Here is a 42,921-nt window from a genome sequence, read left to right as displayed (position 1 = left end):
TATACTGAAGTATTAGACAATGACAATACGTCTTTACATAATATCAAGTTATCACAAATAAAATATGACGGTAATGAAGTTTTCTTATTATCAACATAAGAACATAGTCTCAACACTACAAACAATACAAAAAACAGTAAAAATGAATTCAGCACTTTTATATACTTTTTACAAAAGTAATTTTATTAACAATGTGTATTATCTAACCAAATTTTCTATTACCTTCTCCCAATCTTTAATAAGCACCCGCCAATCAAATGATTCAGCCAATTTTATAGCTTCGTCCGCAAGAGTATTGAGTTTCCAAGGACTTTGCTGAAGATCTTTGAGTATCACCTCTATATCATCTATTTTATCAACCACATAACCATTTTTCCCTGTGGTAATCCATTCCGAGGCCCCATAATCTGAATAAACAATGGACGGTACCCCCATAGCTGCCGTTTCAAGTGTTACTTTTGGAAAGCCTTCAGAACGAGAAGGAAAAATGTGCAAATCAATACCTTTGAGAAACTCCGATATTTGAGTATGGTCCATTAAACCATGATAGACACAGTTCCTCAGTCCTTTGGATCCAATTTCCTCAACTACATCATAACCAATACCACCACCAACTATATGAAAAGTGAGCTCCGGAAACTTCTCTGCTATTGCATAGAAATCATCAATACCCTTATAGCGAATATTATTACCTATAAACGCTATATTATGTAACTTATCTCTAGGTCTACTTTGAGGTTGAAATAGCTCTGTGTCAATACCTAAATACAGCACTCCGTCAGAATTAATCCCCAGCAATTCCTTATTCTTCTCAGACATGTATTTAGTAATAGCATAGGTCTTCGTTGTAAAGCTATAGACGTTTACAATAGCTTCCTTAGAGCCATAAGATACAATAGATTTATCTAGATTTGTACCTGATATGACCCCCTCAACAGTGGTGAACGACTTCTTACCAAACCACTTCAGACACCTACTACAGAACTCCCATATTTCACCTTTTGGCAAATATGCCACGTCACACCACATAATACCTCTCAAATATGTAAGATAACGAAAATAACATTGAGGACGCAAACACTTAAACAACTTTATGCCAACCAAATCACTATCCACACTCAAATTACCATTTGGAAAAAGCATTGCCGCACACTCAATCTTCCCCTTATTAAGATATTTCGCCAAAGCACGACAATTCAAATTTTGCGCATTAGTGTAATTAACGTATCCTCCAAGGAACACTTTTATCTTTTTAGTCTTCATTTCCTGTGAGTATTTTTAATACCTGCTGTCTGTTAAACGAAGCGTATGCACTATCATACCACTCCTTTACAACCTTACAATCTTCTTCATAGACCTGCTTGTCCGCTATCCGTGTTCCCACCTCTAATAAACTCATACTTTCATAAAGAGGATAGCGATATTGTTCATAAAAGATTGTTGTACCATGAGACAACATCTCATCAACCAAGAAAAAAGTAGGAACACCAAAATTTGCATATTCGAAACTAGTAGTAGAACTCCATGTAATGTGGAATAAAGCTAAAGGAACCAACTCTATTAATGTTTTTGTGGTAAACTCTACAAACGGATATTTTGTAGTGACATCACTCAAATCTACCTCATTATTAAAACGAGGATGGTGCTTCAACAACACCTTATAACCCCATTTATCCAATTGCTCCAAGCACTCATACAACATCTTAGGCGAATGCTTATACCACATTTCACCATCTGATGTTATTTGTAAAGATATTATAACACACTCTCGTTTTTGATATACAATATCAATCACAGAATTTCGTATTGGATAACCAACCACTTTTATCCTCTTATATAATTCATCTTTGAACAAAGCCCCATCAAAAGCGCGTCGATAAAGCGTTCCCCATAACATGACACGTCTATTGGACTTTATATATGAAGGTACCAAATAGTCTTTTTCTACGAAATATCCCGGATGTCCATTAAATATGATTCCATGTTGGTAATCGTACACTATTCCGTTTGGATTTAACTCAGCTAAAACATCAATCATAGAGTTTGAGATTGTAATATACCTCTTTGCTCTAAACTTATGAAAGGTAATTGCATCCCAAAAATGAGCTATATTCGCATCTATCTCTACAGGTGCTTTTCCTTTATGACCAACACGCATCAGCTTACGCATTATCGTCACAATCCAAAAGAAAGCATCTGCTTTCATACACTGAGGATCGCGAGGATTAGAAGTACCACTATCAGGTTCTTCCATTATAAGATATTTTACTCCATTCTCTTTGCAAATCTCAACTATCGAATCAAAATAAGGATTCGTACCTTTAGTTGAACGATTAAAATGTTGCGGATAATATAGAATTACATCTATATTTTTGCCAAACAAAATGTGCTTAATCAATTGAACAAAAGAATATAAGATATCGAAAAACATCATACATTATTTATTTTTCCAATAATCTCTAACGTGAATCATTAAAAATCTAAAGTTTTTGTCGAAACACATAAAGAATATGGTAAGGAGAAATAAAATTAAACATCCAATAATAAAACTATACATAAAAGCACCAATCATTGAAGTTGAATTAACCAAAGAACTAATTCCTCCTTCCACATACAAAACACCACATATTGTTATACAAAGGATAACAACATATTTTAAAAACACAGGTAGATATTCTTTAATTATGGACATTTGGAAACCATTTTTAAATAAATAATATGGTTGCCAACAAATTTTTATAAGCAGATCTGCTATTGTAAAAGCAAATAAGATACCAGGCAATCCAAAATACTTACCTAATATTAATGATAGAGACATGCTAATAAACACCTCTGCTATTGGAGCCCACACATCTTGAAACAATCCATAAGCATCTTTAAAATTTGTCACAGTAAGACGCGCTTGAAGTATGAAAATATGAATAGACATCAGTATGAGAACTAATTGAGGCATAATATATTCTTCACCTAACCATACAAGAATTAACTTTGGGACAGCAAAATAAAGCGTTATACTGCACAGTCCTGCAACAAAATATCTTAAACTCATAAGTTCAAAAAATACTTTAAGTAATTTTTCTTTATTACCCTCTGCTATTAAATTTCCTATACTAGCTCCCATACCAATAAATAGACCATCAAAAAAGGCTGTTATTTTAGACATCAACATATTATAATTGCCATATATTGCAACCATAGACAATGAAGAAAAAATACTTATAAAAATGTTTATTGACCCGTTAAATATTAAATGAGATAACTTAAATGCAAAAACTTGCTTTGTCCTTACCCACAAGTCTTTGTAGTCTTTAAATTTTGCTCTTCCCGATTTAATTGAAGTATTTAGCCATGGATAACGTTTCTTCACTGAAAAATGAAGAATGATCGAGTTTACTGTTCCCGCAACAATCTCCAAACATATCCACCAAATATAACAAAATGGCAGTAATGATGACATCATCTGTAACACCGTCTTAACAGCAGTAATAATGTTATAGCGATACATTATTACATAGTTGTTCTGCGATGCAGAAAGAATAATCTGCTTATAATTAACAAAATAACTAAGCAGAGCACCATATACCATTGAGAAGAACATGAAATACACCAACCATAATGGAATATTTATATCCTTAAACATTAACGGGAAAAAGCATGAAAATATAAAACTGACACTACCTATTAATATACCTATACGGGAATAAAGGAATCCATACACCGATATAATATCACTTATTTTCTCTCTCTCATCATTAAACAAAGGCTTATAAAGAGTAACACCAACAGCAGTGCCAATCCCTAGTTCTGTGATATTCATCAAATTGAGTATATCGCCTAACGTTGATGACAATCCCAAGAACTCTGTGCCAAGATTATCTAAAAAAACTTTACGAGAGAAGAAAGCCAAAACTGCCGTGATAACATAAAATATCACGTTCACTTTGGCATTTTTTATAGACTTCTGTATTCTGCTTGTCATTGATTAATATAACTAATTTTTAATTACTCACTATAGTTTGTTTAATTAATTATACCACTGTAAACCTATAACGCATCAAGTAATCTATACTTCTTATCTCTATACCAACAAATATTGTTTTTAATCAACTTCGTTAGAGTTCCTACATATATAGCATTTTCTTCTTCGAGCACTTTGGTAACCAATGATGCATTGCCAATAATAGATCCCAAAAGCATCACTATACCTTTCATTATTTTTGCATTAGCACCAATCCAAACATGATTACTAATAGAAATAGAACCTCCCTTATTTAATCGCTTACCATTCTGAAATATGGCATGAGTATCCCCTGTAATCAATTTAATATTCTTTACAAACATATAACCTTCACCTACTGTGATATCTTTTCCTTCTGTAACCCAAAATTCAGCCCCATTGATTGTAGTTTTGTTTCCTATCGTCACACTACTCCCATCATCCATTATCATGATATTCAAATTGCTAACACAACACAGAATATAAATTTCTGATTTACTGTAATTTACATTAATAATCGTATCCTCAATCGTTTGGATTGATTCTATATATATTTTATTGCTACTTCCTTTGATTCTTATCTTTACTCTCCGAAGATTCGCTCCATTTAGCCTAACATCATTATCTCCATTAATTCTGTAAATACAAGGATAAAGAGTACAAGCGATTCTTTAGAGGTTTAAGAATATTTTTCATTAATGCTATAAAACTCATTTGCATTCTTATTTATAAACTATAATATCCTCATTTCGAAAACTTCATAATAATTAAATAAGTCTTCCTATTTTAGTACTTGCTTATTTTCCAACAATATTTTAGCTAATTGGTAGTCAATATTATCATCAATATCTATCGAATCTATTTTATTCATACAATATGCAATAGTACGAGAACCAAAAAAATGCTTTCTCTCTAAATATTCCTTTGGTTTAGCAATAAAGATAGCTCCATTGGGAGAATAATCTTTGAAGTTTTGGCGTCGATAATTAGCGAAATCCGTATCAAAATATTTTAGACTTTCATCCTCATCAATAGGGTTCACAAGCACTCTTGCATATTCAGAGTCCTTCATAGATACAAGAAAATCAAACTCTTGATACCTTGATTCGAACTTTTTTATAGCCTCTTCAATATGCGCAGATGTACGAAGAGGAGATGTTGGCTGGAGAAGTACAAAATAATCAATAGTTTCAGTTAATCTATTTTTAAGTATGTCTTTCAAAACCATATATGTTGTGGCTTTATCATCAGAGAGCCTTTCACCTCTCATCATTGTCTCTGCGCCATATTGGCGAGAGATGTCTGCGTAGTGTTCTGAATCAGTAGAAACAATGACATGCTCAAATAATCCAGTACCTAATGCAGCTTCTATCGAATACGCCATAAGAGGCTTCCCACATAGCTCTATGATATTCTTATCTTTAAGTCCCTTAGAACCAGAACGTGCAGGAATTATTGCTATCCGTTTCATATATTTTTAAAACTTAATATCATAAAATTCTTTATACTGTTGTTTACTACTACGGAGGATATTCATAGTAGTTTGATAATACAACTCTGCTGAATTTTTCTTATAGTAAGGGGTATCTATTATTGGGGTATCTTTATGTTCAATAACATATTGAATAGCCCCATTTATAGCAGTTGCATTACAGCGAACATCCAAAATACTACTACTCTTAACACGTCCCGTTTGACGATCACCTATATTTATAGTATAACTGCCAAGAGAAGGAACTTCAATGATACCACTACTTGAATTTCCTATAAGAGCTATTGACTGTTGAACCGCATAGTGATAACTATCCGGATGGAGATTAGTATAAAAAAAGCAATTAATATGAGCATTACAAAACTCCTTAACCCGACAAGTTATCAGATCTGCATATGTGTCTGCATTTGAACCTATAAAAATGAATTTGTAAATCTTTATGTATGACTCTATAGCTTCAAGAATTTCTTCAACTTGCTCTAATGGTGATACGCTATTAAGAGTCTCTGGATGGAAAAGAACAACAAACGAATTATATAAACCATGTAGTTCTGCTAATACATTTTTCATATTGATATGCATGCAGTTTTCTGCTCCCAAAGCTCCTAAATAATAAACGTTCTCTGGCTTCTCACCCAATTGAATTACACGATTACGATATTCTTCTGTACTAGTAATATGCCATGTAGCCATCTTAGTTATAGAGTGACGAATAAACTCATCATAATTGGCAACTGTTAATTCTCCTCCATGAAGATGTAAAATAGGAATCCTATGCATTGCTGCAGCAATAGATACACTATATATCTCATAGCGATCACCTAAAATAATAAGAAGATCATATTTATGTTCAGAAAAAAATAGACTGAAATCATCAAGAGTTCGAGCCATGATATGACATGTATCATGAAGAGAACCCATCTTTTGTGGAATTACATTTCTATAATCAATACGAAAGCCATCTTGTTCTATAACATTAACTGCACTACCAAATTGAGATATCAAAAGAGCTCCTGTAGTAAGAACACAAAAATCCACTTCTGTATCAGCATTCAATTTTGCAATATAGTTACGTACAATTCCATAATCAGCCCGTGATCCAGTAGCAAAGGCAACTCTATATTTATTCATATATTATTTCAATTAATTTTACAAAATCAAAAGAATATTTACTATAACTCTATCAATTCATCCTCTTCAAAATCACGAACAGCAACAGTACCAAGAACATTATACCATTCCATGGGACTAACACCATTTCCAGGACGTTTACAAGTAAGATTTTGTTCTGTAAGAAGTTCGCCTTTTTTTATTGCAGTACGAGCAACGATCGACTTACGAGCTATATTTATATTACGTCTCTCCGATTCAGTAACTTTTTTTCCCCCTTCACCAGCAATAATTTCAATACGTCGAACATTTTGACATAGCTCCTTGAGTTCATTTGGTGTTGCAGACGCTTTATGATCAGGACCTGGAAGGTTCTTGTCAAGTGTAAAATGCTTTTCAATTAGCACAATATCTTTCATACAAGCTCCAATTGCCGCTACGTAACCAACAGAATGATCAGAGAAACCAATTGCTATACCTGGGAATTCTTTATGGAGTGTATCAATAGCACTAAGATTTACATCTTTATCCGGTGTAGGGTACTCTGTATTACAATGAAGGATGATTAGATTTTCAGGTTTCTCATATTTGCAAATGATATCTACTGCCTGATGAATTTCTTCTACTGTACACATACCAGTTGAAAGGATTATCTTCTTACCCGTAATCTTAAACTTAGCAATGCGCTCTAAAAAAGGAAGATTAGTCACTTCTCCAGAAGGAATTTTCCAAATAACTTGTCCCTTTTTCTCCAGAAAGTCAATAGAATCCATATCAAATGGAGTAGAGAAAGTATCAAGACCGAGACTAATAGCATAATCACGAAGCTTAATAAATTCATCATATGGAAGTTCAAGTTTACGTGTCATCTCAAGTTGGTTCTCTTCATTACCGGTTGTTACCTTTTGATAGTCGGCCTTAGGGGCATAACGGGAGATAAGTTCCGCTGCCTTAAATGTCTGGAATTTAACAGCATCCACACCACAAGCCTTAGCTTCATCAACCATTCTTTTTGCAAGTTCAAAATCACCACAATGATTACAACCGATTTCTGCAATTATATATATATGTTTCATCTTCCTATTCTCAATTGTATTTATGATTTGTTGATCGTATTTCTTTGGCTGGTACGCCTACAACTGTTGTATGAGGTTTCACATCTTTGACAACCACTGCCCCTGAACCTACTAGTGCCCAACTTCCAATAGTCAGTTGACCATTAATAACAGTCCCACTCCCTACAAAACTTCCCTCTTCGCAAATAACATCTCCATTAAGAGTTGCGTTCGTTGAAACATTTACATGATCCATTACATGGCAACCATGTTCAATAAGGGCACGAGTATTAATAACACAGTTATCACCTACCGAACTACCATGATTGAGAATAGCAAGTTTGCCAATAAAGCAACCTTCCCCAATAGATGCTGCATGAGATACAAGTGCAGACTTGTCAATTACATTAATAAGTGAAAGATTACGTTTTTTGAGTTTATCGAACCAAACTTTACGCTTAGCATTATTTCCAATAGCGACAAAGTAAACATACTCATTAATATTCTCAATACAATCTATACTATTCCCAAGAACCGGAAATCCCTGATGATCAATTCCTCTTGGTTTCACATCATCAATGTATCCCATCATTCTGAAATTCATATGATCAAGAGAATCAAGAACAGACTTTGCATATCCGCCCGCTCCCACTATTATAAGATTTTTCATACATTTTTTTTAGTATTCAAATTAGTCCCCCTTTTTAGGAACTTTATAAGTGACTATAAACTGAAATATATTAAGAATAAAAAACGTTATCAACTATTGGATGTTAGCAATCAGATTTGAATATGTTTCAGTTTTGTCATTCCCCCTCTGTCTTCCCTTTACTCATGCTATGCTCCTGACTCCAAAATGATTCTTGTTGGCTAACTAGAGTTTTAAACTAACAATCCACTAACAAAATCAATTATTCATCCAAACTTTTCTTCAAACGGTTGACCATAGGTTTAAAAGTCCAATAAGTTAATCCTGTAGATATAGGAACTCCAATTAATGGTATTACTTTAGAAACTCCTCTCGCAAATGTATCTTTTGTTAATTTTATTCCAATCCATTTTGCTACTTGTTTAGAGGTATTATAAATAGCATATCTAGTTAATGTTTGTCTAGGGAGCCTAATCGCCACTTGCTCAGCAAAAGCCTTAGAAATTTTCATAGTTTCCAATGCCACTTAAGACCCCATCATTCCTCCAGTAAACAGTGTTAAAATATACGCTGCCTCATCATTCAACTTCCCTTCTTCACCCTGCAAATCAGGCCAACCATAAAGATAAAGCAGTTTTTACATCAACGCAAAGATATGTCCATAGAACTGAGCAATATCCGCAGGAATAGTCCCATTCAAAACCCATCCACCGGGTAATCCTGCTGAAGCAGATGTACCACAAACCAACATCAAATGATACTTTATACATCCGCTAGCAATTCTTGATATTTGTTTTTAATGCAATACTTTCAATGGAGATTCCTTAATGCCAATATCCAACATATCATGATTGCAATAAAGAGCTAATTCTTTACGTAAAAAAGACTCCCTATCTACTTTCACAAAAGGAAGAGCTATTGCCCTCGATAGTATTTTATTCCACAATTCACTTTCGTTTCCCATATCATTTCATTTTTAAATATTATGTTGAGAAATCACAGTTTCTGATTTTCCTACTTTTTTCTCCACACCATTTTGTTTACCACCCCCGTATAACTCTGAATAATCTTCACCACCTTGTTGGCAACATCCTCAACATACACAGGTACAGGTATCCCGTTATCCCCTTCAGCATTCATAGCAATGGCAGTATCAACAGCCTGAAGAAGGGATTTTTCATCAATACCGGCAAGGATAAATCCTGCCTTGTCCAACGATTCGGGACGCTCGGTACTGGTACGGATACAGACTGCCGGGAAAGGATGTCCCACACTGGTAAAGAAGCTGCTTTCCTCAGGCAGAGTGCCTGAATCACTGATTACAGCGGCTGCATTCATTTGCAGACAATTGTAATCATGGAAACCGAGAGGTTCGTGACGAATTACACGCTTATCCAATTGGAAACCACTCTTCTCTATTCGGTTACGTGAGCGAGGATGACAACTGTAAAGAATAGGCATATCGTACCTCTCAGCTATGGCATTGATAGCATTAAACAGGGAAAGGAAATTCTCTTCTGTGTCAATATTCTCCTCGCGATGAGCACTAAGTAGGATATACTTTCCCTTCTCCAAACCAAGACGACGGTGAATGTCGCTAGCCTCTATATCAGCAAGATTGGCATGCAATACCTCAGCCATGGGACTACCGGTCACATAAGTACGTTCTTTAGGGAGACCGCATTCGTGAAGGTATCTCCTTGCGTGCTCGCTATATGCCAGATTTACGTCACTGATAATATCAACAATGCGCCGGTTGGTCTCCTCAGGCAGGCACTCATCTTTACAACGGTTTCCTGCCTCCATATGGAAAATAGGGATGTGCAAACGCTTTGCCGCAATGGCACTCAAGCAAGAGTTGGTATCACCTAATATGAGCAATGCATCAGGCTTGATTGCATTCATTAATTTGTAGGAGCAGTTGATGATATTGCCGACCGTTGAGCCGAGGTCATCACCCACAGCATCCATATAAACCTCCGGAGCGGCTAATTTCAAATCCTTGAAAAATACCCCGTTGAGATTGTAATCATAGTTCTGACCGGTATGCGCCAATACTGTATCAAAATACTTGCGACACTTGGTAATAACTGCCGCAAGACGAATAATCTCAGGCCTTGTACCTACTATGATAAGAAGTTTCAGTTTGCCGTTATCTGCAAACTTTACGTCGCTATAATCTGTCTTAATATCTGCCATAATTGTATTTATTCTACGGGTAAGAAATAAGTGTCCGGACAATTGGGATCAAATGCCTCATTCGCCCACATGAGGGTTACCAAATCGCAAGTATCAGAGAGGTTTATGATATTGTGAGTATAGCCGGGCAACATGTGTACAGCCTCTATCTTATCACCGCTAACCTCAAAATTCAGTACTTCATCCGTATCTATCCTACGTTGCTGAATGAGAGCCTTACCCGACACAACAATAAAGAACTCCCATTTCGTATGATGCCAATGCTGCCCCTTGGTAACCCCTGGCTTACTTATATTCACACTAAACTGACCGCAATTTACCGTCTTCAGCAGTTCTGTGAAACTGCCGCGCTCATCTACGTTCATCTTCAACGGAAAGACAGCCTTCTCCTTGGGCAAATAGCTAAGAAAAGTACTGTAAAGCTTCTTGGCGAATGAATTTTCCGGTATCTCGGGCATTAGCAATGTTTGGGGCTGTGCTTTAAAAGATTCAAGCAACGAAACTATTTCACCCAAAGTTGCTTTATGGGTAACAGGTACGGCGCAATAACGGCCATTGGCGGTAAGAACAGTCTTCACACCGTCAAATTCACAGTGATGTTCATTACCCTGCAAGGCACTTATCATTTCTTTTACAAGATCATCGATATAAAGAAGTTCAAGTTCCACACAGGAATCATTCACCTGTATGTCAAGGTTGTTGGCAATGTTGTTACAGAATGTGGCAACCGCGCTGTTATAATTTGGACGACACCATTTGCCGAAAAGATTCGGAAAACGATATACCAATACTTTAGCACCTGTTTCTCTACCGTACTCAAAGAACAGCTCCTCACCCGCTAACTTGCTCTTGCCGTAATCGCTCGTACCATAACGGCCGATCAGGGTTGCCTGAATACTACTTGACAGCATCACGGGGCAAGTGTTCTTATGAGCTTTCAAACAGTCGAGCAATATTGATGCAAAGCCGAAGTTGCCGCTCATAAACTCGCTATTCTCTTTGGGACGGTTTACACCTGCCAAGTTGAAGACGAAGTCACAGTCAGAACAGTAAACATCCAATTCCTCCGGATTACTGTCTATATCATATTCATAAACAGCATCAATAACAAGGCCGCCATAACAGCGGGCCTTTCCTTCCTTTATATTGTTGAGCTCGGCACAAAGATTTTTTCCTACGAAACCTTTGGCGCCTGTTACAAGTATCTTCATTATTCGGAACGGATTTCTTTTGATTTGGCACGCTCTATCAAACCGAGATCCTCCTGAATAAAGCGCAAACGCATAAGCTGTTCCTTCATCCCCTCAACATCTAGACGTGCGGTGTTGTGAGAGTGATAATCCTCAATTGCTGAAACCTTCTCATTACCTTCCACAAAGAACTTGTCATAGTTGAGGTCACGACTGTCGCAAGGAATACGGTAGTAGTTGCCGCAATCAATAGCTTTTGCCATTTCTTCACGAGTGACAAGAGTCTCATAAAGTTTTTCACCGTGACGGGTACCGATAACCTTGACTTCGGTTTCACCGTATTTGGGATCAATCTTAGAATAAATCTGCTTCAAGGCTTCAGCAAGCACATCCAAGGTCGCGGCAGGAGCTTTCTGTACGAAGAGATCACCATTGTGACCATGGGTAAAGGCATAGATAACAAGATCCACCGCATCATCCAATGTCATCATGAAACGGGTCATATTAGGATCTGTAATAGTAATGGATTTGCCTAACATGATCTGCTCCACCCACAAAGGAATAACCGAACCACGTGATGCCATTACATTACCATAACGGGTACAACAGATAGTTGTCTGCGCACCTTCACCAAGTTCACGCCCTTTCGCAATAGCCACCTTTTCCATCAGAGCCTTAGAAATACCCATGGCATTGATGGGATAGGCAGCCTTGTCAGTAGAAAGAACAACCACATTCTTCACACGATGATCAATAGCTGAAAGCAATACATTGCTTGTGCCCATCACATTAGTCATGGCCGCTTCCATAGGGAAAAACTCACAGGAAGGTACCTGCTTCAAAGCAGCAGCCGCAAACACATAATCCACTCCACGCATCGCAACATCCACAGATTCACGGTTACGAACATTACCGATATAAAACTTCACCTTTGACGCTTGTTCAGGATACTGTGCCTGAAGATGATGACGCATATCATCCTGCTTCTTTTCATCCCGTGAAAATATACGGATTTCCTTGATATCACTTGTGAGAAAACGACGGAGTACGGCATTACCGAATGAACCTGTACCGCCTGTGATCAACAGGACTTTGTCTTTAAACACTGACATATCTTTGATATTATTATTGATTAATTAGCCTTGTATTTTATCTTATACTCCCCATAACCATAATGTTTACCATAGCCATAATACTTGCCATATTTGCCATAACCATAGTAATAACCATATTTCTTCTTCTGAAGATCCAAGCCATTGATAACAATACAGAGATTAGGCAGTTTATTATTCTCGGCAAGTTCATTGATCAGGGTAAACTCCGTTTTACGGGTGTAATCAGCACGGCATACATAAACAGATAAGTCCGCTACACGTCCTATAAGCAAAGTATCAGTTACCATACCCACAGGTGCCGTATCCAATATCACGTAATCAAAATTCTTCCTCAAGATTTCAACAGCTTTCTCCAAACCGTCACGAGCCAACAACTCTGTTGGATTAGGGGGAACTGTTCCACCTGGAAGAATATATAAATTCTTGTTTATATCAGAATGATGCACCAAATCCATCAGATTTACAGTGGAATTGGTAAGGAATTGAGTGATACCATACTCTTTCTTAGGTAGGTTGAAAACTTTGTTCAATCCGGGCTTACGAATGTCAAGGCCTACTATCACGACTTTTTTCCCTAACAAAGAAAGGCTGATAGCCAGATTGGCGGATATAAAAGATTTTCCTTCACCACTAACTGTAGAAGTTACCAAAATTACATTCTTACCATTTTCAAGCATAAACTGAAGATTGGTACGGACATTACGGAAGGTTTCGCTCATCAAATTGTTCTGATTCTCAAATACGGCAATAGCTCCCATCTTTTCATCTGCCAATGGAATATCACCAACAACAGGGAGCGAAGTCAATTTTTCAACATCAGCACGACCTTCTATCTTAAATTTGGTCAGACCGATCAAATAAATAACACCTACCGGAATACCTATTCCAAATACCAAAGCCGCCAAATAAATCGTCATCCGTTTCGGGGAAATCGGAGTACTGTCCGCCTGTGCCTCGTCAATAATCTTGGCATTATTGGCTATGGCAGCCAAGACAATGGCATTCTCCTCACGCTTCTGAAGTAGCATCAGATACAAACCGGACTTGATTTCTTGCTGACGGGCAATACTCACAAACTGACGTTCCTGAGTCGGAGCATCACTGATACGACGGGAATAACGACTCGCTTCACGAATCAAATCAGCTTTCGTTATTTCAAGTCCTTTCAACGTGGCATCCAGAGTGGTCTGTATATTACTGCGCATCGCACGGATACTGGTAGTAAGATTCACAATTGCCGGATTGCTTTCCGTTGATGTACGTAACAGGCGTTTACGTTCGGCCACCATCTCATTATACCGGTCAATCGCCCCCGCTACCCCGGCATCCTGCAAACCGACATTCGCAGGCAGCACTTCGTATTCACTACCCTGCAAATATTTTTTCAAATCCATTACAAGATTAATCTGTGTCTGATTTTCCACCCGCTTCTTTTCATATTCGGCATTACCAGTTAAGGCAATCTGAGCCTCACTTGTTAAATCAGTGATACCCGCACTACGCTTGAAATTCTCCAGATCGCGTTCCGTGCTACCCAATTCTTTTGAGATGATATCAATACGCTCATCAATGAACTCGCCCGTTCTCTGGGCTACCTCATTCTTGTCATTGTTAGCATTGATATTATACATCTCAAGCAGTTTGTCTATATAGTCCTTGCCACGCTGGGTATTAGAATTCTTAAGTGAAACGGTCACGACGGAAGTCGCCTTCGAGGTAGGGGTTATCAACAGGGAACCGGCATAACCTTTCGCTACAGCAAAAGGCCTGTTAATATAAGCCGTAATATGACGTTCTGTTGTTACACTTTCCGGACGAAGTGATGACAAAGTATCATTGTTCGCAAAAAAAGCAACCGTACCTTCATCGGTAGGAAATACGGCAGGCAATTTCTCAAGATGTTTCCGGTACTCCTTTTTTCCCACCTTGACCTGCACATCCATTGCACCGGCAGGTTGCAGAAGCATATCTATCTCCATTGTCTGCGGAAGCCTGTCCGCTTCCTGAGGGGTCAGACTGACCAAAACCGGAGAAGTACGATACAATTCCTTGTTTGGAAACTTATCTTCGTCCATATAGGTCACAAACAAGCCTAAAGAACTGACTACCTCCCTTGCCAATGTTCTGGATTTTAGCACTTCAATTTCATTCTCTATATTACTTGATGAAGAGACAAAACCGTTTAGCCCCATCTTTTCCAGTTCGGAAGACATATTCGCACCGCCACCCTTCTTTTCATCCTTAATCAGAACAGTGGCAGAAATATTATATACAGGTGTTGTCAGACGTAGATATCCCCATGCTAAAGCAACACAAACTATTACCGAAACTACGAACCATGGCCAATGAATCAGATAGCGGAAAAGGATTTCCTGAATATTGATCTGTTCTTCGGATTGTACCCCCGTTTTTTCTTTTCTTTCCTCAACCATACGATGTTATTATCTGAAGATTGTTACTAATAAACTTGCCAATGAAATTAAAATAGAAGTAGCCGAAAACCATATACTTGTACTATTACTGATATCCGAATTGCGAGCCTTTGCCTTATTCGGAGTCACATAAACAATATCATTCTGCTGCAACCAATAGTAAGGAGAAAGAAGAGTTTCAGCCTTATTAAGATCCAGTGTTATGATTTGTTGTTTACCATTGGCATCTTCACGAATCAACTTTACATTGTCACGGATTCCATAAATGGTCATATCACCTGCCATGGCCAAAGCTTCCAATAAATTCACTTTCTCATTGCTGATAGTAAATGTACCGGGACTAGCGACTTCTCCTAATACGGAGATTTTGTAATTGACCATGCGTGCAGTAACAATCGGAGTTTCTTTTATGTAGGGTTTCAACTTTTCCACTATCATTTGCTCTACCTCCTTTTTGGTCAGTCCCCCGACTTTCAATGTCCCCAATACAGGAAAATTGATATTCCCCTCGTTATCCACCAGATAAGTCTGTTGGGAGGATTGGGAAGCGCCCTGTGAATTTCCGGCAGTCAAACCAGCAGAACCAGTCATTCCGAGGTTGAAAGGAGCCGCCAATTCAGGGTTCGTACATGATACCATGATAGTAAGTTGATCCTTAGGCATTATTCTGGCATCATACAGGGTTTCCTGTTGGGTAACCTGTCCCACAATTTCAGAATCCTGCAGGTAGGGAACTTTCTTGTATGACTGGCAGGAAGCAAGCAAAAAGAGTGCAAACAAGCAGGGAAGTATCCCACCGACTTTTTTCTGTATACTTGTAGCAATGCAAAATGAATTGTTCATAATATATTCTAGTTTATTATTCTTTATCCAACACCTCAAACCTCGGAGAATTCTTCGATTTGAACTCGGGCACCACCTTCTTCATCAACCGGACGGTATCCATGATCTTGACGGCACGGGACAACCTCTCGAACTCAGAATAAGTGTCAAGGATATCGGAATATTCATACCGGCGAACCTTAGCGATCATGATCTTTTTATTTTCAGTCGGAATCGTATTCTCCTTATCGCTCAGGACCTCTTCGTAAAGCTTCTCACCGGGACGTAAACCCGTGAACTCGATCTTTATGTCTTCACCGGGACGATAGCCAGCCAATTCAATCATACGGGTGGCCAGATCGACGATCTTGACTGCCTTGCCCATCTCAAAGACAAAGATCTCATTGCCCTCCCCCATAGTGGCGGCCTCCATCACCAGACGGCAGGCCTCGGGAATCGTCATAAAGAAACGGATGATATCAGGATGGGTGACGGTGACCGGACCGCCATTCTCTATCTGTTCCTTGAAACGGGGAATGACGGAACCGTTACTGCCCAATACATTTCCGAAACGCGTTGTGATGAATTTGGTACGCCCTTGCACTTTCCCCTCACGGATGGCACAACCCAGACTCTGCACGTAGATCTCGGCAAGGCGCTTGGAGCAGCCCATCACATTCGTTGGGTTAACAGCCTTGTCAGTAGAAACCATTATCATCTTCTCCGCACCGTATTCAACGGCCATGTCCGCAACCTGGCGGGAGCCGGTGACATTCACCAAAACCGCCTCACAGGGGTTTTCCTCCATCAAAGGAACATGCTTGTAGGCGGCGGCGTGGAAGACCACCTGGGGATGGTAATTTTCGAATACCATACGCACGCGCTCTTTAACACGGACGTCACCGATGACAGGAATGAAATCTATATCGGGATAATTCTTCTCGAATTCAAGACGCACATTATGCAAAGGGGTCTCAGCGGAATCAAACATGACAAGTTTACGGATGCCCAGACCGACAAGCTGGCGGCAAAGTTCGCTGCCTATGCTGCCTGCTGCACCGGTCACCAAAACGACTTTACCACGGAATTCCGCAGCCACCTGGCGAAGGTTGATATTGATTTCCGCACGGCCCAAAAGGTCCTCGATCTTGATGGGACGGACCCACTGGTGGAAGTTACCGTCAGAATCGGCCTCACTGATCGTCGGGGCTATCAGGGTCTTGAGATCATTGCTCTTGCAGTATTCCAAAAGACGGTTTTCCTCAAGACGGGTATCCTCATAACGGGAAAACAAAATACCTTTAATGCCACGCTTACGGATGATGTAATCCACATCGGAATCGTTTTCAAAATAATAAATGGGAAGATCGGCCAAACGGCGGCGGCTGTTGTTCCTGCCATAAACATAAAAGCCTGCCACCTTGTAATGGGAACTGTCCCTGAGACGAAGCTTCAGCGCCACACTCTCCTCGTCGGTGCCATAGATAAGGATACGGGTGTTCTTCTTGTTCACCCAGTCCAGCAATAGATCGTACGTGATGATGAGTGAAACACGAAAGACTGTCAGCGCAACCAGGGTCAGAAGACCGTCGAGAAGAAGGCAGGAAAAACGGTATTTATCGAACGCGGACGTTTCGGGGATAACCCAGAAAGAAACGGCAAGCAGGCAGACAGACTTGAACAATACGGCACACATGACACGCCAGAGCTCACGGGCCTGGGAAAAACGGATCGTGTTACGATACGTGTGGAACAACAAAGAGCCGACAACACTACCCAGCAAAGAAACGAGAACAAACTGACAAAAAACCCAGTCACTCACAGGTATATGTGCCATATAATGAATGACAGCATAAGCGATCAATGAACATACTACTGATATTGTCGTGTCAATACCCAAAATAATCCAATAGCTCAAATAGTTCTTACGAGCGTATTGAGCTATCCCCCTTAATGTCTTTTCCATTATAGTATAAACGATAAATTGTGTATCAGAGATACAAAGAAATATAATCAGATACTAAAATCAAGATTTCACCGATTCTACATAACCGATAGGCATATCCACACATGCACAGCCTAACAGATTCAGTCGCACGGCAATCTTAGTCTTACCATCTACATTGACCAGTTCACCCACCAGTCCGGTCAGAGGTCCCTTGATGACACGTACTTTTTCACCACGCGCCAAAGGGGAGCTGTTCATGCAAACAGCTTCTTCGGAATAATCAAGCATAAAACGGAAACGAGCCATCTGCTCATCGGGAATCACTGCCGGTGTGCTCTCACCCCGCATCACCATGTAGCGACTAACTGTAGAAAAACTAAGGACTTCCATACGCTCTTTCGGATCAACATGGACAAATACCATCATAGGAAGAAGAACGGCCTCTACTTTTTTACGCCGGTCGCTCCATTGATGAATCTCCTGTTGGACAGGAACAAAATTTTCAATCCCCATTTTGTCCAAACGCTCGGCAACTTTCTTCTCATGATGCATACGCACCATAGCTACATACCAGCGTTTAGAGTGTGCTACGCCTTCCCCTGTCCCATTACTAGGCCCAGCATTTACTGATTTTTGGCTTGTTAAAATCATGTTTTTTTACCCCATATACATCCGTTACTTTTTAGGTAACGGATAAAATGCATCAGAACATACTCTATAACGAAAACGGAAAGAATACAAGTATAAGGAGGGGCCAACCGGAAATTTGCTTGATGTTCAGCAAAATGAATTTAAAATCGGACAATAAAAAGTATAGGGCATGAAAATGAGTTCTTTTCATGCTCCGGGATTTTCTTATACTAAAATTTAAATAAAACGAAAAAAAATGTAGAATTGCTTGTTTGCTATTTATGTTTTTGGCTATCTTTGCAACAAATTTTACATCCGTTACCTAAAAAGTAATGGATATAGTTTATCACTGATTAACAGTTGATTATCTTTAATTATCCTTTCACATTACAATTTCTGATGTAAGATAAATTTCCTTTATTCACTTCTGTCCTTTCTTCCAGTCCGAAGCCTTTCAAATAAGTCTGTGTGGTTTTTATGGATTTATGTCCCAACGCCTCGCTAATCATTTCGATGGACACTCCCCGATACTTGGCAATAGTAGCCCACGAATGGCGTAATGTATAAGAGGTGACCGGAGATTTCAGATGCAACGCCCTCGCCAGCTCCTTCAGGCTGTTGTTAAACCAGCGAAGGGCAGACTGATATTCCCGGTAAGCCTTTTCATCCTTCCGTGACTTATCACCACAAAGAATATCAAGCAAATAATCCGGACAACCGGGTTGGGACTTCCGAACGCTCCGAAGTCGGTCGATCTTCACCATAGCACTATCCAACACTTCTACACTCATCGGCGTTTTCGTCTTGATACGATTATAGCGAAGTATATTATTTTCAAGAGCCGATTTTTCCAAATGTGCCAGATCGGCAAACGACATTCCACAAAGTTGGAACAGCAGGGAAGCAATGTCCTGAATGCGACGCAAACGTTCCGATCGGGGATCGTCAAACAAAAGCCTATGCAGTTCAGCAGCAGTCAAAGCCCTCTTCTGACAAACATCGATTCCCGTATAAGCCTCATGAAACAACCGCGGCACAAAAGGGGCATTACCCGCTTCCACCCCACGATTGTAAATGCTACGAAGCATACGCATATACGTAGAAATCGTATTAAGCTTCAATCCATTCTCGTAAAGATACTGCCCGTAAAGCCGCAGGCTCTCACGGGTGATTTGCCTGAACGACACATTACACGTACCACAAAACACACTGAAAGAAAAAAGAGCATTCTTATAGACATGCGCTGTAGAATATCTGCCTTCTTCACGTAAACGATCGATGTAGAGCTCGCCACACCGACTAAAACCTTTTTTGTTCGTCATTTGCACCATTAGTTATTTGATTATTATACCATTATTGGCAAGCAACAAAAGAACGAATCTTTTCGAAGATAGATCGCACTCTACAGAGAAAAAAGATATAATGTATTTTAATACATTCTTTATTTATTATATATATTAGTTGCCGGATGGGGTGCCGGAACGCATTTCGGGTATCTTCCGTATCCCCCATCAATAGGGCATTTCAGGAGGTATGAAGGGGTGCCGCGTGGGGTGCCGCTCAAAAGTGCGGTCGATTCAATATAAACGACCGTATATTTTGTACCAAACGACCGCCCGTTTACACTCGTCAGACCGTTCGATCGGTTCAAAACGAGCGGTCGTATTAATCAAAAGATACGCTCGTTTCATCCAACAGGAACGGCTGAAACAAAAATCATCCGGCTGAACCTAAAAAAAACGAAATAATTCTGTGCTTCTCACAAATTCTTCGTACCTTTACACTCCGGTAAAACAAGTTCTATCCACATAAAAGATAACAAAATGGAAAACAGAAGTTTAGTAACCATTGCCGAACATTCTAAAGAAAAAATCCTCTATATGCTCGAAATGGCGAAGCAGTTTGAAATGAATCCCAACCGCCGGTTATTGCAAGGAAAGGTAGTAGCAACCTTGTTCTTCGAACCTTCCACACGTACCCGCCTGAGTTTTGAAACAGCCGCCAACCGTCTCGGTGCACGTGTTATCGGATTTTCCGACCCGAAAGCGACCAGTTCTTCCAAAGGGGAGACACTAAAAGACACGATTATGATGGTGAGCAATTATGCGGACATTATCGTCATGCGCCACTATCTCGAAGGGGCCGCACGGTATGCCAGCGAGGTAGCTCCGGTGCCTATCGTCAATGCAGGAGACGGTGCCAACCAACATCCGTCACAAACCATGCTCGACCTCTATTCCATCTACAAAACACAGGGAACACTGGAAAACTTGAATATTTATCTGGTAGGAGATTTGAAGTACGGACGTACCGTGCACTCGCTGCTGATGGCCATGCGCCACTTCAACCCTACTTTCCATTTTATCGCTCCCGAAGAGTTGAAAATGCCGGAAGAGTACAAGCTCTATTGCAAGACTCACCAGATAAAGTATGTTGAGCACACAGATTTCACCGAAGAGATTATCGCTGATGCGGACATTCTGTACATGACCCGCGTGCAACGGGAGCGTTTCACCGATCTGATGGAATACGAACGTGTAAAGAACGTATATATCCTGCGCAACAAAATGCTGGAGAACACCCGTCCCAATCTGCGTATCCTGCATCCGCTGCCCCGTGTCAACGAGATTGCGTATGATGTGGATGACAACCCGAAAGCATACTATTTCCAACAGGCGCAAAATGGTCTGTATGCCCGCGAAGCAATTCTTTGCGATGTGTTAGGTATCACATTAGATGATGTTAAAAACGATATTTTATTATGAGCGAAAATAAACAAGCATTGCAAGTAGCTGCCCTGAAAAACGGGACAGTGATTGACCATATCCCTTCCGAAAAGCTCTTTACCGTAGTACAACTGCTCGGAGTGGAGCAAATGACCAGCAATATCACGATCGGATTCAACCTCGACAGTAAGAAGCTGGGTAAAAAAGGTATCATTAAGATTGCAGACAAGTTTTTCTGCGACGAGGAAATAAACCGTATATCGGTGGTGGCTCCGCACGTCAAGCTGAATATTATCCGCGATTATGAGGTGGTGGAAAAGAGGGAAGTGAAAATGCCGGATGAGCTTCATGGAATCGTAAAATGCGCCAATCCGAAATGTATCACGAACAATGAACCGATGGCTACGTTATTCCATGTGATAGACAAAGATAACTGTATCGTAAAATGTCATTATTGCGAAAAAGAACAAAAGCGTGAAGAGATCAGTATCCTATGAAACAAGATTGGAAACCTGGAACGATGATTTATCCGCTACCGGCTGTATTGGTCAGTTGCGGAAAAGAAGAAAGTGAATATAATATTATCACAGTGGCATGGACGGGCACGATTTGCACCAACCCGCCCATGTGCTATATATCCGTACGTCCGGAACGATACTCCCATGAGATTATTAAAAAGAACATGGAGTTCGTTATCAATCTGACAACAAAAGACATGGCTTTCGCCACAGACTGGTGCGGAGTACGTTCGGGGCGCAATTATCACAAATTCGAAGAAATGAAGCTGACTCCGGGACATTGCACTGTGGTCAGCGCTCCCTTGATTGAAGAGTCGCCTCTCTGCATTGAATGCCGTGTGAAAGAAATCGTCTCTCTAGGCTCGCATGATATGTTTATTGCAGACGTGGTGAATGTTCGGGCAGACGAGCGGAATCTGAATCCGGAAACCGGAAAACTTGAGTTGGCGGAAACCAACCCATTGGTATATGTACACGGCGGATATTATGAGCTTGGTGAGAAAATCGGAAAATTTGGTTGGAGTGTAGAGAAAAAGAAAAACTGACCCCAGATAATACGACCATGAATATGCTGCGTACAATTTTCCTTTTAGGTTTGCTGACCGTAGGCTGTATGGCTTTCGGTCAGAACTACAACGCAGAGAAGGTGGACCGTCCCAATACCAAGAAAATAAACTTTGGTATTAAGGCCGGATTCAACTCTTCCATGTTCCTGGTGTCCAAACTAAAAATCAAGGATGTGACTATCGATGAGGTGCAGAATAATTATAAAATCGGTTATTTCGGCGCCCTCTTCATGCGCATCAACATGAAGAAACATTTCATCCAGCCGGAAGTATCCTATAATGTGACCAAATGTGAGATCAGCTTCGATAAGCTGGGCTCACAGCACCCTGCTATCGAACCGGATTATGCGTCCGTACAATCTGTATTGCACAGTATCGACTTCCCTATTCTATACGGTTATAATGTTGTGAAAAAAGGACCTTACGGGATGTCTATTTTCGTAGGGCCCAAACTCCGTTATTTATGGGGGAAACATAATGAAATCACTTTCCGCAACTTCGACCAGAAAGGGATTCACGAAGAACTTTATCCGTTCAATGCCAGTGTGGTGATCGGTGTAGGGGTCAATATTTCGCGCATCTTCTTTGATTTCCGTTATGAGCAAGGAGTGGGAAACATATCCAAGTCGATTGTTTATGACAATATCAATTCCGATGGCAGCACGGGCGTGAGCAACATTACTTTCCATCGTCGCGACAGCGCGTTAAGTTTTTCGCTTGGCTTCATCCTTTAAGAATAAAATATCATTAAATCCCACTTTTTACTAACATTTTTCTTGTACTTCCTTCATTCTTTATTTATTTTCATTAACTTTGTGCGCTTAAAAATAGGTATCTCGAATTAAAAATTTAATCTTACTTTATAAAAGAATGAAAAGAGACGACTTAATTTTCGATATTATCGAAAAAGAGCATCAACGTCAGCTAAAAGGTATTGAGCTGATTGCATCAGAAAACTTCGTGAGCGACCAGGTAATGCAGGCAATGGGTTCTTGCCTGACCAACAAGTACGCAGAAGGTTATCCGGGCAAACGCTATTACGGAGGCTGTGAAGTAGTAGACCAGAGCGAGCAAATCGCTATCGACCGCTTGAAAGAGATTTTCGGTGCTGAATGGGCAAACGTACAGCCGCACTCCGGAGCACAGGCCAATGCAGCAGTTTTCCTGGCTGTACTGAATCCGGGCGACAAATTCATGGGACTGAACTTAGCTCACGGCGGACATCTCTCTCATGGTTCATTGGTGAATACTTCCGGTATCATTTATACTCCTTGCGAATACAATCTGAATAAAGAAACAGGACGGGTGGACTACGACCAGATGGAAGAAGTCGCTTTACGTGAGAAACCGAAAATGATTATCGGTGGCGGTTCCGCTTACTCTCGCGAATGGGACTACAAGCGTATGCGCGAAATCGCTGACAAAGTAGGCGCTATCCTGATGATCGATATGGCACACCCTGCCGGTCTGATTGCTGCCGGAATACTTGAAAATCCGGTTAAATATGCACACATTGTCACTTCGACTACACATAAGACACTTCGCGGACCTCGCGGCGGTGTTATCATGATGGGTAAAGATTTCCCTAACCCATGGGGTAAGAAAACTCCGAAGGGAGAAATCAAGATGATGTCTCAATTGCTGGATTCTGCCGTTTTCCCGGGTATTCAGGGCGGACCATTGGAACACGTTATTGCTGCCAAAGCGGTAGCTTTCGGTGAAATCCTACAACCTGAGTTCAAGGAATATGCAAAACAGGTACAGAAGAACGCTGCCGTACTTGCACAGGCTTTGATCGATCGTGGCTTTACAATTGTTTCCGGCGGTACGGACAATCACTCCATGCTGGTAGACCTGCGCAGCAAATATCCTGATTTGACAGGTAAAGTAGCGGAAAAGGCATTGGTTTCTGCCGACATTACCGTTAACAAGAACATGGTTCCGTTCGACAGCCGTTCCGCATTCCAGACTTCCGGTATCCGTTTGGGTACTCCTGCTATCACGACTCGTGGTGCTAAAGAAGACTTAATGCTTGAAATTGCTGAAATGATCGAGACTGTTTTGTCTAACGTAGAAAATGAAGAGGTGATCGCACAAGTCCGCGCACGTGTGAACGAAACGATGAAGAAATATCCTCTTTTCGCATACTAAATCAGAACTTTTCATAATATAATATTCAGAGTTTGTCCTTTATGAAAGGGCAAACTCTTTTTTTATTTATTGACGTTCTTCTCCGAACCATCCACACCCAAATTTGTTTTTCTTTTCTCCCCCTCTATATACAATCATCCCCGTCTTTCCGTACTTTCACACTAACTAAGTCCTTCTATTTCTCCATCGACAATATCAATATGCAATGCCTGCGGTTCTTTGGGCAGTCCCGGCATACGAAGGATTTCTCCGGCAATGGCTACAATCATTTCAGCTCCGTTATTGATAACTATATCTTTGATGTGGAACTCGAAGTTATTCACCGCACCGTATATTTTCGGATCGGCGGAGAACGAATACTGAGTCTTTGCAATACAAACCGGATAATGAGTGATTCCCATCTTCTCAATCAGTTTGATACGGTTGCGTGCGATACTGCTGTACGTGATCACACTGGCCCCATAAATATGGGTAGCCACTTTTTCGATCTTCTGCTGTATACTGTCTTCCTCCTTATACGTAAAAGTCAATGGCTCGGAAGGATTGTTTTCAATCATATCCACCACCAGACGCGCCATATCCACTGCTCCCTCTCCTCCTTCACTGAACGCATTGTTGATGGCAAAGCCCACTCCTAACTGTTCACAGTGCTCACGCAGCAGTTCCATCTCTTCTTCCGTGTCGGATGCGAACTTATTGAAAGCTACGACAACCGTCTGACCGAACGAGCGAAGATTGCGTACATGTTTATCCAAATTGCGCAAGCCTTCTTTCAGCCCATCCATATTCGGTTCCTTGATACGGTCAAGACTGACACCTCCGTGCATCTTCAATCCTTGCGCCGTAGCGACAATAACAGTGAGACGCGGCTGGAGTCCGCTCTTTCGACACTTGATATTGTAGAACTTCTCCGCACCAAGATCGGCACCGAATCCTGCTTCTGTAATCACATAGTCACCGAAAGTCATCGCCAATTTGGTGGCCAGAATGGAGTTGCAACCATGAGCGATATTCGCAAACGGACCGCCATGCACAAAAGCGGCAGTTCCTTCGGTTGTCTGCACCAGGTTAGGATGGATGGCATCTTTCAGTAATACGGTAATAGCACCCGCCACTCCCAAGTCTTTGACTGTAAAAGGCTGGTCATCATAAGTGAACCCGAGCAGGATATTTTCGATACGGCGACGCAAATCATTCACATCTTGAGCAAGACACAGAATAGCCATAATCTCCGAAGCCGGTGTAATATCAAACCCGGACTCTTGGGTGATACCGTTTGACTTCGGACCGAGCCCCACGACAATGCTGCGCAACGAACGGTCGTTCACGTCCAACACCCGACGCCAGAGTATTTCTTTGAGCCCGAAACCTTTTGCCTGATTCTGATAGAGGTAGTTATCCAACAAAGCAGAAATCATGTTATGAGCCGAAGTGATGGCATGAAAGTCTCCGGTAAAATGAAGATTGATCTTATCCATCGGGAGCACTTGGGCATATCCTCCTCCGGCAGCTCCCCCTTTCATTCCGAAGCACGGACCGAGAGACGGCTCACGCAGGGCGACAATCGCCTTCTTCCCTATTTTATTAAGTCCCAATGCAAGACCGATAGACACGGTAGTTTTGCCGATACCCGCTTTTGTAGCTGTAATGGCAGTGACCAGTATAAGATTGCTTTTCTTTACCTTCTCTTCATCAATCAACTGTTCGGGTATCTTTGCAATGTAGCGACCGTAATTTTCCACTTCATCACGAGGGATTCCGATACTTTCGGCAACCTGCTTCACTTTCTTCAGCTCAATGCTGCGAGCTATTTCTATGTCTGATTTCATACAGAATATGATTAGTTTTAGTTGAAAATGCAAAAGTAACAAATCTATGTAAAGCTGCAAAACTCTTTCCGCATAATAACTGTTGTATGTAACATAACCTAAACAACAACTTAATTATGGAATGGATTATTAATCAACTAAGGGTACACCCTGAGCTTGCTATCTTTCTCACGCTTTTCGCGGGATTCTGGTTGGGCAGACTCAAAATAGGGAAGTTCTCTCTAGGTACAGTGACCAGTGTTCTGCTAGTCGGAGTATTGGTAGGACAACTGAACATCACCGTAGACGGTCCGATGAAGGCCGTATTTTTTCTGTTATTTTTATTCGCCGTTGGCTATAAGGTAGGGCCGCAGTTCTTTCGGGGATTGAAAAAAGACGGTTTGCCACAGGTAGGATTCGCCGTATTGATGTGTATCGTCAGCCTGGTAGCCCCGTGGATACTTGCCAAAATCATGGGATATCACGTAGGAGAAGCCGCCGGATTACTGGCAGGATCACAAACTATCTCAGCCGTTATCGGTGTGGCGAGTGATACCATTAATCAGTTGGGTATCAGCGAGGCACAGAAAGCTACGTATATCAATGCCATTCCGGTAGCATACGCCGTGACTTATATCTTCGGTACGGCGGGATCGGCCTGGCTTCTGGCTTCTCTCGGGCCGAAAATATTAGGAGGGCTGGATAAGGTGAAAGCAGACTGCAAGGCATTGGAAGTGCAAATGGGAACATCGGAAGTAGACGAACCGGGATTCTCACCCGCACTCCGCCCGGTTGTATTCCGCGCTTATAAAATTACCAACGAATGGTTTGGAAAAGGAAAAAAGGTAAGCGAGCTGGAAACGTATCTGGCGGAAAAAGATAAACGGCTGTTTGTAGAGCGGGTCCGCCAACGGGGAATTGTAAAAGAGGTCAGTCCGGATCTGATTCTCCAACCGGAGGATGAAGTCGTTCTAAGCGGGCGACGTGAATTTGTGATTGGTGAAGAAGATTGGATCGGTCCGGAAGTGATTGACGCCCAATTGCTCGATTTCCCGGCGGAGACTCTCCCGGTAATGGTTACTCACCGCACTTTCGCAGGAGAGAAAGTCGCAACGATCAGATCACAGAAGTTCATGCACGGTGTCAGCATCCGTAGTATCAAGCGTGCAGGTATCAACGTGCCGGTGCTCGCTCAGACCGTAGTCGATTCGGGAGATATCCTCGAACTTACGGGCATGAAGCACGAAGTGGAAGCCGCCGCCAAACAAATGGGATATGTAGACCGGCCGACCAATCAGACTGACATGATTTTCGTAGGACTGGGAATCTTGGTCGGTGGCCTTATCGGGGCTCTTTCCATTCATCTGGGAGGTATCCCCATCAGTCTATCCACCAGTGGAGGCGCATTAATCGCAGGGCTTGTATTCGGCTGGCTGCGCAGTAAACACCCTACTTTCGGCGGTATCCCCGAACCTTCGCTATGGGTATTGAATAACGTAGGACTGAATATGTTTATCGCAGTGGTGGGCATTGCCGCCGGTCCCAGCTTTGTAGCCGGATTCAAGGATGTAGGTTTCAGCCTGTTTATTGTCGGTGCACTGGCTACGGCTATTCCATTGGTCAGCGGATTACTGATGGCAAAATATCTGTTCAAGTTCCACCCTGCCCTATCCTTGGGTTGCACGGCGGGAGCACGAACGACAACCGCTGCACTGGGAGCCATTCAGGATGCAGTGGAAAGCGATACTCCGGCTTTGGGATATACCGTGACGTATGCCGTAGGCAATACGCTGCTGATTATCTGGGGAGTGGTCATCGTACTGCTGATGTAAACCGGCAGTACTTACTGTTTCAGACAAATTATTTACTATTCTAACAAATATAAATTTCATTATGGAGAAAAAAGACAATAGCCCGGCTATCACTAAAAGCTATGCTAAAAAGATGGAAACCATCAGCCCTTTCGAACTTAAAAACAAGCTTATCGAAATGGCGGATGAAAGTATCAAGAAAATAGCGCACACCATGCTAAATGCCGGTAGAGGAAATCCGAACTGGATTGCTACCGAACCCCGTGAGGCGTTTTTCCTGTTAGGACAATTCGGCCTTTGCGAATGCCGCCGTGTATTCTCGTCGGAAGAAGGGATAGCGGGTATCCCGCAGAAAACAGGAATAGCCGCACGTTTCGAGGCTTTCTTGAAAGATAACGAAAAGACACCGGGAGCCGACTTGCTGAAAAAGGGATATAACTATATGTTGATGGAGCACGCAGCCGACCCGGACACGCTCGTTCATGAATGGGCGGAAGCTGTAATCGGTGACCAATATCCCGTGCCCGACCGTATTCTGCATTTTACGGAACTAATCGTACAGGATTATCTGGCGCAGGAGATGTGCGACCGCCGTCCGCCGAAAGGAACTTTCGACCTGTTCGCCACTGAAGGGGGAACGGCAGCCATGTGTTATCTGTTCGATTCACTGCAAGAGAATTTCCTATTGAACCAGGGGGACGCCATTGCATTGATGATTCCGGTGTTTACTCCTTATATTGAGATTCCGCAATTACGACGTTACCAATTTGAGGTCACTGAAATTTCCGCTGACCAGATGACGGCTGACGGGCTGCACACCTGGCAATACAAGGATGAGGATATCGACAAGTTAAGGAACCCGAAAATCAAGGCTTTATTCATCACCAATCCGAGTAACCCGCCCAGCTACGCACTGAGCGCTGAGACTGCGGCACGCATTGTCAACATTGTAAAGAATGACAATCCGAATCTGATGATTATTACGGATGACGTGTACGGGACATTTATCCCTCACTTCCGTTCATTGATGGCTGAATTGCCACATAATACGCTTTGCGTCTATTCTTTCTCCAAATATTTCGGAGCTACGGGATGGAGAAATGCAGTGATCGCCTTACACGAAGACAATATCTACGACAAAATGATTGCCCGCCTGTCGGAGGAGCAGAAAGAAATATTGAACAAACGTTATTCGAGCCTTGACCTGCATCCGGAGAAGATGAAGTTTATCGACCGTATGGTAGCTGACAGCCGCCAGATCGCTTTGAATCATACGGCAGGGCTCTCTCTCCCTCAGCAAATGCAGATGAGCTTGTTTTCTCTTTTCGCTCTTCTGGATAAAGAGGACCGCTATAAGATCAAGATGCAGGATATCATCCATCGCCGTTTGCACGCATTATGGGACAATACCGGATTTACACTGGTGGAGGATCCGCTGCGCGCCGGTTATTATTCGGAAATCGATATGCTGGTGTGGGCGAAGAAATTTTATGGGGATGATTTCGTCGCTTATCTGCAAAAGACATATAATCCGCTGGATGTGGTGTTCCGTCTCGCCAATGAGACTTCACTCGTATTGCTGAACGGCGGTGGCTTTGCCGGCCCCAAATGGAGTGTCCGTGTATCGCTTGCCAATCTGAATGAGGCCGATTATGCGAAAATCGGGAAAAGTATCAAACGGGTGCTGGACGAGTATGCCAAAGTATGGCAGTCATAAACAGATAATTCCTAAAGCGCAGATGAACACAGATGAACGCAAATTATCGCAGATAATATTTAATCTTTGCGTAAATCTGCGTTAATCTGCGCTTGTTTCATAGATAGTCAGACTGAAATTTCATATCTTTGTGATGAATTAACCTGTACAAAGATGAAAAAACTGATTCTATTTCTTTCGCTGATATTATCTGCCGGAATCGTATCCGCACAATCGGAAATACCTTCCGACAGTATCCGCCGCGCCCCGTCAGCTAATGTAAAAGAGTTCGGCGGTTTCTTGCTGGATATGGGGATAATGAATATCACTGCCCCCCAACTTCCCAAAACAGATCTGAGTATACCGAATGTAACCAAGGACTATAATCAGCTATTCCGCATGAATACGGATGCTATCTATTCTCAAGGATTCACAGACACCTTCTCTCCTTCATATTCCGGCTTCGGACACGGATACAATTGGGGATTTTACTCTTCACCGCAGTTTATGCAGATGGGATCTTTCAAACTGAAAAACGGAATGCAAATCAATACATACGGAGATTATGATAAAGACGGATGGAGGGTTCCCAATCGAAGCGCTATGCCTTGGGAAAAGAATAATTTTCGGGGAGCATTCGAACTAAAATCAGCCAATGGTAATTTCGGAATACGAATTGAAGTGCAACAGGGGCGCAATGTCCCCTACTAATTACCGGATATTTGCCCGGTGATATTAGAATTTCTAACTAAAAAAGTGTTTAATAAAAGGGACATTGGAATATCAAAATCTTAATCTATGTTATGAAACATACTTTTTCCCTTGGATTATTTGCAGATATCACAAAAGTCCGTACCTTTGCAATGTGTTTTTCATAGTATTAGATTTAAGGTTAACAAAGGTTGGAGCAAGGCGTTGCTCCTTTTTTTATGTCTGTACGTTACGTTTTACATATTTATTTGGAAAATATACAATAAAGCTGTATCTTTGCAGCAAAATAGAAAAACCAACGATGAACCCAATATTACAATTACATAACATTTCTCCAACTCCTGCAGGGATATCCTCTTTCTGCAATTCAAGTTGCGTACATGTACATTGGTTCAGCGGATTCATCTAAATTCACCCATTCTTTTTTACAGAAACTGCTTATCAAATTCTTTTTATTTATAAGTAGTATTTCTAATTGATTTTCAATAAGATATATTATCTTTTTGAAAACAGGTATTCAGTGTGTAATTGAATTATTCGTATAACCGAATCACCCCAATATATCATAATATGTTCTCTATTATATCCACTATGTTCTTAGGAATCGGCATTGGTTATGCATTGCGTAACTGGAGCATTCTGCAAAAGACAGAAAAGACAATTTCTCTTACAATATTCTTGTTACTCTTTATCTTGGGAGTATCTATTGGTTCTAACAGTCTGATTGTAAACAATCTCGGAAAATTCGGATGGCAAGCTATCATCCTTTCCACATCCGGTGTATTGGGAAGTCTGATTGCCGCCCGCTTAGTATTACAACTGTTTTTCAAGAAAGGAGGTAAACAATGAAAGGAAGTCTGATTGTTATATTATTCTTTTGCATAGGTTGTATCATGGGATTTTTTAATAAGTTCGAGTTCGACACACATGCTGTCTCCATGTATATACTTTACGGATTAATGTTGCAAGTAGGAATCAGTATCGGCTCTAATAAGAATTTGAAAACTATCGTTTCACATCTGCATCCCAAAATGCTATTGATTCCGTTAGGAACAATTATCGGCACACTATTGTTCTCGGCTCTGGCAAGCCTGTTGCTACACCAATGGAGTGTATTCGACTGTATGGCAGTAGGAAGCGGCTTTGCATATTACTCACTGTCCTCCATTCTTATCACTCAGTTTAAAGAACCATCTATCGGACTTCAACTGGCAACGGAACTAGGCACTATTGCCCTGCTAACCAATATCTTCCGTGAAATGACAGCATTGATTGGTACTCCGATCATCAAGAAATATTTCGGGGAGTTAGCGCCTATTTCTGTAGCCGGAGTCAATTCGATGGATGTGCTGTTACCGTCTATCAGTAGATATTCAGGAAAAGAAATGATTCCTATCGCCATTCTACACGGTATCCTGATTGACATCAGTGTTCCGGTCTTCGTTTCTTTTTTCTGTAATCTCTGAATCCTTAACTCTTAGCATTTTTCAGATATTCGCGAATAATCCCCAAAATTTCAAGCCCGTATTTCTGTACTCCCTTCGCACCGAAATAGGGTATGGCCTCCAAAGCTTCCGGAGTATCGGGCAACAAGTTTACAATCCCCATCAGGGCTTTCTGTTGCATTATGATATAAGCCGGGAGACTTACTTCGCGTGCTTTTGCCGCTCTCCATTCGGACAAGGTACGATAAAGCTCCGGGTACAGAATATCTGTAGGAACCTCAACCTTTGCTTTCGAAGAACTACGTGTACGTTCTTTACGTCCTTTCCGTTCTCTCTTCTCTTTCGGAGCTTTGGGTGAAGAATCGTCTTCAAGGCTTAACGTCACTTTAGCTTTTAACTTCAAATATCCCGTAACAGTAAAGGGTTGCCCCATCATCGCTTCCAATAAAGATTCCTTAATCCACAACGCATCGTCCAACGCTTGCAGGCGTTCATTCAACTGCTTCCTAAGTTCTTTATTATCAAGGGGCATATTCGTTTTTTCAAACAACGCGCGTACAGGTTCGAGTTCCTTACGAAAGTATCCTGCACCGGAACGAACCCGCTCCTGCAATCCCTGGTCCGCCGCATAATCATCGCTCCCATTTATCAATCGGGTATATTGATTGCGGAAACGTTGAGACACTTCCACTATCTTTTCTTTGATATGAGGAGCCAATTCTTTATACTCGGCAAGTTGTTTCGGATAAAGCTTATAGAGGTCTTCATCTATCAGGCGAAGCAGCCGCTTATAAGCTTGGTCGAGCGAATAAAAGTTGAATAAATCACTCAGTAAATCAAAGAAATAGGCCTTCTGCATATCGTGTAACTGCCGGTTGCCCGGTTTGTTTCTTTCTACTTCTTTGGTGAAGTCATCTACAGTACTATCACTGATGATAGCTTCTCTGCGCAGAGGGGATTCCAGCACCATGCCTTCCAAAGTTTTGCAACGGCTTAAGGCTACGTAGGTCTGCCCATGCGCAAAGGAATTGCGCGCATCAATAATGGCACGCTCAAACGTCAGTCCCTGACTCTTATGTATCGTAATAGCCCAAGCTAACCGGATAGGATACTGACGGAAGGTTCCTTCTATCTCTTCGGTGATTTCCTTCGTTTCTTCATTCAGCACATATTTATAATTGCCCCACTCTTCCGGCAATAACTGAAATTCATCTCCATTATCTTTTCCCCGCACAATCATCCCCGCATCATTAACGGCTGCCACTTCTCCAATCATGCCATTATAATACCGCTTTTCCGACGAGGGGTCATTTTTAAGGAACATAATCTGTGCCCCCGCTTTTATGGTGAGAACTTCGTCTGCCGGATATAAATATTCCGGAAAAGTTCCGTCTATCTCTGCACGAAAACTATAAGTCTGCCCGGGCAGAGAGGCCAATTCATTATCGTTCACCTTCTGTGCCTGATAATTATGCGTTGTCAGACGGATGTAACCTTCTTCCTTGCGAGGACGAAAACCCGGCTGATACCGACGGTTCAACTCATTCAATACTTCATCGTCCGCCTGATTCTCACGTATCTTATTCAACAAGGAAAGAAAAAAGGTATCACTCTGACGATAGACTGTTTTCAGTTCAATTGTCATATATACCGTCTCACGCAAAGCACGGCTGGCAAAGAAGTAAGGGGTTTCATAATAGTTCTTCAACATTTCCCATTCATTCTCTTTCACCACAGGGGCTAACTGCTGCAAATCTCCAATCATCAGCAATTGGACTCCACCGAAAGGCTTTTCCCTATCCCGGTATCTCCGCAGAGCCGAATCTATCGCATCCAACAAATCAGCACGCACCATACTGATCTCATCTATGACCAGCAAGTCCATGCTACGAATGATATTCCGCTTTTCTTTACTGAAACGATAGTGTGTCTGGGAAGAGTTGAACGTGGTCTCCGGAACAAAAGGTGCAAAAGATAACTGGAAAAAAGAATGAATGGTAACTCCTCCCGCATTGATAGCGGCAATACCTGTCGGTGCCAAGATAACCATACGTTTAGGACTCTGTTCCTTCAATCTTCTCAGAAATGTAGTTTTTCCGGTTCCGGCCTTTCCCGTAAGAAATAAATGCGTGCCTGTATTTTCAATGAACTGCCACGCTAGTTGCAGTTCGGGATTATTTTCCATGGGATTCAAATTTTCAACAAAGGTAACTATTATTCTTTTTCTTTCGTCTTGATACGAAAGAAAAAGAACCAAAAAGAAAGAATAAGAATATTATTTCATAGAGCCCCCCACAATATCCAACAGCTCATTTGTAATAGCCTGCTGACGACTCTTGTTATATTGCTTCGTCAAATCCTGAATCAACTCGTTCGCATTATCCGTAGCTACCTGCATAGCTAATGTACGGGCAGCGTGTTCCGATGTGTTCGAGTCAACGGCTGCTGTAAATAGTTTCTGGCTTAATACAGTTGGGATTAGGTTGGCAATCAGTTCTTCAGCGTTGGGTTCGATGATGTAGTCGTTGGCGACTTCACGTCTTTCCGCCTCCCCTTTTGTCCTTTTGCTCCTCATTCATCTGCTCCTTGTTTTGTTCTTCTTCATCTATGATATGTGTCAGATCGATGGGAAGATACGTTTCACGAAGGAGGATTTGCGTACCCATAGACTTAAAATGATGATAGATAATTTCCACACGGTCTATTTCGCCGGATACAAACATCCCCATCAGACGATGAGCCAAGTCGGCAGCTTCCTGATAAGTCGGTTTGTCAGATAAGGTGGGCGAAGTTTCCTGCGGTTGGAATCCCATGCGTTTTACAGCTTCATCTACTTTCTTGCCTATTGGAAATATCAAGATATTGTCTTGCCCGAGAGTGCGATATTCACCTACCGTTTGCAATAACATTTTTATCACATTGGCATTGAAAGCACCACAAAGAGACGTATTCGAAGAGAAGGCGACAATTGCCACACGCTTCACTTCGCGCTCCTTCACGTAGGGAGATTCGATAGGAAGGTCCGCACTCAGAAAGTTAGTCAGAATCTTGTTCAACTTCTTCTGATAAGGCAACATATTCTCAATGGCTCCTTGTGCCTTATGTAATTTGGCAGAAGCCACCATCTTCATTGCTGAAGTGATTTTTCGGGTACTCTTTACCGAATTTATTCTGGTTTTTACTTCTTTCAGTGAAGCCATAATTTTTTTAATTAAGAATGAAAAATTAAGAATGAAGAATTTACTATGCAGTATAGTCAAATAGTTAATAATAAGAATTCTTCATTCTTTATTCCTATATTTCTATAAGTATTGTTTGGCAACCATAGCGGCGGTTTCCTCGATGGCATTGGTTACACTATCATCGATAACGCCTGTCTTTAAGACATCCAACACATCCTGCTGGTGATTCAGTTGCAGAGATTCGATGAAGCTACGTTCAAAGTCCTGTACCTTATCCAATGGGACATCATGAAGAAGTCCGTGCGTACCGCAATAGAGAATAGCAATCTGCTGTTCTACGGGCATTGGGCTGTATTGAGGTTGAATCAAAAGTTGGGCGTTCTTACGTCCCTTATCAATCGTCAAGGCGGTAATCGGATCCATATCACTGCTGAACTTAGAGAAAGCTTCCAGCTCACGATATTGGGCTTGGTCAATCTTCAATGTTCCGGCTACCTTCTTCATGGCCTTAATCTGTGCGTTACCACCTACACGGGATACGGAGATACCCACATTGATAGCCGGACGGACACCCTGATTAAAGAGATCGGTTTCGAGGAAGATCTGTCCATCAGTAATGGAAATCACATTCGTCGGGATATAGGCCGAAACGTCTCCTGCCTGTGTCTCGATGATAGGCAATGCGGTAAGGGAACCTCCTCCTTTGACTATATCCTTCAAGCTGTCCGGCAGGTCATTCATTTCGCGCGCCACTTCTTCCTGACTGATAATCTTCGCCGCGCGTTCCAACAAACGGGAATGCAGATAGAAGATGTCACCCGGATACGCTTCACGTCCCGATGGACGGCGGAGAATCAGAGATACCTCACGATAAGCTACCGCCTGCTTGGAAAGGTCATCATACACAACCAGCGCATGACGGCCGGTATCACGGAAATACTCACCGATGGCTGCACCCGCAAATGGCGCATAGTATTGTAGCGCGGCCGGGTCACCGGCTGTAGCGGCTACTACAATCGTATAGTCCAACGCTCCATTCTCACGAAGTGTATTTACGATAGAAGCGACTGTAGAACCTTTCTGTCCGATTGCCACATAGATGCAGTATACAGGATCGCCTGCCAGAAAATTGCTACGCTGATTGATGATCGCATCAATCGCAATAGCCGTCTTTCCCGTCTGACGGTCACCGATAATCAACTCACGTTGACCACGCCCGATAGGAATCATGGCATCAACTGCCTTCAATCCGGTCTGTAATGGCTGATTGACAGGCTGACGGTAAATTACTCCCGGAGCTTTCCGTTCCAACGGCATATCATAAAGTTCACCGCCAACCAGCCCTTTGCCGTCGAGCGGTTCACCCAACGGGTCGATGACACGTCCCAACATCCCCTCGCCTACACGAATGGAGGCGATGCGTTTTGTACGTTTCACAATAAACCCTTCTTTGATTCTGTCCGTCGGACCCAGTAATACAGCACCCACGTTGTCCTCTTCGAGGTTCATCACGATTGCTTTGATACCATTGTCGAACTCCAGCAATTCATTCGCTTCGGCGTTCCGCAGTCCATAGATACGGACTACACCGTCGCTCACCTGAAGCACCGTACCGATTTCGTCAAGCTGCACATTGGCATTAATCCCTTCGAGCTGCTTGCGCAATATATCGGATACTTCGCTTACTCTTATATTTTCAGACATTATACAATTCTCCTATTCTTATCAATAAATTGTTGTTTCACTCGCTTTAACTGCGTAGCAACGCTCGCATCCAAACGGTAATCGTTGATATCGAAAATAAATCCACCCTCAATGGACGGGTCTACTACCGTTTCCAACTCCATCTGCGCATGCAGGATATGCGCTGCCGCAGAACGAATCCGATCCGATGTCGCTTTATCAACGTCAACAGCCGTAATCAGTTTACCGACTCCGATATGTTTCAACTTCCGATACAGGTCCAGGTACATCAGGCCGATAAATTGCAGATAACCTTCACGCCTGTTTTTTAATACCAAAGTGATAAAACGGATAAACTCTCTGGTTGATGTACCTTCACCATCGGCAGCCGTACAAACCAACGCTAATTTCTCCTTAATCGCAATGACCGGATTATCAAGTGCCTCACGCAGTCCGGGTTGTGCACAAAAACTGTGAGACAGAGTGAGGAATTCCTGATATACCCTGTCTTCCACTCCTTTTTCCTGCGCGTATTCAATCATCGCTTTTGCATAACGCATTGAGAGTATTCCGACTTCCATTTTCCTTAGTTCTTATTCGGGGTTAATACTTCATCCAGCATACGGTCGATCATCCCCATCTGTGCTTCCTTATCTGCAAGATTCTTGCGGAGCACTTTCTCGGCAATGTCCACCGAAAGGACAGCCACCTGACGACGGATGTCGCGGATAGCCTCGTCTTTCTCTATCTGGATTTGTTGCTTCACCGCATCAAGTTCTTTTTGTGCGGCTATCTCGGCTTGCTTACGGGCCTCGTGAACAATTTTGTCACGTTCTTCCATTGCTTCCCTCAAGATGCGTCCTTGTTCCTTGTTGGCAGCAGCCACCAACGCGTCACCCTCTTCTTTCAGTCTGGACAACTGTGCATTGGCTTCCCTCGCCACCTCCAAAGACTGGTCGATATAGGTTTTACGGCCTTCCACCATTTTTATAATGACGGGGAAGCCGTATTTCGCCAATATCACGAACACAATCCCGAATGAGAGGAACATCCAGAACAACAGGCCACTATCAGGTAATAGTAATGACATAAGCTTAGAGGAAGAATACCAATAGACAAACAACTACCGCCAACAGTGCCACACCTTCAATCAAAGCGGCGGCGATAATCATATTCATACGAATGTCACCTGAGGCTTCCGGCTGGCGTGCGATAGCTTCCATTGCCGAGCCACCAATTTTACCAATACCCAAACCAGCTCCGATTACTGCAAGACCTGCACCGATAGCTGCACCTAATTTACTTACTCCTACTGCTGCTGCAGTGGCTTGTAACAATACTGATAGTAACATAATTTTCAGTTTTAAAATGGTTTATATTTTCTCTCGTTTAATTATTTATTTCTCTTCCGCTTTTACTTTGGCTCCTTCCTGCGCCAACCCGATAAACACAGCCGACAACATGGTGAATACGTATGCCTGGATGAAAGCGACCAACAATTCAAGCGCATTCATAAAGATGTTGAACAATACGGAGGCTACTGTCAGCGTGCCGTTCAAGGCAGGTCCCATACTTGCCGAGATAAATATCAAGCAAGTAAGCACCAACATTGCCATGTGTCCCGCCAGCATATTGGCAAAAAGACGGATCATCAAAGCAAACGGTTTTGTAAAGATCCCGAAGAACTCGATAAACGGCATCATCGGCACAGGCACTTTCAGCCACCAAGGAACATCAGGCCAGAAAATATCTTTCCAGTAATGCTTCGTTCCGAAAATGTTGACCGCCAGAAACGTGCATACGGCAAGTACCATTGTGATAGCAATATTTCCCGTCACATTCGCACCTCCGGGAAAGAACGGGATCAGTCCCATCATATTATTGATAAAGATGAAAAAGAATGCCGTCAGCAGATAGGGGGCAAATTTCCGGTAATTAGGACCGACACAGCTTTTAATAATGTCGTCATTCACCATCATAATGAACATTTCCATGAATCCGATAAATCCTCCCGGAGCTTTGGCTCCCTGCGGACGTTTTCTGTACCAGTGCGCCACACTCAGGACGATTACCAGCAACAATACACTATTGAACAGTAAGGCGAATGTAACTTTCGTAATGGATATATCCCAAGGACGGACTTGTTCGCCCGCCGCATTGTATTCCACCAGTTTGCCCTCGTACTTACTTCCTTCCGGAGCTATCGAAAGCCCCTCATACGTGCCTCCGTTCTCTTCGAGACGAGAAGAAAGGAACACATGCCAGCCTGTACTATTACTATAAACAATAATAGGTAATGGTATAGTAATGTGCGTTTTACCCCACGTGGTAATATGCCATTCGTAAGAGTCGCCGATATGTCCGAATACGATTTCCTTCACGTCCACCGTATTCTCCTGTTCCTCTTTCGGAGTAATCACATCCTGCACCTGTGAAGTCGCTTCTCCCTGCTCTTGTGCAAAGCCGGGCAGACCGGACACCATCATCAGACAGAACAATATCAACGGAGCCATTATGTTATGCAACTGTTTCATTTTTCTTCTTATTTTGCTTTTTCCGTTTCTGATTCACCTCAAAAGAGAAAAAGAACCAGGTTTCGAATATCAGATATATCAAATAGAATGAGATAAACGTCAGCAAAAAAGCCTTAGCCTCTTCGCGCACGGTTATACAATAAATCAGGACTAAAATGATAGAAAGAATCATCTTTACCATCTTTATTGCCAGATACAACAGTAACATTTTCTGGGGAGCGTGCAGCCGACACGCATCGAACATATAGATACTAAACAAACCGAATAGATAAAAATAGACCGGAATAAACGGGTATCCTCCGAAATAGTGTCCCGGCAGAGCGATATGCAAAATAACCGCTCCCAATCCTGCACCTATGATTGCAAACAGCGTATGCAACCCGATAAAATTTCGTTTCGTTTTCGTAATGTTCACCATGTCACTGTGTTTTTCTTAATATATTGTCTTCTGTCAGCCGACTGTCACCCGTCTGTCAGGGAGATGCAAGCGGAAACCGTACCGTCACTCAGTTCGACAAAACCACCCTGAATATCTATCGTACGCTCCTCGCCTTCCATCGTCGTGTAACTCAACGTACCCGCTTGCAATGACGAGACGATAGGCGCATGTCCGGGAAGAATAGAAAACGAACCAACCGTCCCCGGCAATGTGACAATCTTCACATCTCCGTCGAATATGCTCTTTTCGGGCGATACTATACTCAAATGCAGTTCTTTCATCCTTCTTATGTTTTTATTTCTTTGCCTGTTCAAGCAGTTTCTTACCTTTCTCTATCGCTTCCTCGATTGTTCCGACATTCAAGAATGCCTGTTCAGGGAGATAATCAACCTCGCCATCCAAAATCATCTTAAAGCCTTTAATCGTATCTTCGATCGTCACCATTACGCCCGGTACACCCGTAAACTGCTCGGCTACGGCAAACGGCTGCGACAGGAAGCGCTGCACACGGCGGGCACGGTTCACGACCGTCTTGTCCTCTTCCGACAGTTCTTCCATACCAAGTATGGAGATAATATCCTGTAGTTCCTTATTACGCTGGAGAATCTGCTTTACCTGTTGCGCTACATCGTAATGTTCCTGACCGACAATATGCGGATCGAGGATACGGGATGTAGAAGCCAATGGGTCTACAGCCGGGTAAATACCAAGCTCTGTAATCTTACGGTCGAGCACGGTCGTCGCGTCCAAATGGCTGAAAGTAGTTGCAGGAGCCGGGTCTGTCAAGTCATCGGCAGGCACATATACAGCCTGTACAGAAGTAATAGAACCTTTACGGGTAGAAGTGATACGTTCTTGCATGGCGCCCATTTCCGTAGCCAATGTCGGTTGGTAACCAACGGCGGAAGGCATACGTCCCAAAAGAGCGGATACTTCCGAACCGGCCTGCGTAAAACGGAAAATATTATCTATAAAGAACAGGATATCACGCTTCTCGCCTTCTTTTCCGGCATCACGGAATGATTCCGCTACCGTCAGTCCGGACAATGCAACGGAAGCACGTGCGCCCGGCGGTTCATTCATCTGACCGAATACCAAAGATACCTGCGATTTCTCCAACTCGTTATAATCGACTTTTGAAAGATCCCAGTGACCTTTCTCCATACCTTCCTTGAACGCTTCACCATAGCGGATAACGCCCGATTCGATCATCTCGCGCAGCAAGTCATTACCTTCACGGGTACGTTCACCTACTCCGGCAAATACAGAAAAGCCGTTGTGCTTTTTGGCTATGTTATTGATAAGTTCCTGAATCAATACAGTTTTTCCTACACCGGCCCCGCCAAACAAACCGATCTTACCACCTTTGGCATACGGTTCGAGCAGGTCGATTACCTTGATACCTGTGAAGAGTACTTCCTGCACAGTTGTCAAATCTTCAAACTTAGGGGGGTCGCGGTGAATGGAATATGCACCTTCACGGTCGAGTCCTTTCATACCATCAATAGAATCACCGACTACATTCATCAATCGTCCTTTAATCTGTTCGCCAATCGGCATTGTGATGGGACCTCCGGTGGGATATACCTTTAAGCCGCGTTGAAGCCCATCGGTACTGTCCATTGCTACGGTACGTACCGTATTTTCACCGATATGCTGCTGAACCTCTACAATCAGTATTTTGCCGTTTGGCCTCTTTATCTCCAATGCATCATGAATGCTTGGTAACACCATTTCTGCATCCGTACCTTCAAAGTACACATCGACCACAGGGCCGATCACCTGCGAGATATGTCCGATAATCTGTGACATAAGCAATCTTTTATTTATATTATTCTTCTCTATTCCTATTGAAAAAATAGTATGACAAGGAACGTTTCGCGTTTTACCTGTTTCACTATTATAATAACAGCTAAGTTCAGCTTTTGTTCAACTATTTTCTATATCAGATAAACTTCTGCCCTTAGAAATAGTTAAATAAACAACTGCGCAAATGTAGAAACAATTCTGTGTCATTGTTCTTCCTTTTTCATTATTTGTTGTTCGATAACACTTATTAGACCTACAATAACTACAAATTGACCAATTTAGACAAAATCCAACTACAAATCAATACCAAAATAAGCTTGAAGATAATAATTCATCAATAAACTAAAAACACTCATTCAGTTTCCTATCTCTTTGTTAAAAATCAACGGATTAGCAATTTTACAAAATAGTGGCAAGAACAACTAGTTTTGTGCTCGAGCACTATAAATTCCATTTTTCGGATATTCCTTAATAAAGTTTAAAGATGGGGCTCTATTTTTCAATTATCCATTTCTCCATATTCTGCATTTCCACACTAAAGTTCACATCATATTTATAAAACAAAAATTTAAATACGCCGATAATATGTATATTATCCATTTTTTACTGTAATTTTGCACTACTAATATAAAACACTCAAAATGATGAAGAAAATACTGTTACTCGGTTCCGGCGAACTAGGAAAAGAATTTGTAATTTCAGCTCAACGTAAAGGCCAGCACATCATTGCTTGCGACTCCTATGCAGGAGCACCGGCTATGCAAGTGGCCGATGAATTTGAAATATTCGATATGCTGAACGGTGAAGAATTGGAACGCGTAGTGAAGAAGCATCGTCCGGACATTATCGTTCCGGAGATTGAGGCAATTCGCACAGAACGTTTATACGACTTCGAAAAAGAAGGCATTCAGGTAGTTCCCAGTGCTCGTGCCGTGAACTTCACCATGAACCGTAAAGCCATTCGCGACCTTGCCGCCCAAGAACTCGGACTGAAAACAGCCAAATACTTCTATGCCAAAACCCTGGAAGAACTGAAAGAAGCTGCCGATAAAATCGGTTTCCCTTGTGTCGTTAAACCGTTGATGTCTTCTTCCGGCAAAGGACAATCGCTTGTGAAGAGTGCCGACGAACTCGAACACGCCTGGGAATACGGATGCAGTGGCAGTCGTGGCGATATCCGTGAGCTTATCATTGAAGAATTTA

The 42,921-nt window shown here is 42.1% G+C and carries 39 protein-coding genes and 1 pseudogene (1 of these 40 cut by a window edge); 11 read left to right on the top strand and 29 right to left on the bottom strand.

Annotation, left to right across the window (positions count from 1 at the left end; translation table 11 throughout):
• Positions 1-198 precede the first annotated feature (198 nt).
• The 18 genes from BACFIN_RS06660 to BACFIN_RS06725 all read right to left on the bottom strand — a co-directional run bounded on the left by BACFIN_RS06660 (position 199) and on the right by BACFIN_RS06725 (position 19,961).
• Complete coding sequence (locus tag BACFIN_RS06660) at positions 199-1,263, bottom strand: glycosyltransferase family 4 protein (protein ID WP_007755368.1); 1,065 nt, start codon at positions 1,261-1,263, stop codon at positions 199-201.
• A complete protein-coding gene (locus BACFIN_RS06665) occupies positions 1,253-2,434 on the bottom strand; it encodes a hypothetical protein (protein ID WP_007755366.1) in 1,182 nt (393 codons plus the stop codon). The genes BACFIN_RS06660 and BACFIN_RS06665 overlap by 11 nt, the downstream gene beginning before the upstream one ends.
• Before the next feature lie 3 nt (positions 2,435-2,437).
• Complete coding sequence (locus tag BACFIN_RS06670) at positions 2,438-3,940, bottom strand: lipopolysaccharide biosynthesis protein (RefSeq protein ID WP_149923725.1); 1,503 nt, start codon at positions 3,938-3,940, stop codon at positions 2,438-2,440.
• A 104-nt stretch (positions 3,941-4,044) separates the two neighbouring features.
• Positions 4,045-4,449, bottom strand: a complete 405-nt coding sequence (locus BACFIN_RS0220025; RefSeq protein WP_007755362.1) for an acyltransferase — start codon at positions 4,447-4,449, stop codon at positions 4,045-4,047.
• Positions 4,450-4,778: 329 nt separating this feature from the next.
• Positions 4,779-5,468 carry an acylneuraminate cytidylyltransferase family protein gene (locus BACFIN_RS06675; protein ID WP_007755359.1) on the bottom strand — a complete coding sequence of 230 codons (690 nt, stop codon included), beginning with the start codon at positions 5,466-5,468 and terminating at the stop codon, positions 4,779-4,781.
• Positions 5,469-5,474: 6 nt separating this feature from the next.
• A complete protein-coding gene (neuC, locus tag BACFIN_RS06680) occupies positions 5,475-6,620 on the bottom strand; it encodes a UDP-N-acetylglucosamine 2-epimerase (protein WP_007755357.1) in 1,146 nt (381 codons plus the stop codon).
• Between the two features lie 41 nt (positions 6,621-6,661).
• Positions 6,662-7,675, bottom strand: a complete 1,014-nt coding sequence (gene neuB, locus BACFIN_RS06685; protein WP_007755354.1) for an N-acetylneuraminate synthase — start codon at positions 7,673-7,675, stop codon at positions 6,662-6,664.
• Between the two features lie 10 nt (positions 7,676-7,685).
• Positions 7,686-8,324, bottom strand: a complete 639-nt coding sequence (locus tag BACFIN_RS06690) for an acetyltransferase (RefSeq protein WP_007755351.1) — start codon at positions 8,322-8,324, stop codon at positions 7,686-7,688.
• 241 nt (positions 8,325-8,565) lie between these two features.
• Entirely contained in the window at positions 8,566-8,829 is a 264-nt protein-coding gene (locus BACFIN_RS21265; protein WP_149923723.1) for a hypothetical protein, read from the bottom strand.
• 270 nt (positions 8,830-9,099) lie between these two features.
• Positions 9,100-9,267: a hypothetical protein gene (locus tag BACFIN_RS22700; protein WP_007755346.1), complete on the bottom strand. Its 168-nt coding sequence runs from the start codon at positions 9,265-9,267 to the stop codon at positions 9,100-9,102.
• 50 nt (positions 9,268-9,317) lie between these two features.
• Positions 9,318-10,502, bottom strand: coding sequence for a UDP-N-acetyl glucosamine 2-epimerase (locus BACFIN_RS06695; protein ID WP_007755342.1), 1,185 nt, complete (start codon positions 10,500-10,502; stop codon positions 9,318-9,320).
• Between the two features lie 8 nt (positions 10,503-10,510).
• Positions 10,511-11,713 (bottom strand): capsular polysaccharide biosynthesis protein CapF, encoded by a 1,203-nt coding sequence (locus tag BACFIN_RS06700; RefSeq protein WP_007755338.1) that lies wholly within the window; start codon positions 11,711-11,713, stop codon positions 10,511-10,513.
• Positions 11,713-12,804, bottom strand: coding sequence for a polysaccharide biosynthesis protein (locus BACFIN_RS06705; protein WP_007755335.1), 1,092 nt, complete (start codon positions 12,802-12,804; stop codon positions 11,713-11,715). Before BACFIN_RS06705 ends, BACFIN_RS06700 begins: the two co-directional genes overlap by 1 nt.
• 20 nt (positions 12,805-12,824) lie before the next feature.
• The gene (locus BACFIN_RS06710; protein WP_007755333.1) at positions 12,825-15,239 is read right to left on the bottom strand and encodes a GumC family protein; all 2,415 of its coding nucleotides are present in this window, start codon (positions 15,237-15,239) and stop codon (positions 12,825-12,827) included.
• Positions 15,240-15,248: 9 nt separating this feature from the next.
• Positions 15,249-16,082, bottom strand: a complete 834-nt coding sequence (locus tag BACFIN_RS06715; protein ID WP_007755332.1) for a polysaccharide biosynthesis/export family protein — start codon at positions 16,080-16,082, stop codon at positions 15,249-15,251.
• A 16-nt stretch (positions 16,083-16,098) separates the two neighbouring features.
• Positions 16,099-18,027: a polysaccharide biosynthesis protein gene (locus tag BACFIN_RS0220015; RefSeq protein ID WP_032839738.1), complete on the bottom strand. Its 1,929-nt coding sequence runs from the start codon at positions 18,025-18,027 to the stop codon at positions 16,099-16,101.
• A 60-nt stretch (positions 18,028-18,087) separates the two neighbouring features.
• A complete protein-coding gene (locus tag BACFIN_RS06720; protein WP_007755324.1) occupies positions 18,088-18,660 on the bottom strand; it encodes a UpxY family transcription antiterminator in 573 nt (190 codons plus the stop codon).
• 353 nt (positions 18,661-19,013) lie between these two features.
• Positions 19,014-19,961, bottom strand: coding sequence for a tyrosine-type recombinase/integrase (locus BACFIN_RS06725; protein ID WP_032839754.1), 948 nt, complete (start codon positions 19,959-19,961; stop codon positions 19,014-19,016).
• A gap of 501 nt (positions 19,962-20,462) precedes the next feature.
• Here BACFIN_RS06725 and pyrB point away from each other — a divergent pair.
• The 5 genes from pyrB (at position 20,463) to glyA (ending at position 24,600) form a co-directional block, all read left to right on the top strand.
• Positions 20,463-21,404 carry an aspartate carbamoyltransferase gene (gene pyrB / locus BACFIN_RS06730; protein WP_007755317.1) on the top strand — a complete coding sequence of 314 codons (942 nt, stop codon included), beginning with the start codon at positions 20,463-20,465 and terminating at the stop codon, positions 21,402-21,404.
• Complete coding sequence (pyrI, locus tag BACFIN_RS06735) at positions 21,401-21,862, top strand: aspartate carbamoyltransferase regulatory subunit (protein WP_007755315.1); 462 nt, start codon at positions 21,401-21,403, stop codon at positions 21,860-21,862. Before pyrB ends, pyrI begins: the two co-directional genes overlap by 4 nt.
• Positions 21,859-22,428, top strand: a complete 570-nt coding sequence (locus tag BACFIN_RS06740; RefSeq protein ID WP_007755313.1) for a flavin reductase family protein — start codon at positions 21,859-21,861, stop codon at positions 22,426-22,428. The genes pyrI and BACFIN_RS06740 overlap by 4 nt, the downstream gene beginning before the upstream one ends.
• A gap of 17 nt (positions 22,429-22,445) precedes the next feature.
• A complete protein-coding gene (locus BACFIN_RS06745) occupies positions 22,446-23,183 on the top strand; it encodes a porin family protein (RefSeq protein ID WP_007755310.1) in 738 nt (245 codons plus the stop codon).
• Positions 23,184-23,319: 136 nt separating this feature from the next.
• Positions 23,320-24,600 carry a serine hydroxymethyltransferase gene (gene glyA, locus BACFIN_RS06750; protein ID WP_007755307.1) on the top strand — a complete coding sequence of 427 codons (1,281 nt, stop codon included), beginning with the start codon at positions 23,320-23,322 and terminating at the stop codon, positions 24,598-24,600.
• A gap of 161 nt (positions 24,601-24,761) precedes the next feature.
• On the opposite strand, the gene BACFIN_RS06755 is transcribed toward glyA, so the two are convergent.
• Entirely contained in the window at positions 24,762-26,429 is a 1,668-nt protein-coding gene (locus BACFIN_RS06755; protein ID WP_007755304.1) for a formate--tetrahydrofolate ligase, read from the bottom strand.
• 116 nt (positions 26,430-26,545) lie between these two features.
• Between BACFIN_RS06755 and aspT the strand changes: the two genes are divergently transcribed.
• From aspT to BACFIN_RS06785, 5 genes are all read left to right on the top strand, one after another.
• Entirely contained in the window at positions 26,546-28,240 is a 1,695-nt protein-coding gene (gene aspT / locus BACFIN_RS06760) for an aspartate-alanine antiporter (RefSeq protein ID WP_007755302.1), read from the top strand.
• Positions 28,241-28,301: 61 nt separating this feature from the next.
• A complete protein-coding gene (gene aspD / locus BACFIN_RS06765; RefSeq protein WP_007755299.1) occupies positions 28,302-29,936 on the top strand; it encodes an aspartate 4-decarboxylase in 1,635 nt (544 codons plus the stop codon).
• A gap of 153 nt (positions 29,937-30,089) precedes the next feature.
• The gene (locus BACFIN_RS06770) at positions 30,090-30,626 is read left to right on the top strand and encodes a hypothetical protein (protein ID WP_007755296.1); all 537 of its coding nucleotides are present in this window, start codon (positions 30,090-30,092) and stop codon (positions 30,624-30,626) included.
• 570 nt (positions 30,627-31,196) lie between these two features.
• Complete coding sequence (locus BACFIN_RS06780) at positions 31,197-31,475, top strand: LysO family transporter (RefSeq protein WP_032839737.1); 279 nt, start codon at positions 31,197-31,199, stop codon at positions 31,473-31,475.
• On the top strand, positions 31,472-32,092 hold the full coding sequence (locus tag BACFIN_RS06785; protein ID WP_007755286.1) for a lysine exporter LysO family protein: 621 nt from the start codon (positions 31,472-31,474) through the stop codon (positions 32,090-32,092). Before BACFIN_RS06780 ends, BACFIN_RS06785 begins: the two co-directional genes overlap by 4 nt.
• Positions 32,093-32,096: 4 nt before the next feature.
• Here BACFIN_RS06785 and BACFIN_RS06790 read toward each other — a convergent pair whose 3' ends face one another.
• From BACFIN_RS06790 to atpD, 10 genes and pseudogenes are all read right to left on the bottom strand, one after another.
• The gene (locus BACFIN_RS06790; protein WP_032839752.1) at positions 32,097-34,256 is read right to left on the bottom strand and encodes an HRDC domain-containing protein; all 2,160 of its coding nucleotides are present in this window, start codon (positions 34,254-34,256) and stop codon (positions 32,097-32,099) included.
• A gap of 90 nt (positions 34,257-34,346) precedes the next feature.
• Positions 34,347-35,271 (bottom strand): annotated as a pseudogene (locus BACFIN_RS20880) (F0F1 ATP synthase subunit gamma).
• A 102-nt stretch (positions 35,272-35,373) separates the two neighbouring features.
• A complete protein-coding gene (gene atpA / locus BACFIN_RS06795; RefSeq protein WP_007755263.1) occupies positions 35,374-36,957 on the bottom strand; it encodes a F0F1 ATP synthase subunit alpha in 1,584 nt (527 codons plus the stop codon).
• Entirely contained in the window at positions 36,957-37,517 is a 561-nt protein-coding gene (locus BACFIN_RS06800; RefSeq protein ID WP_007755261.1) for a F0F1 ATP synthase subunit delta, read from the bottom strand. The genes atpA and BACFIN_RS06800 overlap by 1 nt, the downstream gene beginning before the upstream one ends.
• Positions 37,518-37,522: 5 nt before the next feature.
• Positions 37,523-38,026: a F0F1 ATP synthase subunit B gene (atpF, locus tag BACFIN_RS06805; RefSeq protein ID WP_007755259.1), complete on the bottom strand. Its 504-nt coding sequence runs from the start codon at positions 38,024-38,026 to the stop codon at positions 37,523-37,525.
• A 4-nt stretch (positions 38,027-38,030) separates the two neighbouring features.
• Positions 38,031-38,288 (bottom strand): ATP synthase F0 subunit C, encoded by a 258-nt coding sequence (atpE, locus tag BACFIN_RS06810; protein WP_004295758.1) that lies wholly within the window; start codon positions 38,286-38,288, stop codon positions 38,031-38,033.
• Between the two features lie 45 nt (positions 38,289-38,333).
• Positions 38,334-39,470 carry a F0F1 ATP synthase subunit A gene (atpB, locus tag BACFIN_RS06815; RefSeq protein WP_007755254.1) on the bottom strand — a complete coding sequence of 379 codons (1,137 nt, stop codon included), beginning with the start codon at positions 39,468-39,470 and terminating at the stop codon, positions 38,334-38,336.
• On the bottom strand, positions 39,454-39,888 hold the full coding sequence (locus tag BACFIN_RS06820) for a hypothetical protein (RefSeq protein ID WP_007755251.1): 435 nt from the start codon (positions 39,886-39,888) through the stop codon (positions 39,454-39,456). Before BACFIN_RS06820 ends, atpB begins: the two co-directional genes overlap by 17 nt.
• Positions 39,889-39,932: 44 nt before the next feature.
• Complete coding sequence (atpC, locus tag BACFIN_RS06825; RefSeq protein WP_007755248.1) at positions 39,933-40,190, bottom strand: ATP synthase F1 subunit epsilon; 258 nt, start codon at positions 40,188-40,190, stop codon at positions 39,933-39,935.
• A gap of 13 nt (positions 40,191-40,203) precedes the next feature.
• Positions 40,204-41,721, bottom strand: coding sequence for a F0F1 ATP synthase subunit beta (atpD, locus tag BACFIN_RS06830; protein ID WP_007755245.1), 1,518 nt, complete (start codon positions 41,719-41,721; stop codon positions 40,204-40,206).
• Positions 41,722-42,362: 641 nt separating this feature from the next.
• On the opposite strand from atpD, the gene purT reads away from it, so the two are divergent.
• Positions 42,363-42,921, top strand: partial view of a formate-dependent phosphoribosylglycinamide formyltransferase gene (gene purT, locus BACFIN_RS06835; RefSeq protein ID WP_022276405.1) — the start only. 608 nt of this gene lie beyond the right edge of the window; the window shows 559 of its 1,167 coding nt (coding positions 1-559); it begins with the start codon at positions 42,363-42,365; the stop codon falls past the right edge of the window.

It is taken from the genome of Bacteroides finegoldii DSM 17565, from assembly GCF_000156195.1.
Lineage (GTDB): Bacteria > Bacteroidota > Bacteroidia > Bacteroidales > Bacteroidaceae > Bacteroides > Bacteroides finegoldii.
This window is presented reverse-complemented; position numbering and strand designations above follow the sequence as displayed.

Bases quoted from the DNA above. Each gene is read 5' to 3' on its own strand.
- BACFIN_RS06720 (WP_007755324.1), bottom strand. From the start codon at position 18,660: ATGATTTTAACAAGCCAAAAATCAGTAAATGCTGGGCCTAGTAATGGG.
- atpF (WP_007755259.1), bottom strand. From the start codon at position 38,026: ATGTCATTACTATTACCTGATAGTGGCCTGTTGTTCTGGATGTTCCTC.
- BACFIN_RS06785 (WP_007755286.1), top strand. From the start codon at position 31,472: ATGAAAGGAAGTCTGATTGTTATATTATTCTTTTGCATAGGTTGTATC.
- BACFIN_RS06820 (WP_007755251.1), bottom strand. From the start codon at position 39,888: ATGGTGAACATTACGAAAACGAAACGAAATTTTATCGGGTTGCATACG.
- BACFIN_RS0220015 (WP_032839738.1), bottom strand. From the start codon at position 18,027: ATGGAAAAGACATTAAGGGGGATAGCTCAATACGCTCGTAAGAACTAT.
- atpA (WP_007755263.1), bottom strand. From the start codon at position 36,957: ATGTCTGAAAATATAAGAGTAAGCGAAGTATCCGATATATTGCGCAAG.
- BACFIN_RS06800 (WP_007755261.1), bottom strand. From the start codon at position 37,517: ATGGAAGTCGGAATACTCTCAATGCGTTATGCAAAAGCGATGATTGAA.
- neuC (WP_007755357.1), bottom strand. From the start codon at position 6,620: ATGAATAAATATAGAGTTGCCTTTGCTACTGGATCACGGGCTGATTAT.
- BACFIN_RS06780 (WP_032839737.1), top strand. From the start codon at position 31,197: ATGTTCTCTATTATATCCACTATGTTCTTAGGAATCGGCATTGGTTAT.
- BACFIN_RS06725 (WP_032839754.1), bottom strand. From the start codon at position 19,961: ATGACGAACAAAAAAGGTTTTAGTCGGTGTGGCGAGCTCTACATCGAT.
- BACFIN_RS06665 (WP_007755366.1), bottom strand. From the start codon at position 2,434: ATGATGTTTTTCGATATCTTATATTCTTTTGTTCAATTGATTAAGCAC.
- BACFIN_RS06790 (WP_032839752.1), bottom strand. From the start codon at position 34,256: ATGGAAAATAATCCCGAACTGCAACTAGCGTGGCAGTTCATTGAAAAT.
- BACFIN_RS22700 (WP_007755346.1), bottom strand. From the start codon at position 9,267: ATGGGAAACGAAAGTGAATTGTGGAATAAAATACTATCGAGGGCAATA.
- BACFIN_RS06740 (WP_007755313.1), top strand. From the start codon at position 21,859: ATGAAACAAGATTGGAAACCTGGAACGATGATTTATCCGCTACCGGCT.
- BACFIN_RS06770 (WP_007755296.1), top strand. From the start codon at position 30,090: ATGAAAAAACTGATTCTATTTCTTTCGCTGATATTATCTGCCGGAATC.
- atpC (WP_007755248.1), bottom strand. From the start codon at position 40,190: ATGAAAGAACTGCATTTGAGTATAGTATCGCCCGAAAAGAGCATATTC.
- aspT (WP_007755302.1), top strand. From the start codon at position 26,546: ATGGAATGGATTATTAATCAACTAAGGGTACACCCTGAGCTTGCTATC.
- BACFIN_RS06690 (WP_007755351.1), bottom strand. From the start codon at position 8,324: ATGAAAAATCTTATAATAGTGGGAGCGGGCGGATATGCAAAGTCTGTT.
- atpE (WP_004295758.1), bottom strand. From the start codon at position 38,288: ATGTTACTATCAGTATTGTTACAAGCCACTGCAGCAGCAGTAGGAGTA.
- BACFIN_RS06695 (WP_007755342.1), bottom strand. From the start codon at position 10,502: ATGGCAGATATTAAGACAGATTATAGCGACGTAAAGTTTGCAGATAAC.
- BACFIN_RS06675 (WP_007755359.1), bottom strand. From the start codon at position 5,468: ATGAAACGGATAGCAATAATTCCTGCACGTTCTGGTTCTAAGGGACTT.
- pyrI (WP_007755315.1), top strand. From the start codon at position 21,401: ATGAGCGAAAATAAACAAGCATTGCAAGTAGCTGCCCTGAAAAACGGG.
- aspD (WP_007755299.1), top strand. From the start codon at position 28,302: ATGGAGAAAAAAGACAATAGCCCGGCTATCACTAAAAGCTATGCTAAA.
- BACFIN_RS06700 (WP_007755338.1), bottom strand. From the start codon at position 11,713: ATGAAGATACTTGTAACAGGCGCCAAAGGTTTCGTAGGAAAAAATCTT.
- glyA (WP_007755307.1), top strand. From the start codon at position 23,320: ATGAAAAGAGACGACTTAATTTTCGATATTATCGAAAAAGAGCATCAA.
- atpD (WP_007755245.1), bottom strand. From the start codon at position 41,721: ATGTCACAGATTATCGGACATATCTCGCAGGTGATCGGCCCTGTGGTC.
- BACFIN_RS06755 (WP_007755304.1), bottom strand. From the start codon at position 26,429: ATGAAATCAGACATAGAAATAGCTCGCAGCATTGAGCTGAAGAAAGTG.
- pyrB (WP_007755317.1), top strand. From the start codon at position 20,463: ATGGAAAACAGAAGTTTAGTAACCATTGCCGAACATTCTAAAGAAAAA.
- atpB (WP_007755254.1), bottom strand. From the start codon at position 39,470: ATGAAACAGTTGCATAACATAATGGCTCCGTTGATATTGTTCTGTCTG.
- BACFIN_RS06660 (WP_007755368.1), bottom strand. From the start codon at position 1,263: ATGAAGACTAAAAAGATAAAAGTGTTCCTTGGAGGATACGTTAATTAC.
- BACFIN_RS06705 (WP_007755335.1), bottom strand. From the start codon at position 12,804: ATGTCAGTGTTTAAAGACAAAGTCCTGTTGATCACAGGCGGTACAGGT.
- BACFIN_RS06710 (WP_007755333.1), bottom strand. From the start codon at position 15,239: ATGGTTGAGGAAAGAAAAGAAAAAACGGGGGTACAATCCGAAGAACAG.
- BACFIN_RS06715 (WP_007755332.1), bottom strand. From the start codon at position 16,082: ATGAACAATTCATTTTGCATTGCTACAAGTATACAGAAAAAAGTCGGT.
- BACFIN_RS0220025 (WP_007755362.1), bottom strand. From the start codon at position 4,449: ATGATAATGGATGATGGGAGTAGTGTGACGATAGGAAACAAAACTACA.
- BACFIN_RS06745 (WP_007755310.1), top strand. From the start codon at position 22,446: ATGAATATGCTGCGTACAATTTTCCTTTTAGGTTTGCTGACCGTAGGC.
- neuB (WP_007755354.1), bottom strand. From the start codon at position 7,675: ATGAAACATATATATATAATTGCAGAAATCGGTTGTAATCATTGTGGT.